Here is a 40,956-nt window from a genome sequence, read left to right on the forward strand (position 1 = left end):
GTGGCGCCTCCTACCGCGATCCCTTCGAGCCGGATTTCTGGTCGCAGCAGGTAGCGGCGCCCGGCGCCGAAGCCAGCGCCGAGCGCACGAAGATCGAGGGCGATCCGGCCAAGCCCGGCGACAAGACCGCCGAAACGAAAGTGCTCAAAGTCAAAGCCGTGCCGCCTGTCGCGGCCTCACCGCTTGAGCCGCTGGCCAAGGACGCGACCGGCAAGCAGGCCGCGAACCCTGCCACGGCAATTGCCGGCGAGACCAAACCGGACGGCACCACGGTCGCCGACGCAGCCAAGGCAGAGCCTGAGGCGCAAAAGGCCGCCAAGCCCGACATCGGCGAGAAGGCGCCAACCGCGGCTGCCGTCAAGGCAGCTGCCGACGTCAAGCGGCAGCTGGCCGATGCCTTCAAGCCCGGCGACAAGCTGCACGACGGCGTCTCGGTCGAAGCCACCGACAAGGGGATCGTCATCTCGATCACCGATCAGCTCGACTTCGGCATGTTCGAGGTCGGCTCGGCATTGCCGAGACGCGAACTGGTGCTGGCGATGGAGAAGATCGGCCGCATCATCAACAGCCAGAAGGGCACCATCAGCATCAACGGCCACACCGATGCCCGGCCGTTCCGCGGCGACAGCTACGACAATTGGCGGCTGTCGACGGCGCGCGCGCATTCCGCCTACTACATGCTCGTGCGCGGCGGCGTCGACGAACGCCGCATCACCGAGGTCGCCGGCTTCGCCGACCGCCAGCCGAAAATAGCAGCCGATCCATTGGCGGCCGCGAACCGTCGCATCGAGATCCTGATGGCGACCGGCGAATGAAGCGAGCGGCCGTCACCCGCCGGTTGATTGGTCTGTTGCTGCTGGCCGGCGGACACCCGTCGGCCGGTTTCGCCCAGGACGCGCTGCAGCCGTATCAGCTGGTGCGCTCGCTGCAACTCATCCAGGACCGCATAGCCGCCGGCGATCATGCCGCCCTGCCGATGCAGGCCAAGCTGCTGGAGATGGCGGATGCGCGCCTGCGGGCGGCGAATGCCGAGGACTACAAGGATCCCAAGAACTTTCGAGCCCTGCTTGTCTACGGCATGAGCGGCGGCAACCCGGTGACCGTCGAAGCGGCCACGTCGCGCGCTACGACGGATCCGCAAAGCCTTGCCATCGCCAAAGGCGTGATTGATTACCTCAACGGCCGGCCCGGCGAGGCTATCGAAGCCTTGAGGCCGATCGATCCCATGGCGCTGCCTCCGGATCTCGGCGCCTTCCTCGCTTTGGTCAAAGGCTCACTGCTTGCCGGTGATCAGCCGGCGACCGCACTCCGTCTGCTCGACGAGGCAAGATTGCTCAGCCCCGGCACGCTGGTCGAGGAAGCGGCACTTCGCCGTTCGGTCGGCCTTGCAGTCGCGCAAGGCGACGCGGCACGCTTCGCCCTTGCTTCCACCCAATATGTCGAGCGCTACCTCTATTCGCCCTATGCCAGCCAGTTCGCCGACTCCTTCGTCTCCGGCGTCATCGCGCTGCACATGTCGATCAGCCAGGACAAGCTGGGCGACATCACCTCGATGATGGATCCCGAGCGCGAGAAGGTGATCTATCTGCGCATCGCCCGCCGGGCCGCGATAGACGGCCTGAATGACCTATCGGCCTTCGCTTCGGCGCGGGCGGAACAGGGCCGCGACGGCAACACCAATCAGGACGATCCACGCGCCCTGCTCTATGCCAGCCTTTCCACCGTCACCTCGGGGACAATCGAGGACGTTCGTGCCAAGCTCGGCAAGATCGACCGCAGCCGGCTGTCGGAGGGCGACCGCGCTTTGCTCGACGCCGCGCAGGCCATTGCCGGCGAGGTCGTCGCGCCGCCCACCGCCCTTCCGGCGGAAAAGCCTGCCCCAGTTCCTGCCGCCGCGGCGCAGCCGGTGCCCGAGATCGCCACGGTGCAAGGCGCCGATGACAGTGGCCTGCCACCGGTCGAAGGCGCCATCTCGGAGCAACCCGCCGTCACCGCGGCCTCCGGCGGACCAGCCGCCAATGCGCCGGACAGGGCAGCAGCGGCATCCCCCGACCCTGCGACTGTCATGCCAGCGTCGGTACCGTCACCCGCAGCCGGTCCAGAGCCCGCCGATCCGACCGATGCCGCCATGACCAGAACACGTCGACAGCTCGACCTGATCGACCAGATGCTTGGAGCCGCCCCCAAATGACCACCAGCCTCGGCTCGGCTTTGCCAGGATTTGCCTCCACGCGCGCGACGTCGGAGCAGCCGGCCGCGAACGGCAGGAACGATGACGCCGGCTTCGGCAAGATGCTGCGCGACGATGCCGGTGCTGCCCGCCCGGAACGGCAGCCGTCGACAGAGGCGGGATCGCGCGACCAGCACTGGAGCAAGCTCGCTGCCGGCCTTGCCGGGCATGACGCCAAGGCCGAACCAGCATCGGCCGAGCCCGCAAGGACCATCTCGGCCAAAGTGGCAAACGTGAAAGCCGGCAAGGACGATTTGGAAGCAAACGCGAAGGCCCACGCTGAAGAGACGGCGCCGGACGCCGAGCCGCTTCAGGACGACCTGCCGCTGCTGATCGCGTTTCATGACCTGCGGCATTTCTCGACAACGGCCAAGGCAGCCGGGGGCAATACGATGACCGGCGAGAATCCGTCGGACCCGGCGCTCGATGGGCAGGCTTCACTGCCAAAGACCTACCGGCCAAAATCCGCAGGCGGACGCGAAGCACTCGAAACCATGCCGAAGCCGGAGCAGGCGTCGATCGTCGACGGACCTTTGACGGCGCTTGACGGTCAGTCACTGAGCGCTGCCTCCAGCGCGCCAAAACGCGACGCCGCGGCGGCGGCCCAGAAGCTGCCGGACGCACCGGCCGCCGATGTGCCCGGCGTGCGGTCGAAGCACGCCGCGAATGCGATGAAGAGCATCGAGGATGTCCAGTCCTCGATGCGTCCAGAAGCGGGAAAACAGTCGCTGTCCACTGCGCGCATCGACGTCGTCTCGGAACGGAGCTTCCCCGCACCGCCGCAGAGTCCCATCAGCCAGGCAGCCCTCAATGTGATCAACGCCATAGCCGCCGACGCCGGGCCGCAAAAGGCGCTTTCAGCCTCACCCACGTCCGCCCATCTGGCCAGCTCTGTTGCCGTTCCGACACATGTGTTGAAGATCGAACTCCACCCCGCCGAACTCGGCATGGTGACGGCCAATCTTCGCCTCTCCGGGGAACAACTTTCGATTGAGCTGAAGCCTGAAACGCACGACGCTTATCGTCGGCTGTCGGCCGACAGCGAGGCCATCGTCAAGTCGCTGCGGGGGCTCGGCTTCGAGGTTGACAAGGTCACGATACTGCAACCTTCGGTAGCAGTTCCCGCTACAACCCGGGCGGATGCAACCGCTCCTATGGCGGCGGCGACAGGCCGCGATCCAGCATCCTTTCAACCGGGGAATTCGGGCAGCGGCAATGGTGGAGCCGGCGGCCAGCAACCGGGCCAGCAATCCTCAGGGAAACGCAACGATGACGCGCAGGACTACGGCCGCGGCACTTCGCCTGCTCGCGAGCGCGCTGGCGGCGATATCTTTATCTAGCGCGGCAAACGCCGCCGCAGCCGCGGCCAATCCCTGCGAGCCGGAGATCCTGCGCGCCGCCGATCGTTATGGCGTGCCCGCCGGCATCCTCTATGCCGTTGGCCTGACGGAGACTGGAAACAAGGGCAGCCTTCAACCCAATGCCTTGAATATAGAAGGAAAAGCAGTCTTTCCGAGGAGCCGAACCGAGGCCCTTGCCGCCTTCGCCAATGCCCGGCGCGAGGGCAAGACCCTGATCGATCTGGGCTGCATGCAGATCAATCACCACTACCACGCATCGCATTTTCGCAGCGTCGAGGACATGCTCGACCCACGCCAGAACGTCGACTATGCGGCGCGCTTCCTGGCCAGCCTTCATGCCCGTCACGAGACCTGGTCTATGGCCGTGGCCCGCTATCATGCCGGTCCCGACAACGACCCGGCGCAGAAGATCTATGTCTGCCGCGTCATTGCCAACATGGTCGCCACCGGCTTTGGAAAATGGACCGCGAACGCCCGCGGCTTCTGCAACCCGTAAGCGCATTTCCCGTTACTAATAGACCAACCGTACAACCCGAATTGTCGGTTTGACTTGGTCAGAACTTGCCGCCGAAAGCACATCTGGCCGCCCGCTAATGCAACCGAAACGATTCCAGACTCCCAAGAAACTAGCTACAAGAAATGACGGTTGTTCAGGATTCCCGCCAGCGGATACGCCTCTCTTCACGGGGCAAATGATTTGATTCGGAAGGCGGGGCCGATGATTGTGATCGTTGACGAGCGCGAGCTCGTAACAGAGGGATACAATTCACTTTTCGATCGTGAGGGCATCGCCTGTGCAGGCTTTGCGTCCGGCGAATTCGGTGAGTGGGTGAACTCTGCCGCGGACACCGATCTGCGCTCGGTCCGGGCCTTCCTCATCGGCGACTGCCGTGAAGGCTCCATCTCTCCGCGCCAGATCCGCGACCGCACCGGCGCCCCGGTGATTGCGCTCAGCGAACAGCATTCGCTGGAGAACACGCTCCGGTTGTTCGAGAGCGGCGTCGACGACGTCATTCGCAAGCCCGTCCATATCCGCGAGATCCTGGCCCGCATCACCGCCATCCGCCGCCGCGCCCAGGAAGACGTCGCCTACACCGAGATCGGCGCCATGCGCATCTTCATGGATGGCCGCGACCCCGAGATCGACGGTCAGCCCCTCCCCCTGCCGCGCCGTGAACGCCGCATCCTCGAATATCTGGCGAGCAATCGCGGGCGCCGTGTCACCAAGACCCAGGTTTTCAACGCCATCTACGGCATCTTCGACGAAGAGGTCGAGGAGAACGTGGTGGAAAGCCACATCAGCAAACTGCGCAAGAAGCTGCGCGAGAAGCTGGGCACCGACCCGATCGATTCCAAGCGTTTCCTCGGCTACCGGCTCGTCTTCTGATGCAGCGCCGCGCCAGCCTCGCGCAAGAAAACATGCGTAGCCTCGTAGCCAGCAGCATGGACACAGCGGAGACGTTTCGATGAGCCTCTACGGAATGATGCGGACCGGCGTTTCCGGCATGAACGCCCAGGCAAACCGCCTATCGACGGTCGCCGACAACATCGCCAATTCCGACACCACCGGCTACAAGCGCTCCTCCGCCGAATTCTCGACGCTGGTCATGCCGTCGACCGGCGGTGCCTACAATTCTGGCGGCGTCACCACGACGATCCGCCAGGCGGTCAGCGATCCGGGTGTGCTTCAGTACACGACCTCGGTTTCCGACCTTGCCGTCAGCGGCGATGGCTTCTTTGTCGTCCAGGATCCGAGCGGCACCCCCTACCTGACCCGGGCCGGCGCTTTCGTTCCCGACGGTCAGGGCAGACTGGTCAACTCGGCCGGCTTCCAGCTGATGGCGTACAGCTACGACAACGGCGTACCGGCAGCGACGGTCAATGGCTTCGAGGGGTTGGTCCCGGTTGTCATCTCCGACCAGGGAATGACCGCAACGCCGAGCACCGAGGGCAGCTATGCCGGCAACCTGCCGGCCGGCGCGACACCGGTCGCGACCGCCAACCTGCCCGCCGCCAACGCTGCGACCGCGCAATACACGTCGAAATCCTCGATGGTCGCCTACGACAATCTCGGCAACAAAAAGCTGCTCGACGTCTATTTCACCAACACCGGCGCCGGCACCTGGCAGGTGGCGGTCTTCGATCAGTCGAAGGCCACCGCTGGAACATCGTTCCCCTACACCGCTGGCGGCTTGCTGGGCTCGGCCAACCTGACCTTCGACACCACCACCGGCAAGCTCACCGGCACGCCCACCGGCGTTTCATTTACCGTGCCGAACGGCGCCACCCTCAATCTCGATCTGTCTGCGCTGACCCAGCTTGGCGCCGGCTTCACGGTTTCCGATGCCCAGGTCAACGGCAACGCGCCGAGCACCATCGACAAGGTCCAGATCAGCAAGGACGGCACCATCTACGCACAGTACAAGGACGGTTCGACCAAGCCGCTCTACAAGATTCCGCTGGCCGACGTGCAGAGCCCGGACCAGCTCACCGCGCTGCCCGGCAACGTCTATTCGCAGGGCACCGAGTCCGGCGCGGTTCGTGTCGGCTTTGCCAATGAAGGCAAACTCGGCTCCATCATCTCCGGCGCGCTCGAGAATTCCAACGTCGACATCGCCGAAGAACTGACCAACATGATCGCGGCGCAGCGCAGCTACACCGCCAATTCGAAAGTCTTCCAGACCGGTTCCGATCTGATGGACGTCCTTGTCAACCTGAAGAGATAAGACGGGCGTCGCCCGCGAAAGACCCGCATGTCACTGTCTACCGCATTGAGTATCGCCCAGTCGGCGCTTATGAACACCGCGCGACAGACAAGCGTTGTCTCGCGCAACGTCGCCGACGCCTCCAACCCGGACTATTCGCGGCGCCAGGCCGTCGTCACCAGCACGGCGCCGGGCGCGCGTTCGGTCGATATCCAGCGCGCAGCCAACGAGCTTTTGTTTCGCCAGAATCTCGGCGCGCTATCGGCTTGGAGCGGGCAGAACGCGCTCTACAGCGGCATGGATCAGCTGGGCGTCGCGGTCAATGGCGTCGACAATGCGTCCTCGCCCTCGACCGCGATCGCCAACCTGCAGCAGGCGCTGCAGCTCTACGCCACCTCGCCGTCGAACCAGAACCTCGGCGCCTCGGTCATCGACGCCGCCAAACAGGTCGTGCGCTCGCTCAACGAGGGCTCCAAGGCAGTCCAGGATTTCCGCACCCAGACCGACGGCCAGATCGCCACCGCCGTCGATGACCTGAACTCGCTGCTCAGCCAGTTCCAGGATGCCAACACGGCGGTCATGTCCGGAACCCGTTCCGGCACCGACGTTTCCGATGCGCTCGACCAGCGCGACGCGCTTTTGAAGAAGATTTCGAACTATGTCCCAGTGTCGACCTTCACACGAGGCGACAATGACATGGTCATCACCACCGGCGACGGCACGACTTTGTTCGAGACGATACCGCGCACGGTCACCTTCGCGGCGTCGGCAGGCTATACCGCGGGTGCCGCCGGCAATGCCGTTTACATCGACAACGTGCCGATCTCGGCGGGAGCCGGCGGCAACACCAGCGCCAGCGGCACGCTTGCCGGCCTGCTGCAATTGCGCGACGGCGTCGCCTCGACCATGCAGAGCCAGCTCGACGAGACCGCGCGTGGCCTGATCACCGCTTTTGCCGAGACCGCACCCTCGATGGCCAATGCCGCCGGCCTGTTCACCTGGTCGGGAGCGCCGGCCGTGCCGGCCGCCGGCACGCTGGTCACCGGCCTTGCCGCGTCCATCAGCGTCAATGCAGCGATGGACCCGAGCACCGGCGGCAACCCGACGCTGCTGCGCGACGGCGGCGCCAATGGTGCGGCCTATGTCGCCAACACGGGCGGCGGCGCGTCCTATTCCACCCTTCTGGTCGCCTATGGCGACCGGCTCGACCAGCCGATGACTTTCGACCCCGCCGCCGGCGTTTCGGCAACCTCCAGCGTATCCGACTACGCCGCCAGTTCGATCGGCTGGTTCGAGGGCGTGCGCCAGCAGGCTTCGACCGCCTCCGATGCCAAGGAAGCACTGGCATCGCGCAGCGCAGAGGCGCTGTCCAACGCGACCGGGGTCAATGTCGACCAGGAAATGTCGTTGCTGCTCGACCTCGAACACACCTACCAGGCATCGGCCCGGATGATGAAAACCGTCGACGACATGCTGACGGCCTTGCTTAACGCGGTGGGATAATTCCATGACTTCAGTCTCCTCGGCCGCAATCTCCAATGCCATGCGCTCCCAGCAGATGCGCATGCAGGCCGAACTCGTCAAAGCCACGAAGGAAGCGTCGACCGGCAGGGTCGCCGATGTCGGGCTGGCTCTCGGAGGGCGCACCGCCCAGTCCGTCACCTTCTCGCGCGATCTCGACCGGCTCAACGTCATTATCGATTCCAACGGCCTGGTCGGCGCCAGGCTTTCCTCGACACAGACCTCGCTTGGCCAGCTCTCCGGCGCCGCTCAGACCTTCCTGTCCGCCCTGACCACCGCTTCCTCAAGCGACTCGTCCAACAGCCTCACCCGGGACTCCGGCAAGGCGACCATCCAGCAGCTGACCTCGATCCTCAACACCAGCGTCAATGGTGAATATCTGTTTGCCGGCACCAACACCGACGTCAAGCCGATCAACGATTTCACGGCTGCCGGCTCTCCCGCCAAGGCTGCATTCGATACCGCTTTCCTCACCAATTTCGGTTTCACCCAGGACGACCCGGCAGCGGCCAACATCACGGCCGCCCAGATGGACGATTTCATCACCAACGATGTCGCGCCGCTGTTCACGGGCGCGGGTTGGCAGGGCGACTGGTCGAACGCCACCGACCAGCAGATCGTCAGCCGCATCGCACTCAACGAAACCACACCGACTTCGACCAGCGCCAACAGCGATGGCATTCAGAAACTCGCCATGGCCGCAGCCATGGTCAGCAGCCTGATGTCCAGCAACATCAGCCAGGCGGCGAAGAATACGGTTGTCAGCCGCTCCACCACACTGGTTGGCGAAGCGCTGAGCGGCATTGGCCAGCTTCAATCCGAGACCGGCATCGTCCAGAAGCGGGTTTCCGATGCCAACGATCGGATGAAAACGCAGGTCGACCTTTTCGAACGGCACATTCTCGATCTGGAAGCCGTCGATCCGGCGGCAGCCGCAACACGGGTCGCGGACCTGACACAGCACATCGAAACGTCTTTCGCGTTGACCGCACGCCTGCAGCAGCTCAGCCTGTTGAATTACCTGACCTGACAACGCTTAACGGAACGGTAGAGCCCCAACGATGTACCAATTCTCCTACGCCGACATCCAGAGCAACTCCGTTGCCGACGCGAAGGACCGCGAGCGGGAGCTTCTGACCCGCTCGATCGACATGCTGGCGGCGGCAGCAGCGGCCGGCCACGATTCGATGGAAGCGATCGAGGCGCTTCACTTCACCAACCGCGTCTGGACCGCCTTCGTCGAGGATCTTGGCTCCAGCGACAACGCCCTGCCCAAGGAACTGCGCGCCAACCTCATTTCCATCGGCCTGTGGCTGCTGCGCGAGGCGGAGGACATCCGTCAGGGCCGCACCAACAATTTCGAAGGGTTGATCGAGGTGTCCCAGATCATCAGGGACGGCATTCAATGACCAACACCCTGAAGATATCGCTCAAGCCGAACGAAAAGATTTACATCAACGGCGCCGTCATCCGGGTCGACCGCAAGGTCACCGTCGAATTGATGAACGACGTCCAGTTCCTGCTCGAAAGCCACGTGATCCAGGCCGACGATGCCTCGACGCCGCTCAAGCAGCTTTATTTCATCCTGCAGGTCATGCTGATGAACCCGGCCGGCGCCGCCGCCGCGCGCGACATGTTCCGCCGTTCGCTGCCGCTGCTTCTGGCAAGCTTCGAGGACACCCAGATCTGCAGCGCGCTGAAACAGATCGACCGCATGGTCGGCGAGGATCATATCTACGAGGCGCTGAAGGCGATCCGCGCGCTTTATCCGCTCGAACGCCGCGCGCTGGGTGGTAATGACGATGTTTTGGGTGCCGAGCGCCCGCTGGCCGTGGGAGCACGATACTGATGAACGTGGACATGACGACGACGATTCCGACAGGCGCCAATCAGGCCACGGCGTCGACCTCGAAGACAGCGGTCGACTACCAGTCCTTCCTGAAGCTTCTGATCGCCGAGATGAAGAACCAGGATCCGACCAAGCCGATGGATTCGACGCAATATGTCGCCCAGCTCGCCACCTTCTCTCAGGTCGAGCAGTCTGTGCAGACCAACACCAAGCTCAATCAGATCATGCAGTCCTCGGCGCTGTCGCAGGCCGACGCACTGATCGGGCGCTCGATCACCTCCGCCGACGGCCTGACCACGGGCACCGTGGCTTCGGTGCGCCTCGCCAGCAACGGTCTCATCGCCGTGCTGCAGAACGGCACCGAAGTCGCGGTCGGTCCGGGAGTCTCGGTCAAGGCAGCAAGCTGACGCTTTCGGCAGAGAGCCAGTCCCATGAATGAGGCCGACGCTCTCGACATCGTCCAGTACGCGGTGTGGACGGTGCTCGTCGCGTCCGCTCCGGTGGTGCTGGTCGCCATGGCGGTCGGCATCGGCATCGCCCTCATCCAGGCGCTGACGCAGGTACAGGAGATCACCTTGACCTTCGTGCCGAAGATCGTCGCGATCATGCTGGTGGTGGCGTTGACCGGCCCCTTCATCGGCAGCCAGATATCGGCCTTCACCAACGTCATCTTCGAGCGCATCCAGAACGGCTTCTGAGCCTGTTCCAGGATGGTGTGCCGCGGCATGCCGTTCGCAATTGTCTGAGGACAGACGCCGCCGATCCCCGCGGCACCTCCGGACCCACGGCGGACAAGGCCTGGACCGCCTCTATCCCATTGTTGGACCATGCGCTTTTTTGCCCTTTGCGGCGCCATGCCCTACTTTCGGCAAACGGTCTGCGCAAACGGATTGTCTGACGAGCAGGCACGACATGGCAGGAACCGCAAATGATTGACGAAAAGCCGGATAGCGAGAGCGTCTCAGCGCTGGCGCCCTTCCGGCATGGCATTTTCCGCGCCGTGTGGGGCGCAAGCCTCGTCTCGAATTTCGGTGGGCTGATCCAGGGTGTCGGCGCCGCCTGGATGATGACCACGATCGCCACCTCGCCCTATCAGGTGGCCCTGGTCCAGGCTTCGACCACCTTGCCGATCATGCTGTTTGCACTCGTCGCCGGCGCCATCGCCGACAGTTTCGACCGGCGCAAGGTGATGCTGGTCGCCCAGACCTTCATGCTGGTGGTGTCGGTGCTTCTGACCCTGTTCACCTATTCAGGCCTGATCACGCCATGGACGCTGCTTGCCTTCACCTTCCTGATTGACAGCGGCACCGCGCTCAACAGCCCGTCATGGCAAGCCTCCGTCGGCGATATCGTTCCCCGCAACAAGGTGCCGGCAGCCGTCGCCCTCAATTCGATGGGCTTTAACCTGACGCGCAGCGTCGGTCCGGCAATCGGCGGCATCATCGTCGCCGCGGCCGGTGCCGCGGCCGCCTTCGCGGCGAACGCAGTGAGCTATATCGGCCTGATCGTCGTGCTGGCGCGCTGGAAGCCGAACGTGCCGGTATCGACCTTGCCGCGCGAATCGCTGGGGGCCGCCATGGGCGCCGGCCTGCGCTATGTCGCCATGTCGCCCAACATCGGCAAGGTGCTGGTCAGGGGCGCTGCGTTCGGCTTCAGTGCAGGCGCTGTGCTTGCGTTGCTGCCTCTGGTGGCGCGTGATGTCGTCAAGGGCGATGCGCTGACCTATGGCATCATGCTCGGCGCCTTTGGTATCGGCGCGGTCGGCGGCGCCTTGATCAGCGTCAGGCTGCGGCAGTTGCTCTCCAGCGAGACGATGGTGCGCTGTGCTTTCGCCGGCTTCGCTGTCTGCGCCTTCAATGCCGCCGTCAGCCAGCATGCCTGGCAGACGTCGCTCGGCCTGCTTGTCGGCGGCGCCTGCTGGGTGATCGCGCTTTCGCATTTCAACGTCACGGTGCAGATGGCGACGCCGCGCTGGGTGGTCGGCCGGGTGCTGTCGGTCTACCAGACCGCGACCTTCGGCGGCATCGCGCTCGGCAGCTGGATCTGGGGTGTCGTCGCCGATGCGCACGGCGCCGAAGCCGCGCTGATCGCAGCCAGCGTCGCCATGCTGGCCGGCGGCGCCATCGGTCTTTTGCTCCCGCTACCGCAACAGCAGGTGCTCAACCTCGATCCGCTCAATCGCTTCAAGGAACCGCATTTGGCGCTTGACCTGAAGCCGCGCAGCGGTCCCATCGCCATCATGATCGAGTATGTGATCCGGCACGAGGATGAACCGGAGTTCCTCGCCATCATGGCCGAACGCGGCCGCATCCGCCGTCGTGACGGCGCCCGCAACTGGACGCTGGCGCGCGATCTCGAGAATCCCACCGTATGGATCGAGCATTATCACACGCCGACCTGGATCGAATATATCAGGCACAATGGACGCATAACCCATGCCGACGCCGTCATCGGCGAACGCGTGCGGGCCCTGCACAGCGGCGACGAACCGCCCCGCGTGCGGCGCATGATCGAACGCCCGACCACCGCCGGCACGGCTCTCGTGATGGCCAAGGGGCCGATCGAGCATTAGGGCTCCGCAATCGCGCCCCCTGCCGCAGGCACCCCGCTTGGCCTTCCCGTCACCCCTCGCCCGACAGGTCGCGGCGCGCCTTGTCGAGTTCCTCGGCATAGCGCCGCATCAGATGGCCTTCGGTCAAAAGCCCCAAGACGATGAGGTCGGTGAAATCCTCGACGACAGCGAGTTCTTCGGCGCCCGCCCGCTGGAATGTTTCCGCGGCGGCCTGCACGTTCATGCTCGGCACCAGCACCGCGTCCTTGTATTTGGCAAGATCGCGCACCGGCACCTCGCCATCGGAAGGATCGCTGTGCAGTTCGGCCACGATCAGCACGCCGACATAGTGGTCGCCCGCGTCGACGGCGATGACCCGCTGGGCAGAGCCGAGCGGCACTTGCTTGCGGAAGGCTGCCAGCGTCGTCGAGGCATAGATGGTCTTGATGTCCTTGCGCATCATCGAGCCGACTGTGAGGCTGCGCATCCAGCCAACATCGTGGGCGCTGCGGATGGTCTCGCCGCGCAGATGGAAGCGCCATGTCGAGAACGAGTAGCCGAAGGTTTCGCGCACCAGGATCGCCGACATGATCGAGGCGGCCAGCACAACGCCGGTCAGCGTCAGGTCGCGGGTCGATTCCAGCGCCAGGAAGGTCATCGTCAGCGGACCGCCGACGACACCGACGGCGAGCGACGTCATGCCGACGACGGCGGCGACGGCAGGGTCGATGCCGGTTGCCGGAGAAATAACAAGCATCACATCCGCAAACGCCTTGCCGAGCAGCGCGCCGAGGAACAGCGAGGCAAAGAACAATCCGCCGCGAAAACCCGACCCCAGCGACACCGCCGACGCCGCCAGCTTGAGCACGAAGACGCTGGCCACCACGGCCAGCCCGTAATTCATCGAGAATTCGCGATGCAGCGCGCCATGGCCGCTGGACAGCACCTGCGGGGTGATAAGACCCAGCAGCCCGACGATGACGCCGCCAATCACGGGGCGCAACGCCGCGTCGATCGACAGCCTGGCGAAACCACGTTCGATCAGTGTCACCAGATGCATGATGGCGATCGAGGCGGCACCGCCGAGCAGGCCGAGCAGCAGGAACGGCACATACTGGCTGGCGGTGAGCGCCGGCAGGCCCGAAAGCTCGAGCGGAAACGGCACGCCGCCGAACATTTCGGCGGTCAGCGAGGCTGAGATCGCGGCGGTCATGACAGGTGCGACATTGGCGACCGAGTAGATGCCGATGACCAATTCGAAGCCGTAGAAGGCGCCGGTCAGCGGTGCATCGAAGGCGGCGGCGATGGCGCCGGCCGCACCACAGCCGACCAGGATGCGGACATCGTTGCGGCGCAGCCTGAAGATGCCCGCCAGCCGCGATGCCAGCCCGGAGCCAACCTGCGTATAGCCGGCTTCCAGCCCGACCGAGGCGCCAAAACCGCTGGAGATCATCGTCTGGCCGGCGATGATGAAGGTGTCGGTCAGCGACATGCGCCCGCCATAGAGCGCATTGGCTTCGATCGGGTCGATCGGAGTGCGGAATTTCCGTATCCTGAGCCAGACCACCGTCAGCCCCAGCAGCATGCCGCCGATCGCCGGTATCAGCGCCTGCATCGGATTGGCGAGCGAGAACATGCCGGAAAGCCGGTCGCCTGGCTGAACGCCGAACAGCAGCCCGTGCAGGTCCTGCACGATCTGGCTCATCGCCGTGACCAATATGCCAGCCATCACGCCTACGACACCGGCGAGAACGACCACCACGATGCCGCGTGCCTCGAGCAGGGGCAACGACCTGATCAGCACCGCGCGCAGCCGGCGGGCGTAGACTTCGCTGTGGTTTCTGGAAAGCACCGGGGCGGCTCGCCGATATCGAAAGGCAGTGGAAAGCCAGCCTGATACGCCCGGCGGCACGGCATGGCAACCACAATGCCGACAGACACCACATTGGCGACAGCGGGCGCGATATCGATCGGCCGATGGACCGTTCAGGTCGGCATGGGCTCGCCGGCTTCATAGAGCACGAGGTTGCGCTCGCCTATGCCAAGCGCCGGCCAGCTCGCACGCCAGTCCGCAATGTGCGGCGAACGGAAATGCGCCTCGAGCGCCGTCCTGTCGCTCCAGACTTCCGTGACCCGGATGAGCCCGGCATCGAAAACATCCTGCGCATAGGAATATTCGAGACAGCCGGGCTCGGCGCGGCTGCCGGAAACCATGCGCTCCATCGCGGGCATTGCCTGTCCGAGCTTTTCCGGCGGCAAGCGGATGGTGCCAATGATCAGAAGCATGTGGTTTTCTTTCGAGAACAGGGACTATGTGTTTAGTCTAGGTCAAAAATCTGGCCTCGTTCTTCACCATCCAGCTCTTTGGTTTTATGCCATCCCAACCAAATTGGCTCTGATATCTCACCCTGCTGTATCAGCGCGTCTAGAAGCGTACGCGCAAGCCAAGACGGTTCGGGTGCGAGGGGATCATCATCGACATGACAATCGAGCCTGGAATGCGGGAAATACCCTTCCGGATGAAGCTGCGGCCGCCATGTATGAAAGCGTCCAACCCGGGTGCTAACCGATCCTCCAGCTTTGTTGCGCGATATGTGGAAAATCTCGCCGTGTTGAAACAGTCCATCTGCATCGGACACAATATAATAGTCCGAGCTTAATGTAAGTTTTGTCATCACGAAACGATATGAAGTTTGGCCGAAGCTGTCTAGGCGCGCGCTAGTCCGCGCGCAACGCCAAACCAAATCCTGGCGCTTGAAGCGTTCGGCTGAACCCCGCTGAACGCAGCGCTGAATCCAGTCTCCCACCCTCGCGCAAGCTTGGCGGGCTACCCTCACAGGGCTGTCGCGCGCTCGGCAGTCTATGGGGTTTGAGGACGATATGGCGATCAGCGAAAGCATTCAGCCCGGCGCGGTGGCCAAGAACGGCCGCGACGTCTTCTTCGCCATCGGCATCGTCATCATCCTGGCCGTGCTGTTTCTGCCGATTCCGGCCTTTCTCATCGACGTCGGCCTCGCCTTCTCGATCGCGCTTTCGGTGCTGATCCTGATGGTGGCGCTGTGGATCCAGCGGCCGCTCGATTTCTCGTCCTTCCCGACCGTGCTGCTCATCGCCACCATGCTGCGGCTGTCGCTCAACATCGCCACCACGCGCATGATCCTGTCGCACGGCAATGAGGGCACGCATGCCGCCGGCTATGTCATCGCCGGCTTCTCCAAGCTGGTGATGGCCAGCGACTTCGTCATCGGCCTGATCGTCTTCATGATCCTGATCGTGGTGAACTTCATCGTCATCACCAAGGGCGCCACGCGTATCGCCGAAGTCGGCGCGCGCTTCACCCTCGACGCCATCCCCGGCAAGCAGATGTCGATCGACGCCGACCTCTCCGCCGGGATGATCGACGACAAGACCGCGCAGCTGCGCCGCCGCGAGCTGGAAGAAGAAAGCTCCTTCTTCGGCTCGATGGACGGCGCCTCGAAGTTCGTGCGCGGCGACGCCATCGCCGGCCTCATCATCACCGCTATCAACATCGTCGGCGGCATTGCCATCGGCTACATCAGGCACGGCATGGGCATGGGCGAAGCCGCCGACGTGTTCATCAAGCTGTCGGTCGGCGACGGCCTCGTCACCCAGATCCCGGCACTGATCGTGTCGCTCGCCGCCGGCCTGCTCGTCTCCAAGGGCGGCACCCGCGGCTCGACCAACCAGGCGGTGTTCGGCCAGCTCGGTGCCCACCCGCGCGCCCTCTATGTCGCGGCATCGCTGCTGGTCCTGCTCGGCCTGATGCCCGGCCTGCCGCTGTTCCCGTTCTTTGCGCTCGCCGCCGGCATGGCCGGTCTCGGCTACGTCATCCCGATGCGCGCCAACCGCGCCGTCGCCGAAGCCGAGGCGATCAAGGATCAGGAAAAGGCGACCAAGGTCGAAGAGGAGAAGAACTCGGTCAAGGCTTCGCTCGCCACCGCCGAGATCGAGCTTTTGATCGGCAAGCAGCTGTCGACAAGGCTGCTGACGTCGCATCAGGAACTGGTTTTCCGCATGGGCAAGATGCGCAAGAAATTCGCCACCCAGTACGGCTTCGTCGTGCCGGAAGTGCGCGTCGCCGACGATTTCGCCATCCCGCCGAAGAGCTACCAGATCAAGGTGCACGGCACCGTGGTGGCCGAGTACCAGATGCGCGTCGGCGAGATCATGGTGCTGCTCGGCAACCGCGACATACCCGAGATACCGGGCGAGGAAATCCGCGAGCCGGCCTTCGGCATGCGCGCCTATTCCGTGGTCGAAGCCTTCGCCGAGGATCTGAAGCGCGAGAACTACACCTTCGCCGACAACATGTCGGTGCTGCTCACCCATCTCTCCGAGGTCATCCGCAACAACCTGCCGCAGCTTCTGTCCTACAAGGACATGAAGGCGCTGCTCGAACGCCAGGACCAGGAATACCGCAAGCTCGCCGACGAGATCTGCACCACGCACATCTCCTATCCCGGCCTGCAGGCGGTGTTGAAGCTGCTGCTGGCCGAGCGCGTCTCGATCCGCAATCTGCACCTGATCATCGAGGCGATCGCCGAGATCGCGCCGCATGTGCGCCGCACCGAGCAGATTGTCGAGCATGTCCGCATCCGCATGGCCCAGCAGATATGCGGCGACCTGTCCGAGGGCGGCGTGCTGAAAGTGCTGCGCCTCGGCAACCGCTGGGATCTCGCCTTCCACCAGAGCCTCAAGCGCGACGCCAAGGGTGAGGTGCGCGAGTTCGACATCGACCCGCGCCAGCTCGAGGAGTTCGGCCAGGACGCCACCAAGGCGATCAAGAAGTATCTGGAAGCCGGCGAGCGTTTCGTCCTCGTCACCGCGCCCGACGCCCGCCCCTATGTGCGCATGATCATCGAGCGCCTGTTCACCACACTTCCGGTGCTCAGCCATGTCGAAATCGCCAAGGGCGTCGAGATCAAGGTGCTCGGAACCATATCGTGAGCGTGCTGTCGCAAGGCGCCGTCATCGCGGCGTTCCTCGCCTTCTGCCGCATCGGCGCCTGTTTCATGCTGATGCCGGGCCTCTCCAGCGCCCGCGTCCCGGTCCAGGTCAGGTTGTTCGTGGCGGTCGCCGCCACCGGCGGCCTGCTTGCCTTTCTGTGGGACAAGATCTTTCCTTTCGTCGACCCGCGCCCGCAGATCCTTGTGCCGATGATCATCTCGGAACTTCTGGTCGGCGGCCTGATCGGCGCCATGACCAGGCTCTACATGGAAGCCCTGCGCTTCATGGGCTCGGCCATCGCCATGCTGGTCGGTTATGGCGGGACCGGCGGACCGGCGATCGAGGAGCCCGAACCCCAGGCAGCCCTTGCCGCAATCATCTCGTTCTCGGCGCTGTTGATGCTGTTCGTCTTCGATTTCGACCACGAGATAATACGCGCGCTGGTTTCCTCCTACACGGTCGCGCCGGTCAACGTCTTCTTCAACCCGCAGGCCGCCCTCGTCGACGTCACCGACACGGTGTCGGACACGTTCTTCCTGGTCATCCGCCTCGGCAGCCCGTTCGTCGCCTATGCTATTCTCGTCAATCTGACGATCGGCTTCGTCAACAAGCTGACGCCGCAGATCCCGATCTATTTCATCTCCCAGCCCTTCATCATCGCCGGCGGCATGATCATCTTCTATTTCGCCGTCGGCACCATGCTGTCGCTGTTCGTCGACGGCTTCGTCGATCTGACATTGGCGAGATAGAAATGAGCACGCGCAAGGACCGCCTCAAGAAGCTGGTCAAGGTTCAGGAACAGCTGAAGGCGCTGCACGAAACCCGCCACGCCACCTTCCTTGCGGCGGCCAGTGCCGCCGAGGCCGAGGCCAAGGAACTGGTCGGCCATTTCGACCAGGCCGATTCGCTCTCCGCCCTGTTTCCCGATCTCTACCATCGCCGCATTGCCCAGGCGGTCGTGCGCCAGGAAGCGAACCTGGCGAGCGCCAGGCAGGAAGCCAGCCTCATCGCCGCGGCGACCGCCCGCACCAATATGGTCGAGCGCGCCTACAAGGACGTACGCAACCGCGACGAACGCGAACGCTCCGACCGCGAGCGGCTGGACCTGATCACGCAGAAGCGGACGCAGGAGTAGCTGGGAGGATTGCGTGGCGCGAAGCGGACCCTCCAAGGTTCGGCTTTCCCGTAAACGCTTTACAGCCCGGTTTGGTAGCGCTACCGTTTCGGCCTAGCGTGAGCCTGGGAGGAGCCAGGGCTGTCGCTAGCGGAAGCGTTGTTCCTTCGACGACGTCGCGGGAATTTGTTGGGAGGATCGATGGCGTCTGTCGCAATTGGCGAAGTTTATAAATCATTCGGCGCTGTCGAGATCCTGCACGGGGTCAGCGTGAACATCGAGGACGGCGAGTTCGTCACTCTGGTCGGACCGTCGGGCTGCGGAAAATCAACCCTCCTCAGAATGATCGCCGGCCTGGAAAAGATTTCACGCGGCCAGATCGCGATTGGCGAACGTGTCGTCAACAACGTTGCGCCCAAGGAGCGCGACGTCGCCATGGTCTTCCAGAACTATGCGCTCTACCCACACATGACCGTTGCCGAGAACATGGCGTTCTCGCTGATGCTCAAAGGAGTTTCCAAGCCGGAGAGCGATGCCGGCGTGCGCCGCGCGGCCGAAATCCTTGGGCTGGTGCCGTTGCTGGCTCGCTATCCTCGGCAGCTTTCCGGCGGCCAACGCCAGCGCGTCGCAATGGGCCGCGCGATCGTTCGTGATCCGGCGGTCTTTCTCTTCGACGAACCGCTGTCCAATCTCGACGCCAAACTCAGGGTGCAGATGCGCGCCGAGATCAAGGAACTGCACCAGCGCCTCAAGACCACGACAGTCTACGTCACTCACGATCAAATCGAAGCCATGACCATGGCTGACAAGATCGTGGTCATGCATGACGGCATCGTCGAGCAGATAGGGCCGCCGCTGGAACTCTATGACCGGCCGAACAATCTTTTTGTCGCCAGCTTTATCGGCTCGCCGGCCATGAATTTGCTGAGGGGCGAGATCGCTACCGACGGCTCACCCTCGTTCCGCGGCGCCGGGGGGATTTCGGTCCCGTTGGCCTCGGCACTTTCCATCCGCAATGGCGAGCCTGTGGTGCTGGGAATAAGGCCCGAGCATTTGCGGCTGTCCGACGACCAGGGCATTCCGGTCACCGTCGCGGTGGTTGAACCAACCGGGTCCGAAGTGCAGCTCATCGGCCGGACAGCCGGCGGCGAAGAGATCGTCGCGAATTTCCGGGAACGACATTCCTTTACGCCGGGCGAAACCATCCGGCTTACGGCCGAGCCCAGCCTTATCCATCTCTTTCACGCAGAAACCGGACAGAGATTCCAGACACGTATCGATCAGTAGGACCACAGGCAAGGACAACAACAGGAGGAAACGAGCATGAAGTTCACCAGACGCGACGTGATCCGCACCACCGCCGGCGCGGCGGCGGGTGCCTTGGGAAGTCGGTTCATCAGCTCTCCGGCCCTTGCCCAGGACGGACTGAAATACAAACCCGAGGATGGCGCCAAGCTTAGACTGCTGCGCTGGTCGCCCTTCGTCCAGGGCGATGAGGACCAATGGCTGGCCAACACCAAACGCTTCACCGAGGCGACAGGTGTCGAGGTTCGCGTCGACAAGGAAAGCTGGGAGGACATTCGTCCCAAGGCGGCGGTCGCAGCAAATGTCGGGTCCGGCCCCGACCTGATGTTCGTCTGGTTCGATGACCCGCACCAATATCCCGACAAGCTGCACGACGTGAGCGAACTGGGCGAGTATCTCGGCTCGAAATATGGCGGCTGGCACGAGGGACCTAAGCAATATGCGACACGCGACGGGAAGTTCGTCGGCCTGCCCCTGGCCACGATCGGCAATGCCATCGTCTATCGGGAAAGCTGGGTGAAAGAGGCCGGCTTTTCGGAGTTTCCCAAGGACACGAAAGGCTTCCTGGAACTTTGCAAGGCCTTGCAAGCGAAGGGACATCCTGCCGGCTTCACGCATGGCCATGGCGTCGGTGACGGCAACAACTATGCTCATTGGCTGCTGTGGAGCCATGGCGGCCAGATGGTCGACGAGAGTGGCAAGGTAACGATCAACAGCCCCGAGACCCTCAAGGCGATCGAATACGCGCAGGAACTCTACAAGACCTTCATTCCAGGCACCGAAAGCTGGCTCGACGTCAACAACAACCGCGCCTTCCTGGCCGGCGAACTGGGGGTGATCGCCAATGGAATTTCTGCCTACAACACGGCCAAGATCAACAAGGACAAAGATCCAAAGCTGGCTGAAATCGCCAAGGACATACGCACGACCAACCTGCCCATCGGTCCTGTCGGCAAATCCGTCGAATTGTTCCAGGTGACCACGGCTGTCATCTTCAATTACACGCCCTACCCTAACGCGGCTAAGGCGTATTTGCAGTTCATGTTCGAGGAACCGCAAATGAAGGACTGGATCACCTCCTCGGCCGGATATTGCTGCCAGACACTGAAGGCATTCGACAACAACCCCGTGTGGACTGCCGATCCCAACAACGCCGCTTACGCCAAGGCTTCGGCTACTCTGCGGCCTAACGGCTATGCCGGGCCGCTCGGCTATGCCTCGGCGGCAACCATGGCCGACTACGTGCTGGTCGACATGTTCGCCAAAGCGGTGACCGGCCAGGCCACGCCGCAAGAGGCAATGGAAGAGGCCGAGAAGCGGGCAAATCGCTATTATCGCGTTTGAGCCGGCTCAGCCGGGCAGCGCGGCTGCCCGGCTGGCTTCGGATTGCGTCGCGGCCGATCCGGCCTATCAATGAGACCTCAGCAGGAGCCAACCCATGGCCGTGCCGTCAGCTGCTATCCAGCCGCGACCTTCGATCTTCTCACGGATTCTGTCGCGCTGGAGCGAAAGCAGGAACGCACTTGGCTTCGGCTTCATGCTTCCGGCGGCTGCACTGCTGCTTGTCTTCCTGACCTATCCGCTGGGGCTCGGCGTCTGGCTCGGCTTCACCGATGCCCGCATCGGCCGCCCCGGCATCTTCATCGGCGTCGAAAACTATGAATATCTGTGGAGCGACGCCGTCTTCTGGCTCTCCGTCTTCAACACCTTGCTCTACACGATCAGCGCCTCGATCCTGAAATTCGCGCTCGGCCTCTGGCTGGCGCTCATCCTCAACCAGAACCTTCCCTTCAAATCGTTCTTCCGCGCGATTGTCCTGCTGCCGTGGGTGGTGCCGACGGTGCTCTCGGCCATCGCCTTCTGGTGGATCTACGATTCGCAGTTCTCCATCCTGTCGTGGGCTCTCATGGAAATGGGACTGATCGATCACCGCATCAATTTCCTTGGCGATCCGGAGAACGCGCGCGCCTCGGTGATCGCTGCCAATGTCTGGCGCGGCATTCCTTTCGTGGCCATCACGCTGCTGGCCGGCCTGCAGACGATTCCCCAATCGCTTTACGAGGCCGCGACGCTCGACGGCGCCAGCCGTTGGCAGTTGTTCCGCTATGTGACGCTGCCGCTGCTGACGCCGATCATCGCCATCACCATGACCTTTTCGGTCCTGTTCACCTTCACCGATTTCCAGTTGATCTATGTGCTGACTCGCGGCGGACCGGTGAATGCCACCCATCTGATGGCGACGCTCTCGTTCCAGCGCGGCATTTCCGGCGGCCAGCTTGGCGAGGGAGCCGCGATCGCGGTGGCGATGATCCCGTTCCTGCTAGCGGCGATCCTTTTCAGCTATTTCGGGCTGCAACGTCGTAAATGGCAGCAGGGCGGTGGAGACTGACATGGCCGCGATCGAAACGAACAATCGTCCGAACACGGATGAAGGCGGCATGGGCTATCTCCAGAGCCTGCCCCGGCGCGTGGTCACCGTTTATCTGCCGCTCCTGATATTCGTCATCGTGCTGCTGTTCCCGTTCTACTGGATGACGATCACGGCGGTGAAACCCAATCTCGAGATGACGGATTATGCCAATTTCAACCCGTTCTGGGTCGTCCATCCGACGCTCGAGCATATTCGGTATCTGCTCTTCGACACGTCCTATCCGGGTTGGCTTCTCAACACGATCATCATCTCGACCGCCTCAACTTTCCTGTCGCTGCTGGCAGCGGTGTTCGCTGCCTATGCGATCGAGCGCTTGAGGTTTTCCGGGGCGCGGCAGGTCGGCTTGGCGATCTTCTTGGCCTATCTCGTGCCGCCCTCGATTCTGTTCATTCCACTGTCGGTAATGGTGTTCAACCTCGGCCTTTACGATACGCCGTTCGCACTGATCCTCACCTATCCGACCTTCCTCATTCCATTCTGCACGTGGCTCTTGATGGGCTACTTCCGCTCGATACCCTTCGAACTGGAAGAATGCGCGCTGATCGACGGCGCGAGCCGCTGGCAAATCCTGACCAAGATAGTTCTGCCGCTGTCGGTGCCCGGCCTGATCTCCGCCGGCATCTTCGCTTTCACCCTGTCATGGAACGAGTTCATCTACGCCTTGACCTTCATCCAGTCGTCCGAAAACAAGACCGTGCCGGTCGGCGTGCTTACCGAGCTCGTACGTTCGGATGTCTATGAATGGGGAGCCCTGATGGCAGGCGCGCTGATCGGCTCCCTGCCGGTGGTGGTGCTCTATTCATTCTTTGTCGAGCACTACGTCTCCTCGATGACGGGGGCGGTCAAGGAGTGAAGCTGAGGCGGAAATCCCACCCTCGGCGGACCATCGAAGCAAGCTCGTGGGTGCCAAGCTGATCGTCAGCTTCCGGCCAAAGGCGACGATGGAAAAATCTGCCCGATGGCGCGAAGCCGGCAGCTTCGATCCGATCCGCGCACTCCGCTCCCTCTCCTTCCCGCAAGCCTGCCACAAGCTTGTTGAGGCATGGTCTGGCTTAGGAAAACCGGTAAAAGGCGGACTTTCTTGGCGATTTCTCCACCCAGCGACATCGTTATGGATGTGGCCCGAGCCGTCGACCCGGCGGATATCGAGACCGCCCGCGCCGCGCTGGCAAAGCGGGCCGGCGGCGCTGCGGGCACGTTTTCGCTCGACACCGCCCCTTCGGTCGATGCCGGCTCGATCCTGTCGCTCGCCACCGCCGACAAGGCCGCCGCTACAACCGACCCGGCCAACAAATTCAAGAAGTTCGAGGCGATGGTGCTGCAGACCTTCATCCAGAACATGCTGCCAAAGGACACCGAGGGCGTCTACGGCAAGGGCCTGGCCGGCGACATGTGGAAATCGCAGCTTGCCGAGCGGGTGGCCGACGTGATGGCCGAACGCGGCGGCATCGGCATCGCCAAGTCGATGCTTGCCGACCACTATCTCGAAGGCAAGCGCGTGGTTCCGGTCGGTCCGGTCTCGGGCGGGTTGGAAAAGACCGAGATCGACCAGCAAAACAGCCTGTCGACCTCGCTGGTCCACCAATTGCAGCGCAAGGCTGCGGGGTCGATGACCGGTGACGAGACGACCATAAAAACAAACATCAAGATCTAAACTGGGAAACGCCATGGCCGACTTTTCAGAATCCACCCCCAATCTGCCAGCACGCACGACCGCGTCGGAAGCGCCGATCCCGTTCGCGCGGCCCGGCAACCTCGCCGCCATCATCGGTCGCATCGAGGAAGTGGTCGAGGAAGAGACCGCCGGCATCCGCAACGCGACCAACTATGATCTCAAGGCATCGAACGCCCGCAAGAGCCGCTACCTCTACGAGTTGACGCGCGCCATGAAGGGCGGCAGCGAAGCCGAATTCCTCGAACAGCACCGCGAGGGCCTGACCCGGCTGCGCCAGAAGCTGGCGAAGAACGAAGCGGCGATCCTGGCGCATCTCAGCGCGGTCAACGAAGTCGCCAGCCTGCTGCGGCACGCCATCCAGCGCGCCGAGACCGACGGCACCTACTCCGCCGGCGAGTTCGGCTGGACGAAGGCATGATGCCGAACACGAGCGACACTTGGGAGATACTGCCGAAGCAACGGCGCAGTGCCGCGTCGCCTTCACAAGGGACTGATCAAGGGACTGACAAGAGCCGATGATCAAGGTCATCGCCATCGCCGTCTGGATCTGCGCAGCAACTCTCGGCGCAGTATTCTATTCGTTTCAGGCGGCCGGCGAGCGCGGTGTCGGCGAAACGCCGAAGCCGATGCTGGGCGGTCTCGACTACGTCAAGACCGACATCATTTCGGTGCCGCTGATCCGCGATTCTGAGATCGGCGGCTATTTCCTGACCAAGCTCGTCTACACCGTCGAACCCGAGCAGATAAAGAAGCTGTCCATTCCGGCCGAAGCGCTGATCACCGACCAGGTCTATTCCTACCTCTATTCCAATCCGCAGATCGACTTCACCAACAAGGCGACCATCGATCTCGATGCCTTCCGCGCCGCAATCCGCGATACCGTCAACGCGCGTGTCGGCGCGCCCTTGGTGCATGAGGTTCTGATCGACCAGGTCAATTTCCTGTCGAAGGACGAAATCCGCGACAACTGGCTGCGTCGCAAGAAAAGCGAGACGGCGAGCGAAATGACCAAGGCGTTCAAGGAACACTGAGTTGCCCCGGCTCGGAGTCCCGGCCTCATCGGGGCTCACCTGCCGCGACGGCAGGAACCAACCGCCCGAATTCGCGTTGACGTAAACGTCAACCCAAAGCTATATGCGGCAGCGACCGTGATCGCGAACCGCGGCATGGGCTTCGGCTGGATCGAAGCGCCGTTGCGAGACAGATGCAACCAGACAAGGAGAATAGCGTGAGCGTTCAGGAGATTGCCGAGAAGATCAAGTCGCGGGTAGCCAGCAGCGGGTTCGATCGTTCCGTGAAATTCGACACCGGCAGCGACGGCGTCATCGTTATCGACGGCGCAACCGTCTCGAACACCGATGCACCCACCGACTGCACCATCAAGCTCTCGCTCGACGATCTGGATTCGCTGATCGCTGGCGACCTGAACCCGACGATGGCGTTCATGACCGGCAAGATAAAGGTCGAAGGCGACATGACCGTCGCCATGGCGCTCAGCCAGCTGATTGGCTGAAGGCATCCAGCCGCCTAAGGCGGCACCCACCAAGCGCAAAAAAACGCCGCCTTTTCGGGCGGCGTTTTTGCATGAAATGCTGCCGGCTTCGTGTCAGGCCGCCGATATCAGTTCCTGCGCCTTCAGCTTGCGGCCGGCCGCCTTCAGCGTGCCGTGCACGCCGTCAAGCGCGCCTTCCACCAGTTCCAGCGCCAGCAGGCGGTGCCGCTCATAGGGTCCTGGCATGGCAAGTGAACCGGTCTTCTCGGCCGAGAAGCCGAAGCGCGCGTAATAGGGCGCATCGCCGACCAAAAGGATAGCGGCATGGCCGAGACGCGCCGCTTCGGCGATGGCATGGCGCATCAGCGCCGAGCCGATGCCGGCATTCTTGAGCGACGGGTCGACGGCAAGCGGGCCAAGCAGCAGCACGGCCGCACCGCCCTCGCCCAGCCTGACATCCCACAGCCGCACGGTGCCGGCCACGCCGCCCGAAGCATCGCGGGCGACGAAGGCCAGGCCTTCCGAGGGCCGCCGGCCACGCCGCAGCTTCTCCGACGACTTTTTCCTGCGCTTCGGCCCCATGGCCCGATCGAGCAACGCCTCGCGCGCCGCAACATCGGCGGCGGTTTCGGCGACCATCACAGAGGCCGGTGCGTGGCCCCCAATTTCAACTGGCATTTCCATTTCAACTGACATTTCCATTTCCGCAATCCCTGGCGAGCGGAGATCTGTTCCACAGGCGAGCCCGGGTGGACGACACGCGCCCACCGGGGATGATCTGATCGGCTCTCTCAGCGCATTTTTAGGCGAAGTTGTGTCCGGTTCGCCGTCCGAAAATGCGCTGAGGAAGCGCCGTCAGATCACGTAGGATCGGAGAGGCTCGAAGCCGTTGAAGGCGACCGCCGAGTAGGTGGTCGTGTAGGCGCCGGTGCCTTCGATCAGCACCTCGTCGCCGATGGTCAGCGACAAAGGCAGCGGATAGGGCGTCTTCTCGTACATCACGTCGGCCGAATCGCAGGTCGGGCCGGCGAGCACGCAAGGTGCGGTCTCCGTGCCGTCATGCGGCGTGACGATCGGGTAGCGGATCGCCTCGTCCATCGTCTCGGCAAGACCGCCGAACTTGCCGATGTCGAGGAACACCCAGCGCACATTGTCGTTGGCCGCTTTCTTCGAGATCAGCACGACTTCCGACTTGATGACGCCGGCATTGCCGACCATGCCACGGCCCGGCTCGATGATGGTCTCGGGAAGCGCATTGCCGAAATGCTTGCGCAGCGCCGAGAAGATCGCCTGGCCATAGGCCTGGGCGGCTGGCACGTCACGCAGATAGCGCGTCGGGAAACCACCGCCCATATTGACCATCTTCAAGACGATGCCTTCCTCGGCGAGCGTCGCGAACACCACCTTGGCGTCGGCCAGCGCACGGTCCCAGGCGGTCAGGTCGGTCTGCTGCGAGCCGACATGGAACGACACGCCATAGGCGTCGAGGCCGAGCCCCTTGGCATGGCGCAGCACGTCGACGGCCATCGCTGGCACGCAGCCGAACTTGCGCGACAGCGGCCATTCAGCGCCCTCGCCATCGGTCAGCACGCGGCAGAACACGCGCGCGCCTGGAGCGACGCGGGCGATCTTCTCGACCTCTTCGACGCAATCGACGGCGAACAGGCGGATGCCGAGCTGGTAGGCGCGTGCGATGTCACGCTCCTTCTTGATGGTGTTGCCGAAGGAGATGCGGTCCGCCGGCGCGCCGGCGTCCATCGCCATCTCGACTTCGGCAACGGAAGCGGTGTCGAAGGACGAGCCCATCGCAGCAAGCAGGCGCAGGATTTCCGGTGCCGGGTTTGCTTTCACCGCATAGTAGATCTTGGAATCGGGCAGCGCCTTCTCGAAGGCGCGGAAATTGTCGCGCACGACATCGAGGTCGACGACGAGGCAGGGGCCGGACGGACGTCGGGTGGCGAGGAAGTCAAGGATGCGCTGGGTGGCCATCGGGGTCTCTCCATCAGCGCCTTTCGGCGCGCAATAAGGCTGCGGGACGCGGGCTGTCAGCCTCGCGAACACGCGGTGGACAAAGGCGGGACGGATATCCATGGAACCAGCCGGTGGAGACCCCGGAACCATGAAGCGCCGTCTCGCGGCGGTGAACCTTGGCCTTGCCCGGCCTTGGTTCGCTTTGTCTGCCTTGGCTTGGATGGGAGACCCGTCCGCACTGCCGGCAATGAAGGTGTGCCTCTTCAGTAACCCCGGTTTTTGGACAACCGGCAGAACACCAGAAAGGCCCGCACCGTCGTTGCTTCAAGGTGTCCTCGGGCTGGCGGTTGGCCGCTAGACCGACTGGAGGGGTTGGCTCCAGTTACCTTACCGATTTCCCTCACCATTCGAGGATCGGCGGACACCCACAGGCACGTGCGACTTTGGGCAAGCGCGATATAAGGGCGAAGACTTTCACAATCAATAAAAATCGTATCGCAGGTTGTAAAATTTCTGGCGTCGAACAATGTTGCGGCAACCGTATCCGGATATCGAACGATGACAGGCACGCACGGCCCTCTCAACGCCTTTCTCGATCTTCGCCGGATGCCGGTGGCACATGCCCAGCTAGGCCCGCTGGCCGGCCTGCGGCTGGCCGTCAAGGACATCTACGACGTCGCCGGCTACCGCACCGGTTGCGGCAATTTGCAAAAATTCGCCGAAAGCCACGCGGCCTCGCGCACCGCACCCGCCGTGCAGATGATCCTCGATGCCGGCGCACGCTTCGTCGGCAAGACGCAGACCGACGAGCTTGCCTTCGCGCTGTTCGGCCAGAATGCGCATTTCTCGTTTCCGGTGAACCCGGCGGCACCCGACCGCGTCACCGGCGGCTCCTCATCGGGGTCGGCGGCGGCGGTGGCGGGCAGGCTGGCCGATATCGCCACCGGCTCAGACACCGGCGGCTCGATCCGCGCCCCGGCGAGCTTTTGCGGACTGATCGGGCTGCGCACCACGCATGGCCGCATTCCGCTCGACGGCACGATGAAGCTGGCGCCGAGCCTCGACACGTTCGGCTGGTTCGCCGACGACATCGAGACCTACGAGACCGTCGGCAAGCTGCTGCTCGGCCGCGATCCGCACCAGCACGTGTTGGACCGGCCGCTGGCGCTGGATTGGCTGGATGGATTGGTCGCCCGCCCGGCGCTGGCCGAATATGGTGAAATGAAGGGGCTGGCGGGCGCGGTCTTCGGCGTGCCGGCGACGCCGGCAATCCGCTTCTCCTCATCTCCCGATGAACTCTATTGGTGCTTTCGCCGGGTGCAGGCCAGGGAGGCCTGGGCGGTGCATGGCGAATGGATCACCAGCGGCGAGCGCGGCCTCGGCCCCGGTGTCGAGGAGCGTTTCGGCTTTGGCCGTGCCGTCGATGACAGGACAGCCCAGGCCGAGAAGGTGCGACGTCTGACCTTTCGCGGCGAACTGAACGCCCTGCTCGGCAGGAACGGCTTCCTTGTCCTGCCGACCGTGCCTGGTCCGGCGCCTTACGTGGACAGCACGCCGGAGCAGTTCCAGGCCTATCGCGAACGGGCGCTCCAACTTCTGTGCCTGGCCGGCCTGTCCGGTTTTCCACAGATCACACTGCCGGTCGGCTCGGTCGCCGGCGCCCCGTTCGGCCTGTCGCTGCTTGGCCCTTCCGGCAGCGACATTGCCCTGATACGGCTCGGCCGGAAACTTCTCGACGCGGCACGAAAGGCCTGACCATGGACACACTGACGCGCATGCGTGCCTTCATCGACGTGGTCGAGGCCGAGGGCTTTTCGGCGGCGGCGCGCAAGATCGGCCGTTCCAAGGCCTTGCTGTCGAAATATGTGCGCGAGCTGGAGGACGAACTCGGCGCTTTGCTGCTCAACCGCACCACGCGCCAGTTCTCGATGACCGAGGCCGGCCACACCTATTACCGGCGCGCCTCGGAGATCGTGCGCGAGGTCGACAGCCTAGCCGACGCGGTGCGTGAATCCTCCGGCGACGTGCGCGGCCGGATCAAGCTGTCGGCGCCGCGCACCTTCGCCGACGCGCCGATCGGCCAGTCGCTGATCGACTTCGCCAAGCAGCATCCCGACATCGTGCTCGACATCCAGCTCGACGACCGCTTCGTCGATCTGGTCGAGGAGGGCTTCGATCTTGCGGTGCGCATCTCGCGGCTGGAGAACTCGTCGCTGATCGCCAGGCGGCTGGCGCCGTTTTCGATAAAGCTCTGCGCCTCCCCCGAACTGATCGCCAGGCATGGCATGCCGACAAGGCCGCAGGATCTCAGCCGCATGCCTTGCATCGTCGACACCAATGGCCGCGGACTGAACAACTGGCCGTTCAAGGGCGACAATGGCGATCCGGTGAGCGTTTCGGTGTCTGGTCCGGTCGAGGTCAACAGCCCGATGACGGCGAGAGCCGCGGCCGTGGCGGGCCTCGGATTTACCGTCCTGCCGGATTTCATCGCCGCGCCCGACCTCGCGAGCGGCCGGCTGGTGGCGGTGATGGATGACCGTATCCTGTCGGGCGGCGGCATCTTCGCCGTCTACCCGCACCGCCGCTATCTGCCGGCGAAAGTCCGCGTCTTCGTCGACTTTTTGGTGCAGTGGTTCAGGACGCGCGAGGCTGGCTGACCGGCGTCGATAGTCTCATGGTCCCAATTTCGCCCCCTTTCTGGTAACTCTCGGCAACTCTTCCGAGGCCTATGGACCGAGAATGCACCTGAAACGGCACGCAATCATGCTGGCTTCGGCCTTGGCGGCTACTTTTGCCGCCACTGGACCGGCTTACGTGCATCCGCATGTCTTCGCCGAGGCCCGCCTCGATGTGATTCTCTCCCCGGATCACCAAAGCGTGAAGGCTCTGCGTCATCTCTGGCGCTTCGACGATCTGTTTTCCTCGACCGTGATGATGGAGTTCGACAAGAACTCCGACCTGAAGCTCGACGACAAGGAGCTGAAGGAGGTCGCCGACACCGTTCATGCCTCGCTGGCCGAGTTCAATTACTTCCAGCTCGTCACCGTTGACGGCAAGGACGTGGCGATGACGCCGCCGCCGCATCTGATGGCCAATTTCGACAACGATCAGCTGATCATCCTTTTCGAGTCCGAACCGAAGGTGCCGATCAAGCTCCACGGCAAGATCGATATCGGCGTCTACGATCCGACATTCTACACGGCGATCGACTTCACCGAGGACTCCAACATCACGGTTGAAGGCCTGCCCTCGAACTGCACCAGCAAGGTGGTCCGTCCGGATCCGGACGAGGCTATCAAGGAAAACCAGAAGACCCTCACCGATGCCTTTTTCAACGATCCGACCGGCACCGATATGAGCAAGATCTTCGCCACCAAGCTCGAACTGACCTGTCAGCCAGAAGGATGAAGCCGGTGACGAAACCGTCCCTGCGTTTGGCATTCGGCCTGTTGGCCCTCACTGTCGCCATGATGCATTTCGCCGACGCCGCTCATGCCCAGAGTTCGCTCGGCATCGGCGTCAATGACGGCATGGCGCCCACCACCGGCCCGTTCGCCCATATCCTGATGTGGATCAATCTCAGGCAGCAGGAATTCTACCGCGCGCTGGCAACGGCGATGAAGGCGATGCGCCAGGACGGCAGCAAGATCTGGATACTCGTCGGCCTGTCCTTCGCCTACGGTATTTTCCATGCCGCCGGCCCCGGCCACGGCAAGGCGGTGATCTCGTCCTACATGGTGGCCAATGAGGTGGCGTTGCGGCGCGGCATCCTCTTGTCCTTCGTCTCGGCGCTGCTGCAGGGCCTGACCGCGATCGCGGTGATGGGGGTCGCCTATTTCGTCCTGCGCGGCACCTCCGTCTCGATGACGGACGCGGCCTGGTTCATGGAGATCATGAGCTTTGTCTTCGTCACCCTGTTCGGCGCCTGGCTGCTGTGGCGCAAACTCGGCCCCGCCGTCCTGCGTCTGTTCGGCAAGGGCCCGGCCTACAGCCTGTCGGCGGCTCATGCCGGCCATTCTCACGCCGGTCATTCTCATGGGGGTCATTCTCATGGGGGCCATTCGCACGGCGCGCATTCGCATGCCGGTCACTCCCATGCAGCTCACAGCCATTCGGCGCATGCTCATTCGCACGCGCTACACGCGCATGACCATGTGCACGGCCCTTCGCACGATCATCACGATCATGCCAAACACGATCACGCTCATCACGATCACGCGGCCGGCGAAGTCTGCGATACCTGCGGCCATTCGCACGCACCCGATCCGGCGCTGCTGTCGGGCGACCGCTTCGACTGGCGCACGGCGTGGACGGCGGTGGCGGCGGTCGGCATCCGCCCCTGCTCCGGCGCCCTGATCGTGCTGAGCTTCGCCCTGCTCAACGGGCTCTGGCTCGGCGGCCTGCTGTCGGTGCTGGCGATGTCGCTTGGCACGGCCATCACCGTTTCGGCACTGGCGACACTGGCGGTGACCGCCAAGAACTGGGCGGTGTATTTCGCCGGCGACGGCCGCATGGGCAACCGCATCCACTCGATCGTCGAGATCGGCGGCGCGGCGTTTGTGTTCCTGTTCGGACTGCTGCTGCTGTCGGCGAGTTTGGCGAGCGGCGGATAGGCCGGCGCCACGAGGTTCGGAGTTTAACCCGCGATCTTGCCGCCTAGCTCATCCTCGATGTGAGCGCGGATGATCTCGTCAAAACTCTTTTCGGCGCTGAAGCCGAGCTCCTGTGACCGCTTTGCCTCGAAGCGCGTCGGCCAGCCCTTGACGATCGCCCAGATCGTGTCATCCGGAACCTCGCGGATCAGGCTTACCGCCTTCGGCCCGGCGATGCGTTCCAGCGCCTCGATCTGCTCGCCGACGGTGACGGCGACGCCAGGCATCGTCAGATTGCGGCGTGGCCCGACAGCGCTGCCGTCGATCCCTGCCGCATGGATCAGGAAGTTCACCGCCGAGCGCGGGCTGGCATGCGTGTGCACGACCGAGCGCGGCACCGGCAGGATCGCTTCGTGGCCGCTCAACGGCTCGCGGATGATGCCGGAGAAGAAGCCGGACGCCGCCTTGTTCGGCTTGCCCGGCCGCACGCAGATCGTCGGCAGCCGGATGCCGATACCGTCGAAGAAGCCGCGCCTGGTATAGTCGGCCAGCAGCGCTTCGCTCATCTGCTTCTGGGTGCCGTAGGAGGTCAGCGGCGTCGGATGGAAGTCGTCGGGAATGACATCCGGAAACGGCGCGCCGAACACCGCGATCGACGAGGTGAAGACGACGCGCGGCGCAAAGCCCGCCAGCCGGATGGCATCGAACAAGGCCCGCGTGCCATCGAGATTGACGCGGTAGCCGAGATCGAAATTCGCTTCCGCCTCGCCCGACACGATGCCGGCAAGATGGAACACGACGTCGGGGCGCGATGCGACCAGGCGCTCAGCGGCCCCTGCTTCGGCGAGATCGCCAGTGTGCAGCGTGACGCTGACGCCATCCAGGCTCGGGGCCTGTGGCGGCACGATATCGTGTAAATCAAGCGCCGTGATCTTGCGGCCGCGCAGCGTGCCGTCCTTGGCCAGCCGGGCGATGAGCTTGCGGCCGACCATACCCGCGGCGCCAGTGATCAGAATGCGCATATCGAAAATCCCTTGCCTATTTACCCTGATTTTTACGCTGGTTGCGGGCCCGCAACCAGAACACCGAGAAGAACGCCAGCACGAAGACGATGCCAAAGGCGCCGGCCAGCACGGTCGAAAAGCTGCCCAGTGCCAGCATCACGGTCGGCAGGTAGTAGGCGCCGATACCGAACAGCAGCATGATCCACACTGCAGCGATAAGAGCGTTCCTGGTGTCGCGGTCCATCACCACTTTGCCCCGGTGTGGCCAGGATCAGCCGCGTGCGGATTCAATGCCATGAAATTCCTATGCCCGTGAGAGTAGCGTTGATGCGGCACCGCATCATCCGCCTTGCGACGATGCATGCCCGTCAATCTCAAAGATGGCCTTTTCAAGATAGCCAGGAATGCGGTTTGCCTGGTGGATAATTTGACCATTTTTGACGCGTGCGATCAGACGAAAATTTCTCGACCCGTTATCGCGGATGATCAACTCGTCGACCAGTGGCGAGACACGCGCAAGATTATCCATCACCTTATCGAAGCGCCTGGCAATGTCCTCGGCCGGAATACTATGGCCACCTTCCAACACGCGGTCGGCAACACGCGCGGCCGATAGAGCAGCACTTCCAATCCCAATGAACTCCATTTTCACAATAAAACCCGCCGCCCTGGCTGCTTCCATGTCTCGCATGGCCTGTTGACCGGAGAAGGTGGTTTCCACCGTAAATGACTTGCCTTGCTCGATGTGCTCTTTAATCATCTGGCGTGCCGCCCTGCCCACGGTCATGCCGGTGGATTCCGGTGCTTTAAGTCGTATCTGTTTTGCAATTGCGTCGGGATCAATCCGCGTTCCCACGCTGTTTTTTCCAGCAAATGTAGTTTTGCCCGATCCATTGGGACCGGCAACAACAAGGAATACCGGTTTGCCGGTCGGCGGGCTCAACGCAGCGCGTCTGGAAGAGGCTTAACCGTCTCGACTCGCCACGCCTTCTTATTGGCCAACCATTCAATTTTTAGGAGACATCGTTTGCCATCCGGAAATTCGCGAACGATATGGTCCGCTGGTGTATTCGCGTCGCCATAGCTGATCGGAAAACCGGCTTCGAGCCGGTCGAGAGCCGCCTGGCCATAGCCATTTGCCGTGAGTTTGACACGATTGAGCTTGACCGGCTTCAACCGGTCCAACGTCGTGACAAGGTCCTTGGTCACCTCGACCTGCTTGGGAACACTTGCCTTATTTTTTAGTTCCGCATGCGACATCCGTTTTCCCCGTATTCATCTGGAAGTATAGCGCGCCGCCATTCTTCCGTCGACAATGCCGTGAAATTCCTGCGTCAGTGGAAATGGCCAGGATGCTGAAGCGCTTCGCGTTGGTGCCCGTGCTCGTCGCCATCGTCGGCGCACTGGCCGAATTCCGGTTCCACGGTGGCATGGCTGATGCCGTGCTCGCTGGCAAGCCGCTTCTTGACGGCACTCACCGCCTGATGCGCATCGACGCCCTCGTCGAGACAGGCATGCAGCGTCGCCATGTTGCTGGTCCCATCAAGCGACCAGACATGCATATGGTGCACTTCGCGCACTCCCTGGACGGTCGCCTCGAGATCCCTGGCGATCAGATCGCGGTCGAGGCTTGGCGGCACGCCCTCGAGCAGGACATGGGCGGCTTCGCGCATCAGCGACCACGCCGTGTAGAGGATCAGCAGTGAAACCAGGACCGACAGGATCGGGTCGATCGGCGTCCAGCCGGTCGCCAGGATGACCAGCGCCGCCGCGATGGCCGCCGCCGAGCCGAGCAGGTCGCCAAGCACATGCAGGATGGCGCCGCGCATGTTCAGGCTTTCGCGGTCGCCGCCATGCAGCACGAAGAACGCGCCGATGTTCACCAACAGGCCGAGGATCGCCACCACCAGCATCGGCCCGCCAAGCACCGGTGCCGGCGCCTGCAGGCGCCCCCAGGCCTCGTAGACGATCCACAGCGCGATGACGAAGATGGCGATGCCGTTGGTATAGGCCACCAGCGTCTTGACCCGGCCGAAGCCATAGGTGAGGCGAATGGTCGCCGGGCGGCCAGCCAGATGGAAGGCATACCAGGCAAGGCCGAGCGCGATCGAGTCGGCGAGCATGTGGCCGGCATCGGCCAGCAGCGCCAGCGAGCCGGTGAGGATGCCGCCAAGCGCTTCGGCGACCATGAAGCCGCCGGTCAGGCAGGCTGCGATCAGAACGCGTTTCTTATCGGTCGAGCCATGCACATGGCCGGGCCCATGATCGTGCCCAATGTGATCGTGCCCGCTGTGATCGTGGGTATGTGCCAATGGCGAACTCCTAAGCGCCGAATTCCGCGCGACAATCCTCGAGCCGTCGCTTCTGCTGGCCGTCGCCATCGAAATTGCCCGGATCGAGCCACGCCTCGTAGGCACTGCGCAGCGCGGGCCACTCCTTGTCGATGATCGAATACCACGCAGTGTCGCGGTTTTCACCCTTGACGATCAGATGCTGGCGGAAAATGCCTTCGAACTTGAAGCCGAACCGTTCGGCGGCCCGCTTCGATGGCTCGTTGCGGTTGTTGCACTTCCATTCGTAGCGGCGGTAGCCGAGCTCGTCGAAGATGTATTTCATGAACAGGAACTGCGCTTCGGTTGCTCCCGGCTTGCGCGAGATAAGCGGCCCCCAATAGATGTTGCCGATCTCGATGACGCCGTACGCCGTGTCGATGCGCATCAGCGTCTGGCGCCCGGCGACCTTGCCGCTGGCCTTGTCGATGACGGTGAAGAACAGCGGATCCTCGCTGGCCTCGACCTTGTCCAGCCATGGCTGGAAGGCGGCGCGGGTCTCCGGCGGATAATCGGGCAACCAGGCGAAGCGGCCGTCGATGTCGGACACGGAGGACGCTTCATAGAGGCCATCGCCATGTTTTGCAGCACTCAGCGGTTCGAGCCGGACAGTGCTTCCGTCGATGGTCTTGCGTTCGGGCCGCGGGCGCGGTTGCCAATCCCTGAGATTTTCCGACACCGAAAGCTCCAATCCGTTTGACTTTTGCCAGCCGAAGCTCACAAAAACGCGACCCAACAGCAAGAACCACACGGACGGGAAAAATGCTCCACACGATTTCGGCCTTCGACCGCCTTGGCGAGGAAAACGCCTTTGCCGTGCTCGCGAGGGCCACAGCACTTGCCCAACAAGGCCGCGACATCGTCAATCTCGGCATCGGCCAGCCCGACTTCAAGACGCCGCAGCACATCGTCGAGGCGGCGATCAAGGCGCTGCGCGACGGCCATCACGGCTACACGCCGGCCAATGGCCTGCTGGCGACGCGCGAGGCGGTGGTGCGCCGCACGCTGACCACAACCGGTGTCGAAGTATCGCCCGAAACGGTAATGATCCTGCCCGGTGGCAAGCCAACCATGTTCGCCGCGATCCTGATGTTCGGCGAACCTGGCGCCGAAATCCTCTATCCCGATCCGGGCTTCCCCATCTATCGCTCGATGATCGAGTTCACCGGTGCAGCCCCTATTCCCGTGCCGATGCGCGAGGAAAACGGCTTTGCCTTCTCCGCCGAGGAGACGCTGGCGCTGATCACTTCGAAGACCAGGCTGCTGATCCTCAACTCGCCCGCCAATCCGACCGGCGGTGTGACGCCCCGTGCCGAGATCGAGAAACTGGTCAAGGGGCTGGAGGCGCATCCGCAGGTCGCCATCCTTTCCGACGAGATCTACGACGTCATGACCTATGATGGCGAGACGCATTGCTCGCTGCTCGACTTTCCCGAAATCCGTGACCGGCTGATCGTGCTCAATGGCTGGTCGAAAACCTGGGCGATGACCGGCTGGCGCATGGGCTGGTCGATCTGGCCGAATGGCGACAAGGGCGCCCATCTCTACGACAAGGTGCGCAAGCTGGCGGTCAACTGCTGGTCCTGCGTCAACGCGCCGAGCCAGTTCGCCGGCATCGCCGCAATCGACGGCCCGCAGGACGATGTCGCCAATATGATGCGCGCCTTCGACCGCCGCCGGAAGATCGTCGTCGAGGGGCTGAATGCCCTGCCCAACATGTCCTGCATCACGCCCAAAGGCGCGTTCTACGCTTTCCCCAACGTCTCGAAGACCGGCTGGAAAGCCAAGAAACTCGCCTCGGCGCTGCTCGACGAGGCCGGCGTGGCGCTGATCGGCGGTCCCGATTTCGGCATTCTCGGCGAAGGCTATATCAGGCTCTCCTACGCCAATTCCGAGGAGAACATCTTGCGGGCGCTGGAACGGATCGGGGCCTTCCTGGCGAAGTAAGCCTGAAAGCGGCCCGCTGTCCTCTTCCGGACAATTTGCGGCTGTGGCATGACGGTGTCATGAGCCGTCCGGAGGCGCGCGGCCAAGACTGGGCGTGCATGTCGAGAACGGCTACGGTCCTCGGATCAGGATCGAAGTGGGGGTGACATCGGATGTTCTATGCAATCCTTGCCTATCATGTGGAAGACGCAATCAAGGCGCTGACGCCGCAGGAAGATACGGCGCTGATGGCTGACTTGCTCAAGATCCATGAAGGGTTCTATGCCGACGGCAGCCTTGGCCCGTCGGCGCGGCTTGGCGCGACACAATCGGCCTGCACCTTGCGCGACGGCATGATCGTCGACGGCCCCTTCGCCGAAACCAAGGAACAGCTTCTCGGCCTCTATGTCGTCGACTGCCCGACGCGGGACGATGCCATCGCTATCGCGCGCGACTTTCGTCGCGTCAATCCGACCGCCGTCTACGAGATCCGTCCTATCGCGCTCTATCTGCCCGGCACAGAGCTACTGGGAGAATGACTACCCACGCCCGACAAACGGCATCTTGGTCGCCATGACGGTCATGAACAGCACGTTGGCGTCGAGCGGCAGGCTGGCCATGTGGACGACGGCGTCGGCGACGCGCTGAACATCCATCACCGCTTCGGCTGATATGGAGCCGTTGGCCTGCGGCACGCCGACCGTCATCGGCTGCGCCATATCGGTCAGCGCATTGCCGATGTCGATCTGGCCGCAGGCGATGTCATAGGGCCGGCCGTCGAGCGCCAGCGTCTTGGTCAGTCCTGTGATGGCATGCTTGGTCGCCGTGTAGGGCACCGAGCCCGGGCGTGGCGCATAGGCCGACACCGAACCGTTGTTGATGATGCGGCCACCCATCGGCTTCTGCTTGCGCATGGCGCCAAAGGCGGCACGGGCACACAGGAACGAACCGGTGAGATTGACGCCGACGATATCGTTCCACACTTCGACCGGTATCTCGTCGATCGGCGTCGATTTGTAGCCCATGCCGGCATTGTTGAAGAGCAGGTCGACACGGCCGAAGGCCGCCGCCACGGTCTCGAACAGATCGTCGACCTCGCCTGCCTTGCTGATATCGCAGGCTACCGCCAAGGCCTTGGCGTCGTTGCGGCCGGCCTCGGCGACCGCAGCGTCCAGCACCGACTTGCGGCGCCCGCAAAATACCGTGTTCCAGCCGTTCTTGAGCAGCGCCGTGGCGACGCTCTTGCCGATGCCCGTGCCGGCCCCGGTGACGATGGCGGTTCTTTGCTCGGTCATGGCTGTTGTCCTCCGGCAGCGCTGCGCTTGCTCGACTGATTTTCAGGGGTTTGGCTCGAAAAAGGAAGGCATCGCAAATGACGGCGGAGATGGCAAGCGTGTCCATCCGATCGGGCCGACAAAAAGGGCGGCCATTGGCGACCGCCCCTGATCTGAACCGGGCTTGGGAGGAGGAAAAGCCGATCCGACTGTGTTGAATGATGCGCTTGCTGGGTTAACGAGAGGTTAACCCGGAAATCGCCTCCTGTGCCGTTTTGGCCTACCAGCGCGGATTGGGTGAAGTCCCTGCCTTGGCCGGCACCTTGGCCGCCGAAACCGTTGCCTCGACATGGTCGACCAGCGCGTCCGGCAGGCCGAGCCGGCCGGCAAGCAGGTCGAGATAGCCACGCTCGGCGCGGGTGTCGGGATCGATGGTCAGGCGCGACGCCGTGTAGAGTTCGAGCTTCTGCGCATCGGTCTTGGCGCCGGCGACCAGCGTGTCGAGGTCGAGCGGGCTTGCCAGCTCCGCCATCAGGAACTTTTCAGCATCGGAGTCTATGCCGGCCAGGCTGAGCTTGCCGGCGATCTTCTGGCGCTCTTCATCGTCGATATGGCCATCGGCTTTTGCCGCCGAGATCATCGCCCGTATCAGGGTCAGCGTGAATTCGTCCTCGCCTTGCGGCGCCTGCGACGGGTGGAAGGCGGTGTCCTTGGGCGGCGGCAGCAATTCCGGTTCGCCGGCCGCCGGTGCTTCGGCGGGTGCGTTGCCGGCCTTGTAGTTCTGGTAGGCCTTGTAGGCGAGGCCGCCGATGGCAGCCAGTCCGCCAAGCTTCACCGCGGCGCCCGTCACGTTACGACCGGCACCAGTTCCAAGCAGCACGGCGGCCAGTGCGCCGGCGGCCAGCGGATTGTCCTTGGCCATCTGCACGGCCTGCCCCGCCTTGTCGCGAACGGTGCCGCTGGTGCCGGGGATTTGCGAGCCGAGCAGATCGTCGAGAAGCTTCTTGGGATCGAACATTCAGTGCCTCCAGGATTTGCCCGGCCGAACGGGCAGGTTTCGAACGTCGAAGACGTAGGTCCCGAAACTTGACATTGCAATGACAGGCGGCCGCTTTGCAGCAGCTTGATGCCCGGATCAGGAGCCGATATGCGGACCCCTGCCCCGCGCCTGCGCAAGCTCGACCTGGCGCTGGCGCTCGGCATAACGCTGGCGGTCCTCGTTCGAACGCGCCTCGAAACAATGCGGGCAGGAAATACCGGCGGCGAATTTGGGCGACGTCAGGTCGCCCGGTGTCAGCGGGTGCCGGCAGGCGCGGCACAGTTCCGCTTCGCCCTCGGCGAGGCCGTGCGACACCGAAACGCGATCGTCGAAGACGAAGCATTCGCCTTGCCAGAGGCTCTGTTCGGCCGGGACCTCTTCGAGGTATTTGAGGATGCCGCCCTTGAGATGGAAGACATCCTCGAAGCCGAGCGATTTGACATAGGCGGTTGCCTTTTCGCAGCGTATGCCGCCGGTGCAGAACATCGCCACCTTGCGGCCTTCGAGCTCCGCCCGGTGCGCTTCCACCCAGGCCGGGAACTCGCGAAAGCTTGCGGTGGCCGGATCGATCGCCCCCTTGAATGTGCCGATCGACACCTCATAGGCGTTGCGCGTGTCGATTATGACAGTGCCGGGCTGCGAAATCAGAGCGTTCCAGTCGGTCGGCGCGACATAGGTGCCGGCACTATTCGAAGGATCGATGTCGTCGACGCCCATGGTGACGATCTCGCGCTTCAGCCGCACCTTCATGCGGTGGAACGGCATGTCCGCGGCTGCGCTGTACTTGACCTCGAGGCCCGCCAGCCCTTCGATGGCTTCGAGATACAGGATCAGTTCGGCAATTGCCGCCTCGCTGCCGGCGACGGTGCCGTTGATGCCTTCATGCGCCAGCAGCAGCGTGCCCTTGATGCCGCGCCCGCAGCAGAAGGCGGCGAGCGGCGCGCGCAGTTCTTCGAAAGCGTCGAGCCGGGCAAACCGGTAGAGCGCTGCGACGCGGAAGGGTGGAAGTGATGTCATTGCCGAAGCCACTAGACGCTCACGAAAGCCTATTCAAGGCAATAGCAGGCATCCTGTTCGGAGGTCACGGGCGCAAATCTGCACCATGGGCGAATTTGTACCATAGCTGAGATCAGGGAGTCAAGAAAAAATTCCTATCCTGAAAAAGCTGTCGGCACAAAACTGCCGACACCGCCGAGCTGGCAGCCGCCTTTGTGAGTTGAGCCTGGCGAGCATGGGCGACGCGTGACATCGCGACACGGCCGGTTTCGTGGACAGGAAAACAGCCTTCTGCTAATCGGTTGAATTGTCCACGCCACGGAGAGACACATGCCCAGCAAGACCGAAAAACTCCTGTCGCTCCTCAACGGCCAGCCGGTCATCCCGGTGCTGAAGATCTCTGATATCGCCAATGCCGTGCCGCTGGCGCGCGCGCTGGCGCGCGGCGGCTTGCCGGCGATCGAGATCACGCTGAGGACCGCCGATGCACTGGAAGCGATCCGGCGGGTCGCTGGTGAAGTCGAGGAAGCCATCGTCGGCGCCGGCACCATCCTCGATGCGGGCCAGTTCGAAGAGGCCGCCAGCGCTGGCTCTCGGTTCATCGTCAGCCCCGGCATCACCC

The 40,956-nt window shown here is 63.2% G+C and carries 43 protein-coding genes and 1 pseudogene; 31 read left to right on the plus strand and 13 right to left on the minus strand.

The genetic code is table 11. The features are described from left to right. From EOB59_RS11935 to EOB59_RS11995, 13 genes are all read left to right on the plus strand, one after another. Window positions 1-815 (plus strand): OmpA family protein (locus tag EOB59_RS11935; RefSeq protein ID WP_164895634.1); only part of this gene is annotated, 815 nt, incomplete at its 5' end. Continuing rightward, entirely contained in the window at window positions 812-2,191 is a 1,380-nt protein-coding gene (locus EOB59_RS11940) for a chemotaxis protein MotC (RefSeq protein ID WP_127809416.1), read from the plus strand. The genes EOB59_RS11935 and EOB59_RS11940, both read left to right, overlap by 4 nt. Before the next feature lie 272 nt (window positions 2,192-2,463). Further along, window positions 2,464-3,570, plus strand: a complete 1,107-nt coding sequence (locus tag EOB59_RS11945; protein ID WP_245486601.1) for a flagellar hook-length control protein FliK — start codon at window positions 2,464-2,466, stop codon at window positions 3,568-3,570. Then, on the plus strand, window positions 3,500-4,087 hold the full coding sequence (locus tag EOB59_RS11950) for a transglycosylase SLT domain-containing protein (protein WP_050592657.1): 588 nt from the start codon (window positions 3,500-3,502) through the stop codon (window positions 4,085-4,087). Before EOB59_RS11945 ends, EOB59_RS11950 begins: the two co-directional genes overlap by 71 nt. 222 nt (window positions 4,088-4,309) lie before the next feature. Continuing rightward, on the plus strand, window positions 4,310-4,978 hold the full coding sequence (locus EOB59_RS11955) for a response regulator transcription factor (protein ID WP_013529780.1): 669 nt from the start codon (window positions 4,310-4,312) through the stop codon (window positions 4,976-4,978). Window positions 4,979-5,057: 79 nt separating this feature from the next. Next, a complete protein-coding gene (locus tag EOB59_RS11960; RefSeq protein WP_127322241.1) occupies window positions 5,058-6,317 on the plus strand; it encodes a flagellar hook protein FlgE in 1,260 nt (419 codons plus the stop codon). A gap of 27 nt (window positions 6,318-6,344) precedes the next feature. After that, on the plus strand, window positions 6,345-7,799 hold the full coding sequence (flgK, locus tag EOB59_RS11965; protein ID WP_127271695.1) for a flagellar hook-associated protein FlgK: 1,455 nt from the start codon (window positions 6,345-6,347) through the stop codon (window positions 7,797-7,799). 4 nt (window positions 7,800-7,803) lie between these two features. After that, on the plus strand, window positions 7,804-8,847 hold the full coding sequence (locus tag EOB59_RS11970) for a flagellar hook-associated family protein (protein ID WP_127269451.1): 1,044 nt from the start codon (window positions 7,804-7,806) through the stop codon (window positions 8,845-8,847). 31 nt (window positions 8,848-8,878) lie between these two features. After that, on the plus strand, window positions 8,879-9,226 hold the full coding sequence (gene flaF, locus EOB59_RS11975; protein ID WP_023810018.1) for a flagellar biosynthesis regulator FlaF: 348 nt from the start codon (window positions 8,879-8,881) through the stop codon (window positions 9,224-9,226). Beyond that, window positions 9,223-9,666, plus strand: coding sequence for a flagellar biosynthesis repressor FlbT (flbT, locus tag EOB59_RS11980; protein WP_027038236.1), 444 nt, complete (start codon window positions 9,223-9,225; stop codon window positions 9,664-9,666). The genes flaF and flbT overlap by 4 nt, the downstream gene beginning before the upstream one ends. Further along, entirely contained in the window at window positions 9,666-10,073 is a 408-nt protein-coding gene (flgD, locus tag EOB59_RS11985) for a flagellar hook assembly protein FlgD (RefSeq protein ID WP_013529774.1), read from the plus strand. The genes flbT and flgD overlap by 1 nt, the downstream gene beginning before the upstream one ends. Window positions 10,074-10,097: 24 nt before the next feature. Then, complete coding sequence (gene fliQ / locus EOB59_RS11990) at window positions 10,098-10,364, plus strand: flagellar biosynthesis protein FliQ (protein ID WP_023810020.1); 267 nt, start codon at window positions 10,098-10,100, stop codon at window positions 10,362-10,364. Between the two features lie 230 nt (window positions 10,365-10,594). Continuing rightward, entirely contained in the window at window positions 10,595-12,238 is a 1,644-nt protein-coding gene (locus EOB59_RS11995) for an MFS transporter (protein WP_127322571.1), read from the plus strand. Between the two features lie 49 nt (window positions 12,239-12,287). Here the strand turns inward: EOB59_RS11995 and EOB59_RS12000 are convergent, their stop codons facing one another. Together EOB59_RS12000 and EOB59_RS12005 are read right to left on the minus strand one after the other, a co-directional pair. Further along, window positions 12,288-14,069, minus strand: coding sequence for a chloride channel protein (locus EOB59_RS12000; protein ID WP_128288426.1), 1,782 nt, complete (start codon window positions 14,067-14,069; stop codon window positions 12,288-12,290). 134 nt (window positions 14,070-14,203) lie between these two features. Then, a complete protein-coding gene (locus tag EOB59_RS12005; protein ID WP_128288427.1) occupies window positions 14,204-14,503 on the minus strand; it encodes a putative quinol monooxygenase in 300 nt (99 codons plus the stop codon). 594 nt (window positions 14,504-15,097) lie between these two features. On the opposite strand from EOB59_RS12005, the gene flhA reads away from it, so the two are divergent. From flhA to EOB59_RS12065, 11 genes are all read left to right on the plus strand, one after another. Next, window positions 15,098-17,185, plus strand: a complete 2,088-nt coding sequence (flhA, locus tag EOB59_RS12015; RefSeq protein ID WP_127269778.1) for a flagellar biosynthesis protein FlhA — start codon at window positions 15,098-15,100, stop codon at window positions 17,183-17,185. Then, entirely contained in the window at window positions 17,182-17,934 is a 753-nt protein-coding gene (gene fliR, locus EOB59_RS12020; RefSeq protein ID WP_128288429.1) for a flagellar biosynthetic protein FliR, read from the plus strand. Before flhA ends, fliR begins: the two co-directional genes overlap by 4 nt. Window positions 17,935-17,936: 2 nt before the next feature. After that, window positions 17,937-18,320: a hypothetical protein gene (locus EOB59_RS12025; protein WP_127271285.1), complete on the plus strand. Its 384-nt coding sequence runs from the start codon at window positions 17,937-17,939 to the stop codon at window positions 18,318-18,320. A gap of 180 nt (window positions 18,321-18,500) precedes the next feature. Next, the gene (ugpC, locus tag EOB59_RS12030) at window positions 18,501-19,586 is read left to right on the plus strand and encodes a sn-glycerol-3-phosphate ABC transporter ATP-binding protein UgpC (RefSeq protein WP_127271287.1); all 1,086 of its coding nucleotides are present in this window, start codon (window positions 18,501-18,503) and stop codon (window positions 19,584-19,586) included. 36 nt (window positions 19,587-19,622) lie between these two features. After that, window positions 19,623-20,948, plus strand: a complete 1,326-nt coding sequence (locus tag EOB59_RS12035; protein WP_027038230.1) for an ABC transporter substrate-binding protein — start codon at window positions 19,623-19,625, stop codon at window positions 20,946-20,948. Between the two features lie 94 nt (window positions 20,949-21,042). Next, entirely contained in the window at window positions 21,043-21,993 is a 951-nt protein-coding gene (locus EOB59_RS12040) for a sugar ABC transporter permease (RefSeq protein WP_127271702.1), read from the plus strand. Window position 21,994: 1 nt separating this feature from the next. After that, the gene (locus EOB59_RS12045) at window positions 21,995-22,888 is read left to right on the plus strand and encodes a carbohydrate ABC transporter permease (protein ID WP_127396336.1); all 894 of its coding nucleotides are present in this window, start codon (window positions 21,995-21,997) and stop codon (window positions 22,886-22,888) included. Window positions 22,889-23,077: 189 nt separating this feature from the next. Next, a complete protein-coding gene (locus EOB59_RS12050) occupies window positions 23,078-23,689 on the plus strand; it encodes a rod-binding protein (protein ID WP_164895635.1) in 612 nt (203 codons plus the stop codon). 13 nt (window positions 23,690-23,702) lie between these two features. Next, the gene (locus EOB59_RS12055) at window positions 23,703-24,128 is read left to right on the plus strand and encodes a hypothetical protein (RefSeq protein ID WP_128288430.1); all 426 of its coding nucleotides are present in this window, start codon (window positions 23,703-23,705) and stop codon (window positions 24,126-24,128) included. A gap of 97 nt (window positions 24,129-24,225) precedes the next feature. Continuing rightward, complete coding sequence (locus EOB59_RS12060; protein ID WP_127270032.1) at window positions 24,226-24,741, plus strand: hypothetical protein; 516 nt, start codon at window positions 24,226-24,228, stop codon at window positions 24,739-24,741. A 197-nt stretch (window positions 24,742-24,938) separates the two neighbouring features. Then, the gene (locus EOB59_RS12065) at window positions 24,939-25,223 is read left to right on the plus strand and encodes an SCP2 sterol-binding domain-containing protein (protein ID WP_013529756.1); all 285 of its coding nucleotides are present in this window, start codon (window positions 24,939-24,941) and stop codon (window positions 25,221-25,223) included. A gap of 93 nt (window positions 25,224-25,316) precedes the next feature. On the opposite strand, the gene EOB59_RS12070 is transcribed toward EOB59_RS12065, so the two are convergent. Both EOB59_RS12070 and odc2 read right to left on the minus strand, forming a co-directional pair. Beyond that, window positions 25,317-25,886, minus strand: a complete 570-nt coding sequence (locus EOB59_RS12070) for an N-acetyltransferase (protein WP_127270036.1) — start codon at window positions 25,884-25,886, stop codon at window positions 25,317-25,319. Window positions 25,887-26,057: 171 nt separating this feature from the next. Then, window positions 26,058-27,191, minus strand: coding sequence for an ornithine/lysine decarboxylase (gene odc2 / locus EOB59_RS12075; protein WP_127320768.1), 1,134 nt, complete (start codon window positions 27,189-27,191; stop codon window positions 26,058-26,060). A gap of 540 nt (window positions 27,192-27,731) precedes the next feature. On the opposite strand from odc2, the gene EOB59_RS12080 reads away from it, so the two are divergent. The 4 genes from EOB59_RS12080 to EOB59_RS12095 all read left to right on the plus strand — a co-directional run bounded on the left by EOB59_RS12080 (window position 27,732) and on the right by EOB59_RS12095 (window position 31,786). After that, complete coding sequence (locus EOB59_RS12080; protein WP_128288431.1) at window positions 27,732-28,928, plus strand: amidase; 1,197 nt, start codon at window positions 27,732-27,734, stop codon at window positions 28,926-28,928. A 2-nt stretch (window positions 28,929-28,930) separates the two neighbouring features. Beyond that, window positions 28,931-29,830 (plus strand): LysR family transcriptional regulator, encoded by a 900-nt coding sequence (locus tag EOB59_RS12085; RefSeq protein ID WP_127272432.1) that lies wholly within the window; start codon window positions 28,931-28,933, stop codon window positions 29,828-29,830. 82 nt (window positions 29,831-29,912) lie between these two features. Further along, window positions 29,913-30,581: a DUF1007 family protein gene (locus tag EOB59_RS12090; protein ID WP_127809406.1), complete on the plus strand. Its 669-nt coding sequence runs from the start codon at window positions 29,913-29,915 to the stop codon at window positions 30,579-30,581. Next, the gene (locus EOB59_RS12095) at window positions 30,578-31,786 is read left to right on the plus strand and encodes a nickel/cobalt transporter (RefSeq protein ID WP_127809405.1); all 1,209 of its coding nucleotides are present in this window, start codon (window positions 30,578-30,580) and stop codon (window positions 31,784-31,786) included. The genes EOB59_RS12090 and EOB59_RS12095 overlap by 4 nt, the downstream gene beginning before the upstream one ends. Window positions 31,787-31,809: 23 nt before the next feature. Here the strand turns inward: EOB59_RS12095 and denD are convergent, their stop codons facing one another. The 6 genes from denD to EOB59_RS12125 all read right to left on the minus strand — a co-directional run bounded on the left by denD (window position 31,810) and on the right by EOB59_RS12125 (window position 35,778). Further along, on the minus strand, window positions 31,810-32,787 hold the full coding sequence (gene denD / locus EOB59_RS12100; RefSeq protein ID WP_128288432.1) for a D-erythronate dehydrogenase: 978 nt from the start codon (window positions 32,785-32,787) through the stop codon (window positions 31,810-31,812). A gap of 16 nt (window positions 32,788-32,803) precedes the next feature. Then, window positions 32,804-33,016, minus strand: a complete 213-nt coding sequence (locus tag EOB59_RS12105) for a hypothetical protein (RefSeq protein WP_127415141.1) — start codon at window positions 33,014-33,016, stop codon at window positions 32,804-32,806. 93 nt (window positions 33,017-33,109) lie between these two features. Beyond that, window positions 33,110-33,712: a zeta toxin family protein gene (locus EOB59_RS12110; protein ID WP_127395934.1), complete on the minus strand. Its 603-nt coding sequence runs from the start codon at window positions 33,710-33,712 to the stop codon at window positions 33,110-33,112. Next, window positions 33,709-34,029, minus strand: coding sequence for a hypothetical protein (locus tag EOB59_RS12115; RefSeq protein ID WP_127395933.1), 321 nt, complete (start codon window positions 34,027-34,029; stop codon window positions 33,709-33,711). Before EOB59_RS12115 ends, EOB59_RS12110 begins: the two co-directional genes overlap by 4 nt. A 74-nt stretch (window positions 34,030-34,103) precedes the next feature. Then, window positions 34,104-35,081, minus strand: coding sequence for a cation diffusion facilitator family transporter (locus EOB59_RS12120; protein WP_128288433.1), 978 nt, complete (start codon window positions 35,079-35,081; stop codon window positions 34,104-34,106). Window positions 35,082-35,091: 10 nt separating this feature from the next. Beyond that, complete coding sequence (locus EOB59_RS12125) at window positions 35,092-35,778, minus strand: GNAT family protein (protein WP_128288434.1); 687 nt, start codon at window positions 35,776-35,778, stop codon at window positions 35,092-35,094. Window positions 35,779-35,861: 83 nt separating this feature from the next. Here EOB59_RS12125 and EOB59_RS12130 point away from each other — a divergent pair, with 83 nt between their 5' ends. Then, window positions 35,862-37,046 carry a pyridoxal phosphate-dependent aminotransferase gene (locus EOB59_RS12130; protein WP_128288435.1) on the plus strand — a complete coding sequence of 395 codons (1,185 nt, stop codon included), beginning with the start codon at window positions 35,862-35,864 and terminating at the stop codon, window positions 37,044-37,046. A gap of 152 nt (window positions 37,047-37,198) precedes the next feature. Next, complete coding sequence (locus EOB59_RS12135; protein WP_128288436.1) at window positions 37,199-37,564, plus strand: YciI family protein; 366 nt, start codon at window positions 37,199-37,201, stop codon at window positions 37,562-37,564. Here EOB59_RS12135 and EOB59_RS12140 read toward each other — a convergent pair whose 3' ends face one another. The 3 genes from EOB59_RS12140 to EOB59_RS12150 all read right to left on the minus strand — a co-directional run bounded on the left by EOB59_RS12140 (window position 37,565) and on the right by EOB59_RS12150 (window position 40,355). After that, window positions 37,565-38,320: an SDR family oxidoreductase gene (locus EOB59_RS12140; RefSeq protein ID WP_128288437.1), complete on the minus strand. Its 756-nt coding sequence runs from the start codon at window positions 38,318-38,320 to the stop codon at window positions 37,565-37,567. Window positions 38,321-38,579: 259 nt separating this feature from the next. Then, entirely contained in the window at window positions 38,580-39,317 is a 738-nt protein-coding gene (locus tag EOB59_RS12145; protein WP_127809400.1) for a tellurite resistance TerB family protein, read from the minus strand. Between the two features lie 117 nt (window positions 39,318-39,434). Further along, complete coding sequence (locus tag EOB59_RS12150) at window positions 39,435-40,355, minus strand: rhodanese-related sulfurtransferase (RefSeq protein WP_128288438.1); 921 nt, start codon at window positions 40,353-40,355, stop codon at window positions 39,435-39,437. 369 nt (window positions 40,356-40,724) lie between these two features. Between EOB59_RS12150 and EOB59_RS36190 the strand changes: the two are divergent. Continuing rightward, a pseudogene (locus tag EOB59_RS36190) lies at window positions 40,725-40,956 on the plus strand (keto-deoxy-phosphogluconate aldolase); the annotation flags it as partial.

The sequence above is a fragment of the Mesorhizobium sp. M7A.F.Ca.MR.176.00.0.0 genome (genome assembly GCF_004023165.1).
In the GTDB taxonomy this organism is placed as follows: Bacteria; Pseudomonadota; Alphaproteobacteria; order Rhizobiales; family Rhizobiaceae; genus Mesorhizobium.

Excerpts from the sequence above, each read along its gene's own strand:
- EOB59_RS11960 (WP_127322241.1), top strand. The coding sequence starts at position 5,058 with ATGAGCCTCTACGGAATGATGCGGACCGGCGTTTCCGGCATGAACGCC.
- EOB59_RS11940 (WP_127809416.1), top strand. The coding sequence starts at position 812 with ATGAAGCGAGCGGCCGTCACCCGCCGGTTGATTGGTCTGTTGCTGCTG.
- EOB59_RS12080 (WP_128288431.1), top strand. The coding sequence starts at position 27,732 with ATGACAGGCACGCACGGCCCTCTCAACGCCTTTCTCGATCTTCGCCGG.
- EOB59_RS12035 (WP_027038230.1), top strand. The coding sequence starts at position 19,623 with ATGAAGTTCACCAGACGCGACGTGATCCGCACCACCGCCGGCGCGGCG.
- EOB59_RS11950 (WP_050592657.1), top strand. The coding sequence starts at position 3,500 with ATGACGCGCAGGACTACGGCCGCGGCACTTCGCCTGCTCGCGAGCGCG.
- EOB59_RS11970 (WP_127269451.1), top strand. The coding sequence starts at position 7,804 with ATGACTTCAGTCTCCTCGGCCGCAATCTCCAATGCCATGCGCTCCCAG.
- EOB59_RS12095 (WP_127809405.1), top strand. The coding sequence starts at position 30,578 with ATGAAGCCGGTGACGAAACCGTCCCTGCGTTTGGCATTCGGCCTGTTG.
- fliQ (WP_023810020.1), top strand. The coding sequence starts at position 10,098 with ATGAATGAGGCCGACGCTCTCGACATCGTCCAGTACGCGGTGTGGACG.
- flgD (WP_013529774.1), top strand. The coding sequence starts at position 9,666 with ATGAACGTGGACATGACGACGACGATTCCGACAGGCGCCAATCAGGCC.
- EOB59_RS12140 (WP_128288437.1), bottom strand. The coding sequence starts at position 38,320 with ATGACCGAGCAAAGAACCGCCATCGTCACCGGGGCCGGCACGGGCATC.
- flhA (WP_127269778.1), top strand. The coding sequence starts at position 15,098 with ATGGCGATCAGCGAAAGCATTCAGCCCGGCGCGGTGGCCAAGAACGGC.
- flaF (WP_023810018.1), top strand. The coding sequence starts at position 8,879 with ATGTACCAATTCTCCTACGCCGACATCCAGAGCAACTCCGTTGCCGAC.
- EOB59_RS11995 (WP_127322571.1), top strand. The coding sequence starts at position 10,595 with ATGATTGACGAAAAGCCGGATAGCGAGAGCGTCTCAGCGCTGGCGCCC.
- flbT (WP_027038236.1), top strand. The coding sequence starts at position 9,223 with ATGACCAACACCCTGAAGATATCGCTCAAGCCGAACGAAAAGATTTAC.
- odc2 (WP_127320768.1), bottom strand. The coding sequence starts at position 27,191 with ATGGCCACCCAGCGCATCCTTGACTTCCTCGCCACCCGACGTCCGTCC.
- EOB59_RS12055 (WP_128288430.1), top strand. The coding sequence starts at position 23,703 with ATGGCCGACTTTTCAGAATCCACCCCCAATCTGCCAGCACGCACGACC.
- denD (WP_128288432.1), bottom strand. The coding sequence starts at position 32,787 with ATGCGCATTCTGATCACTGGCGCCGCGGGTATGGTCGGCCGCAAGCTC.
- EOB59_RS11955 (WP_013529780.1), top strand. The coding sequence starts at position 4,310 with ATGATTGTGATCGTTGACGAGCGCGAGCTCGTAACAGAGGGATACAAT.
- EOB59_RS12070 (WP_127270036.1), bottom strand. The coding sequence starts at position 25,886 with ATGGAAATGCCAGTTGAAATTGGGGGCCACGCACCGGCCTCTGTGATG.
- EOB59_RS12060 (WP_127270032.1), top strand. The coding sequence starts at position 24,226 with ATGATCAAGGTCATCGCCATCGCCGTCTGGATCTGCGCAGCAACTCTC.
- EOB59_RS12090 (WP_127809406.1), top strand. The coding sequence starts at position 29,913 with ATGCACCTGAAACGGCACGCAATCATGCTGGCTTCGGCCTTGGCGGCT.
- flgK (WP_127271695.1), top strand. The coding sequence starts at position 6,345 with ATGTCACTGTCTACCGCATTGAGTATCGCCCAGTCGGCGCTTATGAAC.
- EOB59_RS12050 (WP_164895635.1), top strand. The coding sequence starts at position 23,078 with ATGGTCTGGCTTAGGAAAACCGGTAAAAGGCGGACTTTCTTGGCGATT.
- EOB59_RS12115 (WP_127395933.1), bottom strand. The coding sequence starts at position 34,029 with ATGTCGCATGCGGAACTAAAAAATAAGGCAAGTGTTCCCAAGCAGGTC.
- EOB59_RS12005 (WP_128288427.1), bottom strand. The coding sequence starts at position 14,503 with ATGCTTCTGATCATTGGCACCATCCGCTTGCCGCCGGAAAAGCTCGGA.
- EOB59_RS12085 (WP_127272432.1), top strand. The coding sequence starts at position 28,931 with ATGGACACACTGACGCGCATGCGTGCCTTCATCGACGTGGTCGAGGCC.
- EOB59_RS12040 (WP_127271702.1), top strand. The coding sequence starts at position 21,043 with ATGGCCGTGCCGTCAGCTGCTATCCAGCCGCGACCTTCGATCTTCTCA.
- EOB59_RS12150 (WP_128288438.1), bottom strand. The coding sequence starts at position 40,355 with ATGACATCACTTCCACCCTTCCGCGTCGCAGCGCTCTACCGGTTTGCC.
- ugpC (WP_127271287.1), top strand. The coding sequence starts at position 18,501 with ATGGCGTCTGTCGCAATTGGCGAAGTTTATAAATCATTCGGCGCTGTC.
- EOB59_RS12025 (WP_127271285.1), top strand. The coding sequence starts at position 17,937 with ATGAGCACGCGCAAGGACCGCCTCAAGAAGCTGGTCAAGGTTCAGGAA.
- EOB59_RS12135 (WP_128288436.1), top strand. The coding sequence starts at position 37,199 with ATGTTCTATGCAATCCTTGCCTATCATGTGGAAGACGCAATCAAGGCG.
- EOB59_RS12145 (WP_127809400.1), bottom strand. The coding sequence starts at position 39,317 with ATGTTCGATCCCAAGAAGCTTCTCGACGATCTGCTCGGCTCGCAAATC.
- EOB59_RS12045 (WP_127396336.1), top strand. The coding sequence starts at position 21,995 with ATGGCCGCGATCGAAACGAACAATCGTCCGAACACGGATGAAGGCGGC.
- EOB59_RS12130 (WP_128288435.1), top strand. The coding sequence starts at position 35,862 with ATGCTCCACACGATTTCGGCCTTCGACCGCCTTGGCGAGGAAAACGCC.